This is a genomic window from Pseudomonas sp. GOM6, assembly GCF_029537485.1.
In the GTDB taxonomy this organism is placed as follows: Bacteria; Pseudomonadota; Gammaproteobacteria; order Pseudomonadales; family Pseudomonadaceae; genus Aquipseudomonas.
Genome location: NZ_JARPUS010000009.1, coordinates 114,895 through 172,134, shown reverse-complemented (window position 1 = coordinate 172,134; position 57,240 = coordinate 114,895). Strand labels below are relative to the sequence as shown.

The window sequence follows — 57,240 nt, the reverse complement described above, 5'->3', positions numbered from 1 at the left end:
ATTCACCCAGGCTATGCCCGGCAACAAAAGCCGGGCGCGCACCACCTTCCGCCGACCACAAACGCCACAATGCGATAGAAGCCGTGAGGATTGCAGGCTGGGTTTTGTCGGTTTCGTTAAGACGCCCTTCCGGACCCTGCTGAGTCAGCGCCCAAAGGTCATAACCGAGGGACTCGGAGGCCTCACCAAAAGTATCCCGGACCAGCGCCTGCTGAGCACCAAGATCGGCAAGCATACCGAGCGATTGTGAACCCTGGCCGGGAAAAACGAATGCGAGAGAGGCTGACATTAAATGTGCCCTTTTGTGATTCCAGGTAGAAGAAACAGCACGGAGCAACCGGGCCGACAATTGCAGATTGGATGAAGCCCCCGCTGCCGCGGTCACAACCGATTGCGCGAAGATCTGCCGGCAAGGGTCGCGAACAGCCGAGATCTACAGCAACAAGTCTTCCAGACGGCCATGCAGGCGCTGCGGCAAATTCTCGCGCACCTCGATGACAGCTCGGCGAATGGCACTCTGAAACGCCTCGGCATCGGCACCGCCATGACTTTTCACGACAATACCCTGCAGACCCAGCAGACTGGCACCGTTGTGCTGAGCAGGCGCCAACTCGTCCTTCAAACGCTTGAGCAGCGGCATAGCCACTGCCCCGGCCATACGCGAAACCAGACTTTCACTGAACAGGGCTTCGATGCGCGAAGCAATCATCGACACCAACCCCTCGCTGGACTTCAGCAGGATATTGCCCACGAAACCATCACACACCACCACATCCGCCTCGCCGCGGTACAAACCATCACCCTCGACAAAGCCTATGTAGTTCAGACCTTCGGCCTGGCGCAGCAGGCTGGCTGCCAACTTGACTTGCTGGTTGCCCTTGATGCTCTCGGTTCCGACGTTGAGCAGCGCGATGCGCGGACGCACCACCCCCTGAGCTTCAGCAACCACCGAGCCCATCACCGCAAACTGACAGAGTTGTTCGGCACTGCAATCGACATTGGCACCCAGGTCAAGTACATGGCACCTCCCCCTCGCTGTAGGCACGGCCGTCACCATAGCCGGCCGATCGATACCTGCCAGCGGCTTGAGCACATAAAGGGAAAGCGCCATCAACGCCCCGGTATTACCGGCACTGACCGCAGCGCTGGCACGACCATTGCGAACCAGCTCCAGCATGACGCGCATGGAGGAATCAGGCTTGCCCCGCAGGGCATGGGTAGGGCGCTCATCCATGCCAATCACTTCACTGGCGTGTTCGACGCGCAGGCGCGCACGATCAACACCCGAGTGATGGGAGATGAGCTTTTCAATGAGGGGAGCTTGACCAACGAGGGTCAGGTGGAGCGAGGGGAATTCGGCCAGGCTGGCAATGCAGGCCGGAACAATGCAGTGGGGACCGAAGTCCCCACCCATTGCATCAATCGCGATCTGCGGAGCGGACAAGGATTACTCGTCGGCGCCCTTGTCGATCACTTTACGGCCACGGTAGAAACCTTCCGGGGACACGTGGTGACGCAGGTGAACTTCACCGGTGCTCTTCTCGACGGACAGGGCGTTAGCCTCGAGCGCGTCGTGCGAACGGCGCATGTCGCGGGCAGAGCGGGATTTTTTGTTCTGCTGAACAGCCATAACTCAATAACTCCTAAACGTTTGGGTCACGCTTTAACTGCGCCAAAACACTGAACGGGTTGGACCGCGATACCTCGTCCTCGCTCGACTCGGGCTCATCGGCACCGACCGGCTGCTGGCATTCCTCAGGGGCATGGGCCGGAACGATGGGCAGAGCGAGCAAAAGCTCATCTTCGACCAGCGTCATCAGATCCAAAGGATCCTCACCCACTTCCAGCACGTCATAGCCCTTGGGCAGCGACTGGGTATCCGCACCTTCCTTTACCACCGCGTAGTGACACTCGCTGCGGATCGGCAGTGCGACCAGTTCCAGACAACGCTGGCAAACCATCTTGACCTCAACCTCGAGCTCGCTGTGAATACTCACAGCACGACGCTCGCCACGTTCGAAGACAAGCTTCGCGTGAACCAGACCGGCATTATCAGCCAGCGGATCGCATAATCTGGCAAAACTGGCTAGCTGCATCTCCCCCTGGAGGGTGACACCGCGATCGGCAAGTTTGCGCGGATCAACGTGAGGTGGAATCGGCCCATTCGACATAGGCGCGACATTCTAGGGATGCCCCCTCCCTCTGTCAAAGGAATTTCCAACCTGTCCGTCGGGAGGCATGATCACTAAAATCGCCCCTCGAACAGGAGATCCTCATGCCCCCTCTGGTACTCGCCTCAAGCTCGCCTTATCGCCGAGAGTTACTTACCCGCCTGCGCCAACCCTTCGAGTGGGCCAGCCCAGACATTGACGAAACCCCACTACCGGGTGAACAAGTCGAAGCCCTGGTCCGGCGCCTGGCAGAAACCAAGGCCCGCGCCCTCAGCGAAAGATACCCGAACCACCTGATCATCGGCTCGGACCAGGCAGCCGTTCTGGATAAGCAGATTCTCGGCAAACCCCATAACTTCGACCGCGCCCGCGAACAGTTGCTAGCCGCCAGCGGCGCCAGCGTGACATTTCTCACCGGACTCGCTCTTCTCGACAGTGCCAGCGGGTGCTGCCTGGTGGACGCAATCCCCTTCACGGTGCATTTCCGCTCACTCAAGGAAGAGCAAATCTGCCGCTACCTCGAAACCGAGCAACCTTACGACTGCGCCGGCAGCTTCAAGGCCGAAGGGCTCGGCATCAGCCTGTTCCGCGCCACCGAGGGAGAAGACAGCACCAGCCTGATCGGCCTCCCGCTGATCCGCCTGACCAGCATGCTGACTGACGCCGGCATCGCCATTCCCTGAGCAGCTATATAAATGAAAAGCCCGACACTCGGCCGGGCTCCTCCACACACAGCAGGTCAGCGCAAAGCCGGCCCCTGAAAGCCCATCCACATAGCCAAGCGCTCAGCCACGCTGGCGCCCAGCTTTTTGGTGAAACGATCCAACGGACTTTCTTCTCGCGTATAGTCGACGATTGTCTTGGCTCCGATCACCTCACGCGCCACATAGCTACTACTGCCCAGCGCATCCACCAGACCAAGCTCCAAAGCCTGCTCACCCGACCAGATCAGGCCAGAGAACAGCTCGGGATGTTCCTGCACCTTCAGCCGATCACCACGCCCCTTCTTGACGCTATCAATGAATTGCTGATGCGTGGTTTTCAGCACGCCCTGCCAAAACTGGGTTTCTTCTTCTTTCTGTGGCTGGAAGGGATCAAGGAAAGCCTTGTGCTCACCAGAGGTATAGACACGACGATCCACGCCGAGCTTATCCATCGCACCAACAAAGCCAAAAGTGGCCGCAGTAACACCAATGGAACCCACCAGACTGGCCTTATCCGCATATATTTCATCAGCCGCGCTGGCGATGTAGTAAGCGCCAGAGGCACCTAGATCACTGATCACCGCATAAACCTTGATGGCCGGATGCTCAGCGCGCAGACGCTTGATCTCGTCATAGATATAGCCGGACTGCACCGGACTGCCGCCCGGACTGTTGATGCGCAGGATGATGCCCTTGGTCTTCTCATCCTCGAACGCAGCGCGCAGACCACTGACGATATTGTCGGCACTCGCCTCCTCGTCAGCCATGATCATACCACGCACCTCAATCAGCGCAGTGTGGCTCTCCGCCACGCCCGCCGACTTGCCCAACTTCAACGCCGGACTGAACAGCGCCAGCGCACCGAATAGATAGATGAACGCCAGCAACTTGAAAAAGATGCCCCAGCGCCGCGCGCGGCGCTGCTCGACAACACCGGCCTGCAGGGTTTTCTCCAGCAACTTCCAGGCTTTCTCATCGCCAGCAGACGCTTTCAACTCATCCGACATGCTCAGCCACCTCAACAGATCCAACAGAGACACGCCCACTCAGCCAGGCATGAAGTTCGCAAAACTCATTGATCGCCAGACGCGGTGAATGAGCCAGAAGACTCTCCAGTGACTGCGCACCAAAACCCACCGCCACCGAATCCATACCGGCATTACGCGCCATCTGCAGATCGAACACCGAGTCACCCACCATCAGCGCCTGCGAAGCAGGCAACTGACAATGATCAAGAATCTCATGCAGCATGCGCGGATGCGGCTTGCTGGCCGTCTCATCGGCACAACGCGTGATATCGAAATACTCAAGCCAGCCACGCCCCTCAAGAACCCGCTGCAAGCCACGGCGAGTCTTGCCCGTGGCCACAGCCAGGCGATAGCCCTGCTGACGGAAAGACTCCAGAGACTCCTCCACTCCCGCAAACAGCGGCGAAGGCTCATGCTCAAGCTGCAGGTAATGACCGCCATATCCCTCGCAGAGCCGAGCAATCATGGCCGAGTCATGCAGTTCCGGGTACAGCACACGCACCGCCTCAGGCAGTCCAAGACCGATAATGCCCCTAACCTGCGCATCACTCAGCACCGGCAGCCCACAATCATCCGCAGCACGCTGCATGGCCTCGACGATTCGACCAATGGAGTCGACCAACGTGCCATCCCAATCGAAGACCAGCAACTGGTAGTCAGGCACCGAGACGCTCCAGGGTCGCACCCCACATATCGTCGACTGCCGCCTCAAGCTCCAGGCGCTGACCATCCGGCAGCTCGATCCTCAACTGATAGGCATGCAGGAACAGGCGCTTTCCACCCAACTCGCGAATCTCGCGGGTGAATTCTTCATCGCCATACTTGGAATCACCGGCAATCGAGTGCCCAGCATGCTTGGCATGCACGCGAATCTGATGGGTGCGCCCGGTGATCGGACTCGCCTCGACCAGAGTGGCGAACTCACCAAAGCGGCGCAGCACACGAAACTCGGTGAGCGCCTCCTTACCCTCGGGATTGACCTCGACCATGCGCTCTCCCGAACGCAGGTTGTTCTTTAGGAGAGGCGCGGCCACCTTCTTCTTCGAAGTCGGCCAACTGCCACGCACCAGCGCCATGTAGCGCTTGTCCACGCCGTCACCACGCAACGCCTCATGCAGATGGCGCAGCATGCTGCGCTTCTTGGCGATCATCAGCAGCCCCGATGTATCGCGGTCCAGGCGGTGAACCAGCTCGATATCCTTGGCATCCGGGCGCAGCTGGCGAAAAGCCTCGATCACGCCGTAATTCAGACCGCTACCGCCGTGCACGGCGATACCGGCCGGCTTATTCAGCACAATCAGTGCCTTATCCTCATAAACGACTGCCGCCTCCAGACGCTCCAGCAGGCTTTGCGCCAACGGCACCGGCTCATCGCGCTCGGCCAAACGCAGTGGCGGAACTCGCACGATGTCGCCAGCCTGAAGCTTGTACTCGGGCTTGATCCGCCCCTTGTTCACCCGTACCTCACCCTTGCGCAGGATGCGGTAGATCAAGGTTTTCGGCACACCCTTGAGGCGGGCGAGGAGGAAATTATCAATACGCTGACCGGCATGATCCGGCGCAACCTCAAGCAGCTGGACGCTGGAGGTTGGAGAATTGTCTGTAGTCATGGCAGCGATCATAACAATTTTTTATGGAATTGAAGCACTTAATCATTACTGATATAGTCGCGAACGCCGCCAAAAGCGGCCCGGTTAGCGGATGATCGACATCCATACCATCCCTGCCGAGCGCAACCCTTTCTGGACGTAAGGCCGTCCGACGGAATTCTCGCCGCACAGAGCGTGCTGAATGCCGGAAACAAAGCCTTGAGCCAACGAGCCTGCCGCGAGATCGCCAACCAGGCTCGACAGACGCGTAGGCCTAGCCTGCGATAATGCAAACCCGCTGCGGATTCTGCGAGCGGCACCCGATTTCAGCGATACGTGTAGGGTGGAGATGCACAACCGTCGAACTGCGTAGCTACAGGCTTTACCAAGACGCGTCACAATTCGTCCGCAGCGAACGGTTGATTCCTCCCCTGACTGAGTGCTTCTGTCACCACAGCAAACAGGAGCGTAGTCGCGGTACCGGCCCCACTGGCCTGACCGCTAGACACCGGAATGATTTACGACCACTCCGGCGCGCCCCCTGACACCGACCGTAGAAGTCGTGTGTGCCAAACGCCGTTTCCGTTAGCCACGGAAACCATTGGTACAACATGAAAAGAATGCTAATCAACGCAACTCAACCCGAAGAGTTGCGTGTCGCCCTGGTAGATGGCCAGAAGCTCTATGATCTGGACATCGAGTCCGGCGCCCGCGAACAGAAGAAGGCCAATATTTACAAAGGCCGCATCACACGCGTCGAGCCTAGCCTCGAAGCTGCCTTTGTTGATTTCGGCGCCGAACGTCACGGCTTCCTGCCACTGAAAGAAATCTCCCGCGAATACTTCTCCAAGGCTCCGGAAGGCGGCCGCGTCAACATCAAGGAAGTGCTCAAGGAAGGCCAGGAAGTCATCGTCCAGGTCGAGAAGGAAGAGCGTGGCAACAAAGGCGCCGCCCTGACCACCTTCATCAGCCTGGCTGGCCGCTACCTGGTGCTGATGCCGAACAACCCGCGCGCGGGTGGGATCTCCCGCCGCATCGAAGGCGAAGAGCGCAACGAACTGCGCGAAGCGCTGAACGGCCTCAACGCGCCGGGCGACATGGGCCTGATCGTGCGCACCGCCGGCCTGGGTCGCTCCAGCGAAGAACTGCAGCTCGACCTCGATTATCTGGTGCAGCTGTGGACCGCGATCAAGGACGCTTCCAAGGATCGCGCCGCGCCCTTCCTGATCTACCAGGAATCCAACGTCATCATCCGCGCCATCCGCGACTATCTGCGCCAGGACATCGGCGAAGTACTGGTGGACAGCGTCGAAGCCCAGGAAGAAGCCCTGGCCTTCATTCAGCAGGTCATGCCGCAGTACGCCAGCAAGATCAAGCTGTACGAAGACAGCGTGCCGCTGTTCAACCGCTTCCAGATCGAAAGCCAGATCGAGACCGCCTTCCAGCGCGAAGTGAAGCTGCCGTCCGGCGGCTCTATCGTCATCGACCCGACCGAGGCCCTGGTGTCCATCGACATCAACTCGGCGCGTGCGACCAAAGGCGGCGACATCGAAGAAACCGCCCTGCAGACCAACCTGGAAGCGGCCGAGGAAATCGCCCGCCAGCTGCGCCTGCGTGACATCGGCGGCCTGATCGTCATCGACTTCATCGACATGACCCCGGCCAAGAACCAGCGCGCCGTGGAAGAAAAAGTCCGCGAAGCCCTGGAGGCCGACCGTGCTCGCGTCCAGGTCGGCCGCATTTCGCGCTTCGGCCTGCTGGAAATGTCGCGTCAACGCCTGCGTCCGTCGCTCGGCGAGACCAGTGGCATTGTCTGCCCGCGCTGCAACGGCCAGGGCATTATCCGCGACGTCGAATCCCTGTCGCTGGCTATCCTGCGCCTGATCGAAGAGGAAGCCCTGAAGGACCGCACCGCCGAAGTCCGCGCCCAGGTGCCGATCCCGGTTGCCGCCTTCCTGCTCAACGAGAAGCGCAACAGCATCACCAAAATCGAGCTGCGCACCCGTGCGCGCATCGTCATCCTGCCGAACGACCACCTGGAAACCCCGCACTTCGAAGTCCAGCGCCTGCGCGACGACAGCCCGGAAGTGATGAGTGGCCAGACCAGCTACGAGATGGCCAAGGTCGAGGTCGAGGAAGAAGCGACCGCCACCCGCACCCTGGTGCGCCAGGAAGCGGCACTCAAAGCGACTCCGCCGCGCCCGGCAGCACCAACCCCATCCGCTCCACTGGCTCCGACTGCCCCGACGCCGCAACCGAGCCTGTTCAAGGGTCTGGTCAAGTCCCTGGTGAGCCTCTTCGCCGGCAAGGAAGAAGAACAGCAACCGGTGGTCGAGGCCAAGCCCGCCGAGCGCAAGCCACGCAATGACGAGCGCCGTGGCGGTCGCCAGCAGAACCGTCGTGACGGTCGTGGCAACCGTGACCGCAACGACCGTGGTGAGCGTGCCGAACGCGAAGAGCGCAAGCCGCGTGAGGAGCGCCAACCGCGCGAGCCACGCGAAGAACGTCAGCCGCGTGAAGCCCGTGAGCCGCGTGAAGAGCGCCAGGCCCGCGAGCCGCGTGAAGGCCAGGAAAACCGCCGCGAGCGCCAGCCGCGCGAAGCCCGCGAGCCACGTGAAGAGCGTCGCCGCGAACTGCGCGAACCGCTGGACGGCAATACCGCCAGCAGCCAGGAGCAGAGCAACGAGCGCAAGCCACGCGAAGAGCGCCAACCGCGTCCGCCGCGTGAAGAGCGCCAGCCGCGCGCGCCGCAGAACGTGGATGCAGCCGAGGAAGAAGTACTGGACAGCACCGAGCAGCAGGATGATGGTCAGGACAACGGTGAAGGGGGCGATCGCCCACGTCGCCGCTCCCGTGGCCAGCGTCGCCGCAGCAATCGCCGCGAGCGCCTGCGTGATGCCGACGGCAACCCGATTGTCGAAGAAGCCGGCGAAGCCGAAGCCACCGAAGGTGCTACCACCACTGCAGCAGAAAGCGCTGCCGTAGCGGCTGTGGCGGCACTGCACCAGGCCAACGCGCAACCCCCGGCAGAAGCGCAAGCTGAAGTCACCCACGCTGCCGAGATCACCAGCGAGCCGGAAGCTGCTGAAGCTGTAGCTCCAGTCTTGGCCGAAGAGCCTGCCGCCCAGCCGGTGGTTGAAACGGCGCCTGTCGTAGAAGCTGCCGCAGCAGTAGAGCCCGTAGCGGAACCTGAGCCTGTAGCTCCGGTAGTGGAAGTGAAAGAAGAGGCTGCGCCAACCCCTGCAGCTGCACCGGAAGTAGCGCCAAACAGCACTGGCCGCGCACCTAACGATCCTCGTGAAGTACGTCGTCGCAAGCAGGAAGAAGCCGCACGTCTGCAGGCTGAGGCTGCCGCAGCCGCTGCTGCGGCACTCACTGCCAGCAACGAAACGGCTGCCGAAAAGCCCGCCGAGCAGGCCGCTGCAGCGGTTGAGGAAGTCGTTGAGGCTCCTGCCACCGCGGCCGAATTCGAGCCGACCAAGGTAGAAGCAGAGCAACCGGCCGAAAGCGCCGAGAATCAAACTACTGCAGATGAAAGCGCCACCCAGGCGAAAGAGGAAGAAGCCAAGCCGCAGGTCTGATCCTGATGGCGTGGCCCATAAAGGGGATGCTTCGGCATCCCCTTTTTTGTTTGTGCAGCAAAGCTTGAATTAGGCGGGCGCCCTGCCTAGGTTAGTTCTGTCGGCCCCCTGAATGGAGTTCACTGCATGAAGCATTTCTTTCTCGTCACTCTGATCTTGCTCACGCTGAACGGTTGCTCCACCGAGTACATCATCACCACCACCGATGGGCAGATGCTCACCACGGCCGACAAACCAGAACTGGACGAAGACACCGGAATGATCGAGTTCGAAGACAGTGAAGGGCGCAAGCAGCAGATTCCGCAGAATCAGGTAAAACACATGCTGGAACGCTAGATGCGTCCTCAACCACTCAAACAAAACCCCGCATTGGCGGGGTTTTGTTTGAGTGGCATATCGCTTGCTTGGGGTTCAACAGCAGAACCCTCTCCAACGGCGGAGCCGGTTCATAGACAATGGCGTCGTTTCTGGTCACGCAGCATGCTGCAGGCTGGGGCGGCGCTTTTTTGTTCAACGGCGGAACAAGCACATGACCGACAGCAGCACTCCCATAAACGACGCACTGGCCTGGGTCGCGGGCAGCGATGCCCCCGAAAAGAGCGCGCTTAACCTGGGTTTTATGGCCCTGACCGACTCTGCCTCACTCATCGTCGCGGCCACGCAAGGCTTCGCTCAGCCCTATGGCCTGAGCCTCAATCTGCAACGGCAAGCCTCCTGGGCCGGCTTGCGCGACCGCCTGCTGAGCGGCGAACTGGATGCCGCGCAAACCCTCTACGGCCAGGTCTATGGCATTCACTTGGGTATTGGCGGCCCTGCCACCCCGATGGCGATCCTCATGGGCCTCAACCAGAACGGCCAGGCCATCAACCTGTCCGAGCCCCTCAAGCGCGGAGGCGTGACCACTGGCGAAGCACTTAGCGCTCGCGTGCGCCAAGGCGGTGCAAAACTCACCTTCGCCCAGACCTTTCCCACCGGCACCCATGCCATGTGGCTGTATTACTGGCTGGCGGCCCAGGGCATTCATCCACTGGAGGACGTCAGTACCGTCGTCGTACCGCCCTCGCAAATGGTCGCGCACCTGCGCGCCGGGCGTATCGACGGTTTCTGCGCCGGCGGCCCCTGGGGCGCTCTGGCCGTAGAGGAAGACCAGGGCTTCACCCTGGCCACCAGCCAGATGATCTGGGCCGACCATCCGGAAAAAGTGCTGGGCGTGACCCGCGAGTTCGTCGAGCAATACCCCAACACGGCCCGCGCCCTGACCATGGCCGTGCTGGAGGCCAGTCGCTTCATCGACGAGAACGAAGAAAACCGCCGCAGCACTGCTCAGCTGATCAGCAGCAGCGACTATGTAGACGCCCCACTGTCCGCCATCCAACCGCGCTTTCTCGGCCAGTACGAAGACGGCCTCGGTCACGCCTGGCTGGATGCGCACCCGCTGCGCTTCTTTGCCGACGGGCAGGTGAACATGCCCTGGCTGTCCGATGGCATGTGGTTCATGACCCAATTCCGCCGCTGGGGCTTGCTGCGCGCTGATCCGGACTACCTCGCCGTCGCCCGTGAGGTTCACCAGCTTGAGCTCTATCGCCAGGCCGCAGAGGCCGTTGGCGTCAAGGTGCCCGAACAGGCGATGCGCCGCTCGGAACTGCTCGACGGCAGCGTCTGGGATGGCAGCGACCCGCAGGGCTATGCCCGCAGCTTCGCGATCCACGCCCGCAGCAACGATACCGCCATCGCCCTGTAACGCATCGAGATCACCGCACAATGCTACGCATACTTCTGATCAACGATACCCCGAAGAAGGTCGGTCGCCTGAAGAGCGCCCTGGTCGAGGCAGGTTTCGAGGTGATCGACGAATCCGGCCTGACCATCGACCTGCCCGAGCGGGTCGAAGCCGTCCGCCCGGATGTGGTTTTGATCGACACCGAATCTCCCGGCCGTGACGTAATGGAGCAGGTGGTACTGGTCAGCCGCGACCAGCCGCGCCCCATTGTCATGTTCACCGACGAGCACGACCCGCAGGTGATGCGCCAGGCCATTCAGTCCGGGGTCAGCGCCTACATCGTCGAGGGCATCCAGGCCGACCGCCTGCAGCCGATCCTCGACGTGGCCATGGCACGCTTCGAGAGCGACCAGGCCCTGCGCGCCCAACTGCAAGCCCGCGACGCCCAATTGGCCGAACGCAAGCGTATCGAGTTGGCCAAAGGCCTGCTGATGAAGATGAAGAGCTGCAACGAAGAGGACGCCTACACCCTGATGCGCCGTCAGGCCATGAGCCGCCAACAGAAGCTGATCCAGGTGGCCGAACAGATCATCGCCATGCATGACATGCTGGGGAACTAGGCTGAAGCCCTGGATTTATGCGATCCAGAATGGGCGCTCGCTGCACTCGTAAGCCCACCTACAGCGATGCGCTGGCTGCGACAAGCAAAGCGCTAGCGCGGTCCGATCGTCTGGCTGGCGCGTCACGTATGCCGATATAGAGCCTCTCGCCGATCCGCAGCTACGCTTGAAACACCGACTGTGCTGACTGCACCGCTAAATGGCCGGCAAACTGCTCTGGACAGCCATCAGCCAAGCCCCTTATCTTCGCCGCCAGGCCACACGCAGGTGGCCAGCGTCGCTCGGACGGTTCCGGGCGCTTACGTACTTCGAGGAAGCCATGGCTGATAATGCCAAGCGCCGCTTTGCGCGCATCGATCGTCTCCCCCCCTACGTTTTCAATATCACCGCCGAACTGAAGATGGCCGCTCGCCGCCGTGGTGAGGACATCATCGACTTCAGCATGGGCAATCCGGACGGCGCCACCCCGCCGCACATTGTCGAAAAGCTGGTCCAGGTCGCACAACGCGACGACACCCACGGCTACTCCACCTCCCGTGGCATCCCACGCCTGCGCCGCGCCATCTCGCGCTGGTACAAGGAGCGCTACGAGGTGGAGATCGACCCGGAAAGCGAAGCCATCGTCACCATCGGTTCCAAGGAAGGTCTGGCGCACCTGATGCTGGCCACGCTGGACCATGGCGACACCGTGCTGGTGCCCAACCCCAGCTACCCCATTCACATCTACGGCGCGGTGATTGCCGGCGCCCAGGTGCGCTCGGTGCCGCTGGTTCCGGGCGTGGATTTCTTCGCCGAGCTGGAGCGGGCCATCCGCGAGAGCATTCCCAAGCCGAAGATGATGATCCTCGGTTTCCCCTCCAACCCCACCGCGCAGTGCGTGGAGCTGGACTTCTTCGAACGCGTGGTGGCCCTGGCCAAGCAGTACGACGTGCTGGTGGTGCACGACCTCGCTTACGCGGACATCGTCTACGACGGCTGGAAGGCACCGTCGATCATGCAGGTGGAAGGTGCCAAGGACATCGCCGTTGAGTTTTTCACCCTGTCCAAGAGCTACAACATGGCCGGCTGGCGTATCGGCTTCATGGTCGGTAACCCGGAGCTGGTCAGTGCGCTGGGGCGGATCAAGAGCTATCACGACTACGGCACCTTTACCCCACTGCAGGTGGCGGCCATCGCTGCGCTGGAGGGCGACCAGCAGTGCGTCCGCGATATAGCCGAGCAGTACCGTCAGCGCCGCAACATGCTGGTCAAGGGTCTGCACGAGGCAGGCTGGATGGTGGAGAAGCCCAAGGCCTCGATGTACATCTGGGCCAAAATCCCCGAGCCCTACGCCCATCTCGGCTCGCTGGAGTTCGCCAAGAAACTGCTACTGGAAGCCAAGGTCTGCGTCTCGCCGGGCCTCGGCTTCGGCGACTACGGCGACGACCATGTGCGTTTCGCCCTGATCGAGAACCAGGACCGCACCCGCCAGGCCATTCGCGGGATCAAGGCGATGTTCCGAGCCGACGGCCTGCTCAAGGAACCGCCGGCCAAAACGCGCAAAGCACCGGCCCAGTAAAACCAGAGGCCCCGACGGAAAAACCGCCGGGGCCTCTGGCTATCAGCCGGAATAATCCAGTGCGGTCCACAAGCGCCCTTGCCCAACCAGGCAGCCGGGCCGCTGCAAAGCCTCGCCCGGCACAGCCTGGAGCCGCGCCCCGAGCCCCAGGGAGTCGTCCTGGTGCTGACTCAGCCACTGGACACGGCCACAGTTGGGGGTCTCGATCAGATAGCTGGTCACTACACCCGACGGCGCCTCCGGCAGACGAATGACATCCAGTACCCAGCCCGCTTCCTCGCGACGCTCGCCATCCGCCACCAGCACCGTCCAGGCCCGCCCTTCGTCGATAACCAGATAAGCGCCATTGGCACGAGGCTGTTCGCTCTGCGATTGGGCGCAACCGGCGAGCAGGGCCAGCAGCACAATTGTCATCAGCTTCTGTTGCATTGTCGGGAGCTCCTCTGGATGGCCGCAGTGAGTTTGCGCGCACGAATTCAGGCAGTGGAGCGATCCTAACATCGAACACTGTTTATCTGTACAGTATTTTTTATTAGGCTATCGCCCGACTTACCGAGGCCCGCTTTCCGGGCAGCGCATCGCCAAACAGGAGTCTTGCCATGCTGGATGTCATGCAGCTGAAACACGCGGTCAACCGGATGAATCCGGAGCGGGTACGCAGCACGGTCGACGAACTGCTGCTCGAAGGCATCGTCACCGAGCGCCGCACCCCCTTCAACCGCGCTCATTTCAACGGCTGCTTCGCCGAGATCGAAGCCCTGTTGCAGCGGGCCGGCTATCACCGCCAGCTGGATGTGGTCGGCTATCAAGGCCAGGCCTATGCCCTGTTCGACCCGGCGCGCTGGGAAGCGGTGCAGGTGTTGCGTTGGCTACGCGACTTCACCGAGGAAACTCGCGCCAGCGGCTGATGCACTGCCCACTATTGCACGCGCCGGGCGCAGCCCTGCACTGCCTTGGTTCATACGACCTGGCCTGGTGAATACGCGAAAAAAGGCGTTTCGACTGCTGTTAGAACCCCCTATCAAACTGATTTACAAGAAATTATTCAGGTCTCCGAAGCATACGGAAGAAACTGGCAAGGCCTTTGCAGAAGACCTTTCAGCCACACCCGTCTTCGGATCGCCAACGGCGGTGATCGGGACGAATAGACAAAGACGTCGACGCAACCAGCCTTTCGGGCCGGTTCGCTGCGACGTCTTTTTTCGTTTCTGACCACGAGGAATCTTTCGATGCGCAAGACCCGCCGTACTCCGCTGAAATCCCTGCTCGGCGCCGCCCTGCTGGCGCTCTCCCCGCTCTCCATACAGATGGCCCTGGCCGCCGGACCGGAGACCGAACCAGAGAAGGAAGAGCTCAAGCTCGGCTTCATCAAGCTCACCGACATGGCACCGCTGGCCATCGCCTACGAGAAGGGTTATTTCGAGGATGAAGGGCTATTCGTCACCCTGGAGGCCCAGGCCAACTGGAAAGTGCTGCTGGACCGGGTAATCGATGGCGAGCTGGACGGCGCGCACATGCTGGCCGGCCAGCCGCTGGGCGCGACCATCGGCTTCGGCACCAAGGCCGATGTGGTCACCGCGTTCTCCATGGACCTCAATGGCAACGCCATCACCGTCTCCAACGAAGTCTGGGCGGAAATGAAGAAACATGTGCCGATGGAAAACGGCAAGCCGGTGCACCCGATCAAGGCCGACGCGCTCAAGCCGGTCATCGAGCAGTACAAGGCCAAGGGCAAGCCGTTCAACCTGGGCATGGTGTTCCCGGTTTCCACCCACAACTACGAGCTGCGCTACTGGCTGGCCGCCGGCGGCATCAACCCGGGCCTGTACGCGCCGGAAAAAGGCGACATCAGCGGCCAGATCAACGCCGACGCGCTGCTCTCGGTGACTCCGCCGCCGCAGATGCCGGCCACCATGGAGGCCGGCACCATCAGCGGCTACTGCGTGGGCGAGCCGTGGAACCAGCAGGCCGTGCTCAAGGGCATCGGCGTGCCGGTGATCACCGACTACGAGATCTGGAAGAACAACCCGGAGAAGGTCTTCGGCGTGTCCAAGGCCTGGGCCGAAGCCAACCCGGAAACCCACAAGCGCCTGGTCAAGGCCCTGATCCGCGCCGCCATGTGGCTGGACGAGAACAACAACGCCAACCGCGCCGAGGCGGTGGAGATCCTCTCCCGTCCGGAGTACGTCGGCGCCGACGCCAAGGTGATCGCCAACTCCATGACCGGCACCTTCGAGTACGAGAAGGGCGACAAGCGTGAAGTGCCGGACTTCAACGTGTTCTTCCGCCATGACGCCACCTACCCCTTCTACTCGGACGCCATCTGGTACCTGACCCAGATGCGCCGTTGGGGCCAGATCAGCGAGGCCAAACCGGACAGCTGGTACCTCGACGTGGCCAAGCAGGTGTATCGACCGGATCTGTACCGCGAAGCGGCCAACGAGCTGGTCAGCGAAGGCAAGGCCAAGGCCGATGACTTCCCCGCGGCCGACGAAGACGGCTACCGCGCCCCGAGCAGCGACTTCATCGACGGCGTGACCTACGACGGCCGCACGCCCAACGCCTACCTGAACTCCTTCCAGATCGGCCTGAAAGGCACCGAGTAAACCCGCGCAGGCGGAGCCAGCCGGCTCCGCCCTCGCCCACGAGAGGACAGGACGATGAGCAACCCGAACGTCGCCACCCCGATCAAACAGACCGTCGATACCGCGCGCAGCCAGGCCCTGGTCAAGCGCTGGGCACCGGCAATCATCCTGCCGCTGGCCGGCATCGTATTCTTCCTGCTGTTCTGGCAGCTGGTGGCCAACAACATCCAGACCAGCCTCGGCCAGTTTCCCGGGCCGGTGCAGGTTTACAGTCAGTTCGGCTCACTGGTTGACGCCCACGTCGCCGAACGCGCCAAGGCCGAGGCCTTCTACGAGCGCCAGGAACAGCGCAACGCGGCGAAACTGGCGAAAGACCCGAGCGCGGAGGTGAAGATCCGTCCCTACACCGGCAAGCCGACCTTCTTCGACCAGATCGTCACCAGCCTCTACACCGTGCTGGCCGGTTTCGCCCTGGCCAGCCTGGTCGCCGTGCCACTGGGCATTCTCTGCGGCCTGTCGAAAAGCATCTACGCCGCAGTCAACCCGCTGATTCAGGTGTTCAAGCCGGTCTCGCCGCTGGCCTGGCTGCCGCTAGTGACCATGCTGGTCAGCGCCCTCTACACCAGCAGCGACCCGCTGTTCGCCAAGTCCTTCATTACCTCGGCGATCACCGTGGCGCTGTGCTGCCTGTGGCCCACCGTACTCAACACCACCGTCGGCGTGGCCGGCCTGGACAAGGACCTAACCAACGTCAGCCGCGTGCTGCGCCTGTCGCCGCTCGACCATGTCTGGCGCATCGTGCTGCCGGCCGCCGTGCCGGCCATCTTCACCGGCCTGCGCCTGTCGCTGGGCACCGGCTGGATGGTGCTGATCGCCGCCGAGATGCTGGCGCAGAACCCGGGCCTGGGTAAGTTCATCTGGGACGAATTCCAGAACGGCAGCTCCAATTCCCTCGGCCGCATCATGGTGGCGGTGATCGTCATCGGCCTGATCGGCTTCCTCCTCGACCGCCTCATGCTCCTGCTGCAGAAGTCCGTGAGCTGGGACAAGAACGCCGTGCTGCGCTAAGGAGAACGACCATGAATCAAGCACACCTCGAACTGAGCGGCGTCGGCATCGACTTCCCCACCGACAAGGGCCTGTTCTGCGCCCTGCAGAACGTCAACCTGAAGATCAACAAGGGCGAGTTCGTCTCGCTGATCGGCCACTCCGGCTGCGGTAAATCCACCGTGCTCAACATCGTCGCCGGGCTGTACCAGGCCACCACCGGCGGGGTTATCCTCGACGGCCGCGAGGTCAACGAGCCCGGCCCGGAGCGCGCCGTGGTGTTCCAGAACCATAGCCTGCTGCCCTGGCTGACCTGCTACCAGAACGTCGAACTGGCCGTGCGCCAGGTGTTCAAGGGCAAGTCGCGCAAGGAAGTGCGCGAATGGACCCTGCACAACCTGGAGCTGGTGCACATGCTGCACGCCAAGGACAAGCGCCCCGGCGAGATCTCCGGCGGCATGAAGCAGCGCATCGGCATCGCCCGCGCCCTGGCCATGCAGCCCAAGGTGCTGCTGATGGATGAACCCTTCGGCGCCCTCGACGCGCTGACCCGCGCGCACCTGCAGGACTCGCTGATGGAGATCCACCGCGACCTCGGCAACACGGTGATCATGATCACCCACGACGTCGACGAAGCGGTGCTGCTGTCCGATCGCATCGTGATGATGAGCAACGGCCCCGCCGCCACCGTCGGCGACATCCTCAAGGTCGACCTGCCGCGTCCACGCGACCGCCTGGCCCTGGCCAACGACGCGCAGTACCACCACTGCCGCGCCGCGGTGCTGGAGTTCCTTTACCAGCGCCAGCAGCGCCCGGCGGCCTGATCACCGGCCTGCCCGGCTCCCTTGGCCCGGCCTTGTGCCGGGCTTTTTCATGGCTGCTGCAAAGTGGCCGAAGCGCCCCTTGTGCCGACATGCTGCGGCCTCCTACGCTCAGCACGGATATAACAAGAACACGGAGTTCCTATGCCTTACAGCGTCTACGTTGCCGCCATTCTGACCCTCGTCCTGATCGGACTTTCACTCAATATTTCGCGCCTGCGCATGCGCTACCAAATACCCTTTGGCGACGGCGGCAAGATGGATCTGACCAAGGCCATACGCGCCCACGGCAACAGCCTGGAACAGTCGGTACTGTTCATCGTGCTGCTCTATCTGGGCGAGGTCAGCGGGCAGATCGGCGGACCGCTGGTGGCCGCTCTTGGCTTCGCCTTCATCATGCTGCGCCTGCTGTATTGCACCGGGCTGTTCGCCCGCATCCTGCTGCTGCGCCAGGCCAGCCACGGGCTGACCATGCTGCTGATGCTGGTGCTGGTGCTCAGCGTGCTCCTACTGATTCCCCACTAAATTGCAGGCAAAAAAACGCCGCGAAGATCGCGGCGGGAGAGTGAGTAGCACACACCTATTGCACTAGGTGTGATGCTGCAGCTCTTGTGTGACCGTTTGATGACCAGCCTGCGACAGCTCGTCGGGCAGCCCATGTGGCGCCTCCAGCCGCTGCTTGAGACGCTCGACGAACTGGTCGGCGGCCTGCTGGGTGCGAAAGGGCACGGCACAAAGCCCCAGTTTGACGATCCAGCTGCGCTCGGCGACTTCGCTCATGCTGATATCCATAAGCTCCCCCTGATGAGTGGATAGGTCCGGCAGGGCGAGCTTAGGCCAGGAAAGTGACAACTCAAAAGTCAAAAAAACACTAAGCGAATGCTGCTGCGGTTATGAACCAATAACAGGCAACAACCTCTCTAGGACGCACCTTTTACGCTCACGCAAACGCACAGGCATGTCCGACAGAGGCCTGGCTGCTCTTGCTCAAGCTGCTTGCATGGGGCATGGCCACGTCTTTCTCGGTGCAGGTGGCGCTATTCGGACAATCCCTCAGAGCCGTCTGGGTCCCGGTCGGCTCCAACAGCGGCCGTGGCCCCCCCTGTATCGACACGGGACTGACAGCGGCGGTGCAGAGGTTTATGGTGATCTATCACGAACTGAGGAGAATCCCATGCCCTGGTATGCCTGGCTGATCATCATCCTGGCGCTCGGCTCCATATTGGGCAGCTTGCTGCTGCTGCGCGACAGTGCCCGCAAACTGCCGCTGAGCGATGAACAACTCGCCCGCATTCACCGGCGCAATGCCGAGCAGGATGCCAAGGACGCCGAAGACCGCTGAGCCCCACCGACAAGGACGTACATGCTTTCGCTTCATCTGCGCGCCCTGCTGCCTCTGCTGGTGCTGGCCAGCGGCTTTACCCTGGGTTACCTGCAGCCCCCTGCCCTGCTCTTCGGCCTGCTGTTCGCCGCCTGGATCATGCTGGGCTCAGGCCGGCTGCCGAGCTGGCTGTGGTGGAGTGGCGGACTGCTGGCCGGCATTGCGCTGGCGGCCCATCTGCTGCCCGGTTTCCACCCGCTGCCCTTGTGGCCGTCTCGCCAGCTCAGCGCCGACGCCCCACCCTATGCCCTGCGCCTGTCCTGGGACAAGCTGCTACTGGGTATGACCCTACTGGCCTGGTGGCTCGGTCAGCCACGCAATACAGCGCCGCGGCCCAAAACGGCCTGGCTGAGTGCTTGCGCCACCTTACTTGGCGTTCCTCTGCTGGCACTGCTGCTGGGGCTGGTCGGCTGGCAGCCGAAGTGGCCAGAAGGATTGTGGCTGTGGCTGGCGGTCAATCTCGGCGTGACCGTGCTGGCCGAGGAGCTGCTGTTCCGCGCCTGGCTGCAACCGGCACTCTGTAGACGCCTGGGGGTGGTCTGCGGCATTGGACTGACCGCCGCGCTGTTCGGCGCCGCGCACATGCCCTTCAGCCCATTGTTTGCCCTGGTGGCCGCCTTGGCCGGGCTCGGCTATGGACTGGTGTTCCATGGCAGCGGACGTCTATGGCCAGCCGTGCTTCTGCACGGCGCGGTCAATCTTCTGCACTTACTGCTGCTGAGCTATCCCGTGCGTACGGTCTGACGACGATGCCGTATGGGGTAAATATACGCTGCAGCGCTCCGCTCTCGCGCAGCAGATCGAGGGCATGGCGGAAATCCTCGGCACTGATGGGCGCATGTGGGCTGAGCAGGGCGTAGTGCCGGTAACGCTGATCCTCCCAGTCCGAAACCAGCAATTGGTCCCTGAGCTGAGGCTGCTCGCGCAAGCGCGCGCCCAACCAGGAACGGGTAATGGGAGCGATGTCGACCCGACCTTTGAGCACCAGTTTGAGGTTGCTCTCGTGGGAATAGGTCAGAACGGCGTTGAAGTTTTTCTCCAGCCATTTGGAATCGTTATTGAAGCCGGCGAAACCATAGTGGTAACCATTGAACAGGGCCATTCGCTTGCCCTGCAGATTGTCGAAAAAGTGCTGGTCACGACCGGCTTCGGCACGAGCAACCAGGATTTCCGCATCCTCCAGGCCCATATCGATGCGCGGGCCGGCAATGCCCTGCCAGCTCCAGTCGGGGTTCTCAAAGATGGCGATATGAATACGGCCACTGCGAAAGTCGTCGAAGCGCCGGTTCAACGAAGTTGCACGCAGGCCAAAGCGATGCTGGTTCTGCACCTGGTTAAGCGCGACCACCAACTCCCCAAGCAAGCCGCCCTGCAGATTCTCCTCGGGCTTGATCACATAGGGCGGGAAATGGACGGCCGCAATCAGCACCTCGTCCGCGGCCATCGCCCACTGGCAACACAGTACCAGTAACAGCAACAGCCCCCGCGCCCATCCCTGTGGACACCGCAACATATTGACCCCTTGGACAACAACGCTCGCCAGAGACTAGCTCAGGCATCCAGCCAGGTAAATGTCGATCAATGTCGAATGGGGTTGGCTTGCTCCACGTCGCTTCCTCTGGCATCCCGCAGGTGATACCTGGCAAGCAGTTCGGGCAATCGGCCGTTATCGCGCAACAACCGCATGAGCTCACCCAGCTTGGCAGCACTCAGCGGCGAACCTGGACGTAACAACGCATGATGGTGGTAGACCTGGTCGGCACGTTGCGAGATCAGCAACTGCTGACTCTCCTGCGGGTACTCGCGCTGGAAGATCGGCAAGTAGGAACGCGTCACCACACTGATATCCGCACGATCGTGCAGCAGCATCAGCAGGTTGCTGTCATGGGAGTAGGTCAGCGATGCCTGGAAGTGGCTCGCCAGAAACGCCTGCTCCGCATTGAAGTCGGCAAAGCCATAGTGATAACCGGTATAGAGGGCCATGCGCTTGCCCTTCAGGCTGTCGAAGAAGGACTGATCGCGACCCGGCTGCTTCTGTGCGACATAGACCTCAGCGTCGATGATCTGCAGGTCAAGCTTGTGCAACTCGGTGTACTGCCAGCCCCACTCAGGGGATTCGAACAGGATGAGGTCATAGCGAGCCTGCTGGAAGTCGCGGTAGCGACGGGTGACCGAGGTCGGCACCAGACTGAAGCGATAGTCATCCTGAGCGCTGTTAAGGGCTGTCAGCAACTCGGGCAGCACGCCAGCAGGCGACTCGCTCTCGGGTTTAATCACATAAGGCGGGAAGTGGTAGGCGCCCACCCTGACCTGCTGTGTGGCAGCCAGAGCCGGCGCCCAGCAGGCAAGCACGATAAGCAGCAGATGCATAAAAAAGTGCAACGCGGCACCTCGGGACAGGAAGGCCAAAGTCCGACATATCCCTGTCTCCAAGCCAGGCAGCGCCGGCTCAAAGGAAGCTTAGCAGGCTACGGCGAATGAAAATCACAGTTGGCCAGATTGGCCACCCGCATGATCAGCAAGCGTCCTTGATCACCAGAGTCAGAGCCTGCTCGGCCAGTTGATCCAGGCTGACCTTGCCGCCTGGGCGGAACCAGGTGGTGGTCCAGCTCAGTGCGCCGGTCAGGAAGCGCCGCAGGATGAAGGGGTCTGCATTGAAGAAGCCTGCGGCGCGTGCCTCACCCAGCACGTCCAGCCAGATTTGCTCGTAGGTATCACGCAGGCTGAGGATATAGGCCTGTGCCTCTTCGGACAGTGAACGCCATTCGTAAACCAGCACGCCCATGGCCTCGCCAGTGCCGCCCATGATCGACTGCAGCTCGCAACGGATCAGCGCCAGTACGCGCTCACGCGGACCTTGCGCTTCCTCCAGTGCCGCGCGCAGCAGCGCGGTGTTGTAGATCACCGTCTCCTCCATCACCGCCCTGAGGATCTCGTCCTTGCTCTTGAAGTGATGAAAGATGCTGCCGGACTGGATACCCACGGCGCTGGCCAGATCGCGCACTGTCGTGCGCTCGTAGCCCTTGCTGCGAAACAGATGGGCTGCAGTTTGCAGCAGCTTGCCACGGGCACTCTCCGGGTCGATCAGCTCGCCGCTGGCCACCATCTTCTGCATCACGTCACGGGCTTTCTGTTCGTCCAGGCTCATCGCTCCCCCATATGGAATGCCGCTTGCGCGTGCATTGTACGCCAGCCAACCAAGCAAGCGCTCGGGATAAATTAGATCAAGCACTTTTCAACCAAGCGCTTGCTTGGTAGTGTTTCACCACCTGAGTGATTGCGCGGAATGACCACAATGAGCAAAACCGTTCGCATCGGCTGCGCCTCCGCCTTCTGGGGCGACACCTCCACCGCCGCCGCCCAGCTGGTACGTGGTACCGAGCTGGACTACCTGGTGTTCGACTACCTGGCCGAAATCACCATGTCGATCATGGCCGGCGCGCGTATGAAGAAGCCCGACGAAGGCTACGCCACCGACTTCGTCGAGGTGCTGGCGCCGCTGCTCGGTGAGATCGCAGAGAAAAACATCCGCGTCATCAGCAACGCTGGCGGGGTCAATCCGGCCTCCTGTGCCAAGGCCCTGGCGGCCGCCTGCGAGAAGGCTGGGTTGAGCCTGAAGATCGCCGTTCTGCATGGCGACAACCTGCAGCCCAAGCTGGGTGAGCTGGCCAAGGCCGGCACCGTGGAAATGTTCACGGGCGCCGCGCTGCCGCCCATGTGCGTGTCGGTCAATGCCTACCTGGGCGCACCGGGCATAGTCGCGGCTCTTGAGGCCGGCGCCGACATCGTGATCACCGGCCGCGTGGTCGACAGCGCGGTGGTCAGCGCCGCGCTGGTGCATGAATACGGCTGGGCCTGGAACGATTACGACAAGCTGGCCCAGGCCGCCTTGGCCGGCCACATCATCGAATGCGGCGCACAGTGCACCGGCGGCAACTTCACCGACTGGCGCGATGTGCCGGACTACGAACATATCGGCTTCCCGGTCATCGAAGTTCAGGACGATGGCAGCTTCGTGGTTGCCAAACCCGAAGGTACAGGCGGCCTGATCTCCACCCTCTCGGTGGGTGAGCAGATGCTCTATGAAATCGGAGACCCGCGTGCTTACTACCTGCCCGATGTGGTCTGCGACTTCACCCAGGTGCAACTGACCCAGGTCGGCGCAAACCGTGTAGAACTGAAGGGTGCGCGCGGCCTGCCGCCGACCGTTCAATACAAGGTCAGCGCCACCTACCCCGACGGCTTTCGCTGCACCGCCAGCTGCCTGATCGCCGGTATCGACGCCGTGGCCAAGGCCGAGCGGGTCAGCCAGGCGATCATCGCCAAGACCGAGGAAATCTTCGCCGAGCGCGGCTGGGGCCCCTACCGCGAAGTGCATATCGAACTGCTCGGCGCCGAGGCTACCTACGGTCCGCACGGCCAGCGCAAGGACACCCGCGAGGTGGTGATCAAGCTCGGTGTGCGCCATGCGAAGAAGGAAGCGCTGATCCTGTTCTCCCGCGAGATCGCCCAGGCCGCTACCGGCATGGCCCCCGGCCTGACCGGCATCGTCGGCGGTCGACCCACCGTGTACCCGGTAATCCGCCTGTTCAGCTTCCTGGTGGACAAGAGCGCCTGCGCACTGGAAGTGGAGATCAACGGCGAGCGCCGGCCGGTCACCCTGCCGGAAGTGGCCACATTCGACGCGGGCCAGATCGCCAGCGCAGCCGCCCTGCCCGCTCCGGCCGGCAAGGCCGATGCGACCGTGCCGCTGATCAAGCTGGCCGTCGCCCGCTCCGGGGACAAAGGCAACCACAGCAATATCGGCGTGATGGCGAGAAAGCCCGAGTATCTGGCCTGGATCGCGGCTGCGCTTTGCGAAGGCGCGGTGGCCGAATGGATGCAGCATGTGCTCGACGGCCAGACCGGCAAGGTCAGCCGTTGGCACCTGCCGGGCAGCCACAGCCTGAACTTCCTGCTGGAGAATGCCCTGGGTGGCGGCGGTGTCGCCAGCCTGCGCATCGACCCGCAGGGCAAGGCCTTTGCCCAGCAGCTGCTGGAATTTCCGGTGCCGGTGCCCAAGGCCTTGGCACAAGCGTTGGGCGAATAACTCTGTGGGAGCGGCTTCAGCCGCGATGCTCTTGCTTTGCACCTATCGCGGCTAAAGCGGATTGCCACCCAGCCGCTCCCGCAAAAACGACGAGGACGATAACAACAATGGCATACGACTCAGTCTTCAAACCCGGTCTGTTCGCCGGTCAGACCATCCTGGTCACCGGTGGCGGCAGTGGCATCGGCCGTTGCGTGGCCCATGAGCTGGCGCACCTGGGCGCCCATGTAGTGCTGGTCGGACGCAAGCTGGAGAAGCTGGAGAAAACCGCCGGCGAAATCCATGAAGACGGTGGCCAGGCCAGCTTGCAGGTGTGCGACATCCGCGACGAGGACGCGGTCAAGGCCATGGTCAAGGCGGTGATCGCCGAGCACGGGCCGATCCATCACCTGGTCAACAACGCTGGCGGCCAGTTCCCCGCGCCACTGATCGGCATCAATCAGAAAGGCTTTGAGACCGTCGTAAGAACCAACCTGGTCGGCGGCTTTCTGGTGGCCAAGGAAGTCTACCTGCAGAGCCTGAGCAAGCACGGCGGCAGCATCGTCAACATGCTCGCCGACATGTGGGGTGGCATGCCCGGCATGGGTCACTCCGGGGCAGCGCGCGCCGGCATGGAGAACTTCACCAAGACCGCCGCCTACGAGTGGGGCCACGCCGGCGTGCGGGTCAACGCCGTGGCACCGGGCTGGATTGCCTCCAGCGGCATGGACACCTACCCCGAGTCGATGAAAACCATGATCCGCAACCTCAAGGACCACGTGCCGCTGCAGCGCATCGGCAGCGAGTCGGAGGTGGCCGCCGCCATCGTCTTCCTGTTGTCCCCCGGTGCCAACTTCATTAGCGGCAACACCATCCGCATCGACGGCGCCGCCAGCCAGGGCACCCGCGCCTGGACCCTGGGCAAGGCGAAAACCAGCGAGTCCTACAACGGCTTCCACCGGGCCTACCTGCCCGACGTGTTCAAGGAGTAAGGCGATGCCGGTCATTCAATCCGAACTCGATGTTCACGGTGAAGCCTTCGCGCAGAACCGCGAGGCCATGCTGGCCGCGATCGCCAGCTTCCGCGAGGTGGAGCAGAAGGTCCTCGACAAGGCCGCCGAGGCCAAGGCCAAGTTCGACAAGCGCGGCCAGCTGCTGCCGCGCGAGCGCCTCAACCTGTTGCTCGATGCGGGCGCACCTTTCCTCGAACTCTGCTCGCTGGCCGGCTACAAGCTGCATGACGACAAGGACGGCACCCAGGCCGGCGGCGGCATCATCGCCGGCATCGGCTACGTAGCCGGTGTGCGCTGCCTGGTAATCGCCAACAACAGTGCGATCAAGGGCGGCACCATCTCGCCCACCGGCCTGCGCAAGTCCCTGCGCCTGCAGCAGGTGGCCAGCGAGAACAAGCTGCCCATCGTCACCCTGGCCGAGAGCGGCGGTGCCAACCTGACCTATGCGGCGGACATCTTCGTCGAGGGTGCCCGCGCCTTCGCCAACCAGGCGCGCCTGTCCGCCGCCGGTATTCCGCAGATCACCGTGGTGCATGGCTCCAGCACCGCCGGTGGCGCCTACCAGCCGGGGCTGTCCGACTACGTGGTGGTGGTACGCGGCAAAGCCAAGATGTTCCTGGCCGGCCCGCCCCTGCTCAAGGCCGCCACCGGCGAGATCGCCACCGACGAGGAACTGGGCGGCGCCGAGATGCACGCCCAGGTCGCCGGGACCGCCGAGTACCTGGCCGAAAACGACGCCGATGGCGTGCGCCTGGCCCGCGAGATCGTCGCCATGTTGCCGTGGAACCAGCAGTTGCCGGCACGCCCGGCAAAGAACTATCGCGAGCCGCTGTACCCAACCCACGAGCTGCTCGGCGTGGTTCCGGCGGACGCCAAGAAGCCCTACGACGTGCGCGAGATCATTGCCCGCATCGCCGACGGCTCGGAGTTCCTCGACTTCAAGAACGAGTTCGACAGCCAGACCGTCTGCGGCCACCTGCAGATCGAGGGCCAGCCCTGCGGCCTGATCGGCAACAACGGGCCGATCACCCCGCGCGGTGCGGCCAAGGCCGCCCAGTTCATCCAGCTGTGCGAGCAGAGCAACACGCCGATCCTGTTCTTCCACAACACCACCGGCTTTATGGTCGGCACCGAGTCCGAGCAGTTGGGCGTGATCAAGCACGGCTCGAAGATGATCCAGGCGGTGGCCAACGCCACGGTGCCCAAGCTGACCATCGTCGTCGGCGGCTCCTACGGGGCCGGCAACTACGCCATGTGCGGTCGCGGCCTCGATCCGCGCTTTATCTTCGCCTGGCCCAACAGCCGCACCGCGGTGATGGGCGGCGCCCAGGCCGGCAAGGTGCTGCGCATCGTCACCGAGGACAAGCACCGCAAGGAAGGCAAGGAGGCCGACCCGAAGATGCTCGACATGCTGGAAATGGCCACCGCACAGAAACTCGACAGCCAGTCCACCGCGCTCTACGGCACCGCCAGCCTGTGGGACGACGGCCTGATCGACCCACGTGACACCCGCGCCCTGCTCGGCTTGCTGCTCGACATCTGCGCCGAGGCGCAGATGAGGCCGCTCAAGCCCAATACCTTCGGCGTTGCCCGCCTGTAACTCTAGGGAGATAACAACAATGATCTTTACCCAAGAACACGAAGAACTCCGTCGCACCGTCCGCAACTTCGTCGAGCACGAGATCAACCCGCACGTGGACGAGTGGGAAAAGGCCGGCCGCGTCCCTATCCACGAGATCTTCAAGAAAGCCGGCGACCTCGGCCTGCTGGGCATCTCCAAGCCGGAGAAATTCGGCGGCATGGGCCTGGACTACAGCTACTCGATCGTCGCCGCCGAAGAGTTCGGCACCATCCGCTGCGGCGGCATCCCCATGTCCATCGGTGTGCAGACCGACATGTGCACCCCGGCACTGGCCCGCTTTGGCTCCGACGAACTGCGCGAGGAGTTCCTGAAGCCGGCGATTGCTGGCGACATGGTCGGCTGCATCGGCGTTTCCGAGGTCGGCGCTGGCTCCGACGTGGCCGGCCTGAAGACCACCGCGCGCAAGGACGGTGACGACTATGTGATCAACGGCAGCAAGATGTGGATCACCAACTCGCCGAGTGCCGATTTCATCTGCCTGCTGGCCAACACCAGCGACGACAAGCCGCACGTCAACAAGTCGCTGATCATGGTGCCGATGAACACACCGGGTATCACCCTCAGTCCGCACCTGGACAAGCTCGGCATGCGCAGCTCGGAAACCGCCCAGGTGTTCTTCGACAACGTGCGCGTGCCGCAGCGCAACCGCATCGGCGCCGAAGGCGCAGGCTTCATGATGCAGATGCTGCAGTTCCAGGAAGAACGCCTGTTCGGCGCGGCCAACATGATCAAGGGCCTGGAGTACTGCGTCGACAGCACCATCGACTACTGCAAGCAGCGCCACACCTTCGGCGCGCCTTTGATCGACAACCAGGTCATCCACTTTCGCATGGCCGAACTGCAGAGCGAGATCGAGGCCCTGCGCGCCCTCGTCTACCACGCCACCGAGCTGTACGTGAAAGGTCGCGACGTAACCAAACTCGCCTCCATGGCCAAGCTCAAGGCCGGTCGTTTGGGCCGTGAAGTCACCGACAGCTGCCTGCAGTACTGGGGCGGTATGGGTTTCATGTGGGACAACCCGGTGTCGCGCGCCTACCGCGACGTGCGCCTGGTGTCGATTGGCGGCGGCGCCGACGAAATCATGCTCGGCATCATCTGCAAGCTGATGGGCATTCTGCCGGGTAAGAAAAAATGATGAGTCTGAACTGTGGGAGCGGCTTCAGCCGCGATAACTGATCGAGGTGCCATATGAGTGATCTACCCCACTGTCAGACCCTGCTGCTGGAACAGGTCGAGGGCGTGCTCCATGTCACCCTCAACCGTCCGGACAGCCGCAACGCCATGAGCCTGGCCATGGTCGAGGAACTGCGCGCCGTGCTGCGCGCGGTACGAGGCAACCACGACGTGCGCGCCCTGGTGCTGCGCGGTGCCGACGGCCACTTCTGCGCCGGCGGCGACATCAAGGACATGGCCGGTGCCCGCGCCAAAGGAGGCGACGCCTACCGCGAGCTGAACCGTGCCTTCGGCAGCCTGCTGGAAGAAGCCCAATGCGCCCCGCAGGTGCTGGTCGCCGTGCTGGAAGGCGCGGTACTCGGCGGTGGCTTCGGCCTGGCCTGCGTCTCCGACATCGCCATCGCCCACCAGGGCGCCAAGTTCGGCCTGCCGGAAACCAGCCTAGGGATCATTCCTGCGCAGATCGCCCCCTTCGTGGTCAAGCGTATCGGCCTAACCCAGGCCCGTCGCCTGGCCCTGACCGCCGCCCGCTTCGATGGTGCCGAGGCCCTGCGCCTCGGCCTGGTGCACTTCAGCGAAGTCGACGACCAGGCCGTGGTCGACCGCCTCGCCGAGTGCCTGCAGCAGATCCGCCAGTGTGCCCCCGGCGCCAATGCTGCGACCAAGGCACTGCTGCTGGCCACCGAGACGGAACACCTCGGCAACCTGCTCGACTACGCCGCCGGCCAGTTCGCCACGGCGGTACTGGGCAGCGAGGGTGTCGAAGGCACGATGGCATTCGTGCAGAAGCGCAAACCGAAGTGGGCTGAGTAGTGACTCCCCTCTCCCGCCTGCGGGAGAGGGAACAAATTGAAGTAGCCCGGATGCAATCCGGGCAAACACCACCCCGGATTGCATCCGGGCTACGCAAGCAGGAGCACGACGATGCCCGCCTTCAACAAGATTCTGATCGCCAACCGCGGCGAAATCGCCTGCCGGGTAATACGCACCGCCCAGGACCTAGGCTACCGCACCGTGGCGGTCTTCTCCGAGGCCGATGCCGGCGCCCGCCACGTGCAACTGGCCGACGAAGCCGTGTGCATCGGCCCGGCACAGGTAAACCAGTCGTACCTGGTGATCGACAGCATCATCGCGGCGGCGCAGAAAACCGGCGCCGACGCCATCCATCCCGGCTACGGCTTCCTCTCCGAAAACGCCGACTTCGCCCGCGCCTGCGATGCGGCCGGCATCGTGTTTATCGGCCCGACCGTAGAAGCCATTCACCTGATGGGCAGCAAGCGCCTGTCGAAGATCGCCATGCTCGAAGCCGGCGTGCCCTGCATTCCCGGCTACGAAGGCGCGGCGCAGGACGACGAGACCCTGGCCCGCGAGGCCGAGCGCATTGGCTATCCACTGATGATCAAGGCCAGCGCCGGCGGCGGTGGCCGTGGCATGCGTCTGGTGCATCAAGCCAGCGAACTGCACGCACAGATCCGTACCGCCCGCTCCGAAGCGCAAAACGCCTTCGGTTCCGGCGAGCTGATCCTCGAGCGCGCGGTAATCCAGCCGCGCCATGTCGAAATACAGGTGTTTGGCGACCAGCACGGCAACATCGTCTACCTGGGTGAACGCGACTGCTCGGTGCAGCGCCGCCACCAGAAAGTGGTCGAGGAAGCGCCCTGCCCGGTGATGACAACCGAACTGCGCCAGGCCATGGGCGAGGCGGCTGTCAAGGCGGCGGCTTCGGTCAGCTACGTCGGTGCCGGCACCGTGGAATTCCTGCTCGATAGCAGCGGCGCCTTCTACTTCCTGGAAATGAACACCCGCCTGCAGGTCGAGCATCCGGTCACCGAGCTGATCACCGGACAGGACCTGGTCGCCTGGCAGATCCGCGTGGCCGAGGGCCAGCCGCTGCCGCTCAGACAGGACGAGATCCGCCTGACCGGCCACGCCATGGAAGTACGCCTGTATGCCGAGGATTCGGCCGCCGGCTTCCTGCCGCAGACCGGCCAGGTACTGCGCTGGGAACCGGCGCTGCGCGACGGTATCCGTATCGACCACGGCTTGCTCGAAGGCCAGCCGGTGACGCCGTTCTACGACCCCATGCTGGCCAAGGTCATCGCCTACGGCGCCACCCGCGACGAGGCCCGGCGCAAGCTGGTACGCGCCGTCGAGGATTGCGTGCTGCTGGGCGTGGGCGGCAACCAGCGTTTCCTCGCCAACCTGCTGGCGCACCCCGAGTTCGCCGCTGGCAACGCCACCACCGCCTTTATCGGCGAGCACTTCGCCAATGATCCGAGCCTGGCCCCGCAAGCGCCGTCTGCCGCCGAGCTGGCTACCGCCGCAGCCCTGCTCTACCAGGTCTCGGCGACCGCCCGTGCGCACCAACCGGGCCTCTCCGGCTGGCGCAACAGCGGCGGCGCGCCCTGGCGCTACGTGCTCAAGCAGGGCGAGCACAAACACGTAGTGGAACTGCAGGTACTGCAGGCCGGCGAGCAGCCGCAGCTACAAGCGCAGGTCGGCGAGCAAACCGTCGAGCTGCGCCTGCTGGCCAGCGATGGTCGCTGGGCCAGCCTGGAGCTAGATGGCATCCGCCAGCGCCGCGCCTATCACTTGGCCAACGAGCAGGTGTGGCTGTATGGCCACAACGGCAACCTGGAGCTGATCGATATCACCCACGCGCCCGCCGACGGACAGAACGCCGCCAGCTCCGGCACGGTCAAGGCACCGATGGACGGCGCCATCGTCGATGTACTGGTCAGCGAGGGACAGAAAGTCGGCAAGGGCCAGCTGTTGCTGGTACTGGAGGCGATGAAGATGGAGCACCCGCTCAAGGCCGGCATGGACGGAGTGATCCGCCGCGTCCAGGTCAGCCAGGGCGACCAGGTGAAGAGCCGCCAACTGCTGGTGGAAGTCGAAGCCGCCGAAGCCTGACGCAGGGTGGATGGCGTCCAGAATCTCGCCACGATCCTTATTCACCTGGCGTTCAGTGTGGGAGCGGCTTTAGCCGCGATGCTTTTAACCTGGCCCTATCGCGGCTAAGGCCGCTCCCACATTGCCCGTCCATGCCCACAAACAAAAACAACGGAGTTAGCGCATGTCCCTGTCCGGCAAGACCCTGTTCATCACCGGCGCCAGCCGTGGCATCGGCCGCGAGATCGCCCTAAAGGCTGCAGGCCAAGGCGCCAATATCGTTATCGCCGCCAAGAGCGCCGAAGCCCACGCCAAACTGCCGGGCACCATCCATTCGGTGGCAGCAGAAGTTGAAGCCGCCGGCGGCAAGGCCCTGGCGCTGCAACTGGACGTGCGCGAAGAAGAGGCAGTGAAGGCCGCCATGGCCCAGGCCGCCGAGCACTTCGGCGGCATCGATGCACTGATCAACAATGCCGGCGCGATCAAACTGGTGGGCGTCGAACACCTGCCGCCCAAGCGCTTCGACCTGATGTTCCAGATCAACACCCGCGCGGTAATGGTCTGCAGCCAGGCGGCGCTGCCTTATCTGAAGGACAGCCGCGGCCATATCCTCAGCCTGTCGCCACCACTCAACCTCGACCCCAAGTGGTTCGCCAGCTACGGCCCGTACACCACCACCAAGTACGGCATGAGCATGCTGACCTTGGGGATGCACGAGGAATTCCGGAAATACGGCATCAGCGTCAACTCACTGTGGCCGAAGACGGTGATTGCCACCGCCGCCATAGAGTTCGAAGCCGGCGGCCCGGCAGTGATGAAGGCCGCGCGCCTGCCAGCGATCATGGCCGACGCCGCCTGCGCCATCCTGTCGAGCAGCGAGCGCACGATCAGCGGCCGCCTGCTGATCGATGAGGAGATCCTCCGCGAGCAGGGCCAGGAAGACTTCGAGCAGTACCGTTATGACCCGGCTGGCAAGCTGATGACCGATTTGTTCGTCGATTGAACCACGTTCGCTCCGCGCCGGCCTATCCACCAGCAAGCGCTGGTTTCGCTAGTTGCGGAACTTGAACTGCAGTTCGGCGCCCTCGACCGTATCCCAGTAGTCCGCGTTCTTGTCGCCACGATCATTGGTGATCAGCCTGCCGTTGAGCTCGAACGGTCCCGGCTCCTTGGGCTTCTCGACGAACATCTCCGGTAGCAGTGACGGTGGCGTGAGTGGTTCCAACGGCGCATCGGGCTGGATCTGCTCGACCAACTCCGGCGGCAAATGCAAATCCAGACGCGCGGGGGGCAACGCCTGTTCCTTGTCGACCTTGACCGCAGGCATGGGCCTGCTGTCTGCGGGCTCAGAAAGGCGGGTGTCCTCGACTACCTTGCTGCCAGGCTCGGGAAGCTTCTCCGGGGTTTGTGCCGGCTTGGGCGTCGGCTCGACAGGCGCAACAGGTGGCGTTTTGGGCGTATCCGCCGGTATGGGCGCAGAAGAGCCCTCTGAATGGGCAGGCGCTGGAGAAGGCTGGTCGTCACAGGCGCTGAGCAGGCTCAAAACCAGCAACAGGGGCAGAACAGGCAAGCGGGACATGGCAAACAAACACGGCAACGAATGCCTATATGCTCGCCCCTGCCCCGCATTCTGGCAAGCCAGCAACCTCTAGTCCCGCTGCAGGCGCCGGAGCTCGGCCGGCACATCCTGCTGCGGGTACTGGCGCGTCAAATGCTGCAGCAACTGCTCGGCCAGTCCCTGCTGCCCCTCCTGGCGTAGGCGCAACACTTCCTGCAGGCGCTCACGCAGCGGAGCGGACTCAGCCAGGGTGCCGGCCAGCCGCTCAGGTGCGCGACGGGCATATTCCTGAGTCCGAGCCCGGGCCTGCTCGGCAGCCTGCACCTTGGCCGCCACTGGCACCTCAGCCTCGTTCGATGACGCATCGGCCAGAGCGTCCATTGCCGGTGCAGCAGGAGCCGCCTGGCGCGGCATCGCCGCTGCGGGTGGCGAGATTGCAAACGCTGCAGACGACTCGGCGGTCGTGGCCTGGCGCGCAACCTCGGCTTTCTTCTGCTCCATGCTGCCGGCCGGCTCAGCCAGCAGCTTCGGTGCCATCTCCCGCAGCACCGGCGCCTGCGCGGCAGCAGGGCTGGGTAGATCGTAGGCGCTGGGCAACTGCTCCTGCGTGCGTAGCGTCAGGCTCAGGCCGATGCCCAGGGTGGCCAGGCCGGCGAAGGCCAGCGACCAGCGGGTATTGCTACCGGCCCCGAACAGCCAGGCATGCAGGCGCTGCGGGAAGCCTGGACGAGAGGGCGTGGCAGCGACGGCCCGATGCGCCGCCGCGAGAATCCGCGCATCCAGCACAGCGGAAGGCTCGCCCTGGCTGTGCTGGCGGAAATGCTGCAGCAGCTGTTGTTCATGCTGCAGATCGTTATGTTCTTGGCTCATGCCGATACCTCCTCGGCCGCAGCCGGGTCGGCCAGCAGCCGACGTAACTTGTTCAGCGCATAGCGCAGGCGGCTCTTCACGGTTTCCGCCGGCGTGCGGGTGAGCTCGGCGATTTCCGCCAGTTCCAGGTCGCCGTGGGCGCGCAGCAGGAACACCTCGCGCTGCTCCTCGGGCAGATCGGCCAGCGCCGTCTGCAGGCGCTCCTGGTCGCGGCTGAGCAGCAACTGCTGCTCGGGGCCGGGGCCCGGGTCGGCGCTGGCGTGCTGCGTCTCGTCGTACTCATCGAGCTTTCCCTGGTGGCGCCCACTCTTGCGCCAGTGGTCGATCAGGCGATTACGCGCGATCTGGTACAGCCAGGTCTTGAACAGCAACGCCTCGCGCTGTTCGCTGGCGCTGCGGATCAGGCTCATCCAGGTGTCCTGGAATACTTCCTCGGCCAGGGCGTGGTCACCGCACAGACCGAGAAGGAAGCGGAACAGGCCGAGGCGGTGGCGCTCGTAGAGCGTGGTGAAGGCCACGGTGTCGCCCTGGCGATAACGCCGCAGCAGCGCGGCGTCATCGTCTTGCAGTGGTAGGTTCAAGCAGGTTTGCTCATTCATATGAATGGAGGTCCAGGCAGAACAGAGCGAAGCGTGCCAGGCTAGGCGCTTCGCCGCAGGCAGTAGACCGACACCGACAAGGCGGAGCAACAACGTCAGGGCAGTTTTGCATGAGCCTCCGGAGTTTGCAGGCTTTGCGCCAGCTCTACCAGCTGCACGAATTCGCCGCGCAGGCCGAACGGGTCCTCGCCCTTGGCACCGCGCGCCAGCCTGGCGCTGTCGGCCAGGGAGAAGTCGCCGGTGTACTTGGCGTCCACGAGTTGCTGGGCGAAGGCGGCTACCGCGGCGGCGAAACGCAGGTCCTCGCTGGCCTGGTTGATCGGCGTCGCCTGGCCCTTGCCGATCGGCCGTTCGACCAGCCGGCTGGCGCCGCCCTCGGGCGCCTTGTAGCGCAGACGCAGCCAGGCGATCTCGCCGGCCTTGCCAGGCTTTTCATTGGTCTGGGCGTAGCGCAGCGGCTCCAGCCAGCCCTTGGCGCCCACCGGCACCACCTCGTACAGGGCGGTGACCGTATGTCCGGCGCCGATCTCGCCGGCATCGACCTTGTCGTTGGAAAAATCCTCGCGTTTCAGCGCGCGGTTCTCGTAGCCCAGCAAGCGGTATTCGCTGACCTCGGCCGGGTTGAACTCGACCTGGATCTTCACGTCCTTGGCCACCGTCGCCAGGGTCGAGCTGAGCTGATCGACCAACACCTTACGCGCCTCGCGCAGATTGTCGATGTAGGCGTAGTTGCCGTCGCCGGCATCGGCCAGTTGCTCCATCAGTTGCTCGTTGTAGTTGCCTACACCGAAGCCCAGGGTGGTCAGCGACACACCGGTTTTGCGCTTGTCGGCGGCGAGCTGCTTGAGCGTTTCGAAGTCGCTGATGCCGACGTTGAAGTCGCCGTCAGTGGCTAGCAGGATGCGGTTGATGCCGTCCTTGAGCATGCCCTTCTGCGCTTCCTGGTAGGCCAGCTGGATACCCGACTCGCCGGCGGTGGATCCGCCCGCGGTGAGCTGGTCGATGGCCGTGCGAATCCTGGCCTTCTCGCTACCGGCAGTGGATTTCAGCACCACGCTGGCATTGCCGGCATAGGTGACCAGGGCTACGCGATCCTGCGGGCGCAACTGGTCGACCAGCAGCTTGAGGGTGCTCTGCACCATCGGCAGGCCCTCGCGGCGATCCATAGAGCCGGACACATCGACCAGGAACACCAGGTTGGCCGGTGGCAGCTCGGCGGCACTCAGATCCGCGGCCTTGATCGCCACGCGCAGCAGGCGGGTTTCGGGGTTCCAGGGCGTGGTCGCCAGCTCGGTGGCGACGCTGAACGGCACGTCGCCCTCGGGCTTGGGATAGGCGTAAGGGAAGTAGTTGACCAGCTCCTCCAGGCGCACCGCTTCCTTGGGCGGCAGGCTGCCATCGTTGAGGAAGCGCCGCACGTTGGCGTAGGCGCCGGTGTCCACGTCGATGCTGAAAGTCGACACCGGCTGCTGGGCCACGGCTTGCACCGGGCTGCTCTCGATCTTCTGGTACTGCTCGCGGTAGACATCCTGGTAGCCGAAACCGGCATTGTCGGCCAGCGACGCCGCCGGCGCGCTCATCGGTATGCCCTGAGGCATGGCCCTGTGCGCCTCTCTGGCATGCACAGAGCGCTTCGCGGCATAGGAAGCGTCGGCAGCGACCTGCTCGTGCAGCGCCTCCTGCTTGACCTCGGGCGCGACCGGCTGGGCAGCCGCACCGGGATCTTCATGGGAGGCACTGCAAGCCGCCAACGTCAGCGCCAGGGTGGCGCCGAAACCGGCAAACAGGGGTTGGGTGGCGATGTGGTTCATGGCGGCGCTCCTCGGGCGAAAAGTCCATTCGCCCAGGTAGACGGAGCCGCCAGCGAATCCGGGTTAAGCGTTTTCCTGACAGAGCTGCCTGGCCAGCATGCCGAGGGTCATGATCGCCCGTTCGGACTCACGGTTCCATGGCACGCCACAGGTCAGGCGCAGGCAGTTGTTGAACTGCTCGGTGTTGCTGAAGATCAGCCCCGGCGCGATGCTGATACCCTGCTGCAGCGCCCGCACATGCAGCTCCTGGGCACTGACCTTGCCCGGCAGGCTGACCCAGAGAATGAAGCCGCCATGCGGGCGCGTCATCTGCGAGCCCTCAGGAAAGTGCTGCTGCACCGCCAGCTGGTAGGCGGTCATGTTCTTGCGGTACTCCTGGCGGATATGCCGCAGATGACGGTCGTAGCCGCCGTTCTCCAGATAGGCGGCCACGCCCATCTGGGTAACGCTGCAGGCCGAGTGGGTGCTGAAAGTCTGCAGCCGCTCCACTTCCTCCTGATAACGGCCGGCGATGATCCAGCCGATACGCACACCCGGCGACAGGGTTTTCGAAAAGCTGGAGCAGTAGATCACCTGATCCTCACGATCATGGGCCTTGAGCGCCTTGCTACGGCCCGGCTCGAACAACAGTTCGCCGTAGATGTCGTCCTCGATCACGCGGATATCGTGGTCGGCGGTCAGGCGCAGCAGTTGTTTCTGGCGCTCCTCGGGAATGCTGCCCCCCAGCGGGTTGCTCAGCCGCGCGGTGAGCACCAGCGCCTTGATCGGCCACTGGTTGGCGGCGAGCTGCAGGGCTTCCAGACTCAGGCCGGTGCTCGGATCGCTGGGGATCTCGATGACCTTGAGGCCGAGCACCTCGGCCAATTGCAGCAGGCCGTAGTAGGTTGGTGACTCTGCAGCAATCAGATCGCCCGGCTTGGTCACCACCCGCAGGGCCATGTGGATGGCATCCACACAGCCATGGGTGATCACCACTTCGGACGGATCGACCACCACGCTGGCGTCGCGCATGCGGATCGCCACCTGGCGGCGCAGCGGCTCGTAGCCGGGGCTGAACATGTAGCTGAACGCACGCGGACTCTGGAAGCGGGTGACCTTGGCCAGTTGCTGGTGCAACGAGCGCACCGGCAGATAGTCCACATGCGGCACCGCCGCCCCCAGTGGGAACACCCCCTCCTGGCGCGACTCAGTCAGGACCTGGCTGATAATGCTGCTGCGGGTAACCAGCGCCGGACGCTCGACCCGTGCGATGTCGGGGGTCGGCGCGGTGAGACCGGCCGTCTGGTGCACATAAAAGCCGGACTGCGGACGCGCGCGAATCAGGCCCATGTCTTCGAGATTGGCGTAGGCCTGTAGCACGGTGGCATGGCTGACGCTGAGCTGCGAGCTCATCTTGCGCACAGACGGCACACGCTCGCCCGGCTGGTAGACACCGCGACGAATATCCTCGGCCAGCTGCTGGGCGATGCGCTGATAAAGCAACAAACTGGTCATTTCGAGGTTTCCTCCGCGACTGAACCGTAACAGTAGCCAAATACAGTCTCAGCTTAGCGGCACAGTCAGATTATTTGCAGGCAGTACAGTTTCGACTGTTCCAGCTTAGCCGCTCAGCTGACCCTGTCGCATTGCACTTTCGGCGAACAAAAAACCCCGGGCAGAAGCACCGGGGTTGTGGTGACGGTCGGAGGTGATCAGCGATCGGCGCTGAGATGACCCTGTTCGTCGGAAATGAGGATCTCCACCCGGCGATTCTGCGCCCGCCCCTTGGCTGAGGCGTTTTCCGCCAGCGGGTGAGCTTCACCGTAGCCCTTGACCTCGATGCGCTTGGCATCGATGCCCAAGTCTCGCAGTACATCGGCCACGGCCTGGGCGCGAGCACGCGACAGTTCGAGGTTCTCCGCTGCGTCGCCGCGGTTGTCGGTGTAACCCTCGATACGCACGGTGCGCCGCGGGTTGACCTGGAGGAACTGCACCAGCTTGAGAATGGTGCGAGTGGCCGAAGCCTTGAGCTCGCTGCGACCGGCATCGAAGAGCACGTCACCCAGGGTCATGACCAGCCCGCGATCGGTTTCGCTGGCAGCCAGGTTGACCATCTGCTCTTCCAGCCACTGGCCCTGCTGCTGGGCGCCGAGCAGCTTGGCTTCGCGCAGCGCCAGCTGCAGTCGCTCGCGTTCCAGATCGAGCCTGGCCAGGCGTTCCTGATTGAGGTTGAGATCGCTGTGTTGGCGGGCAATCTGGCTGTAACGCTGACTCAGGTAGGCATAGTGAATAACGTCGTCGTCGCTGCCCCAGTAGCTCGACAGGCGCTCGGCGCGGGCCAGGGATTCACCGGCGCGAATCACGTCCTTCGGCGCGCTGCGCAGCACATTGGTGTCCTCCTTGACCTGCTGGAAGCTGGCCGCCGCATCGTCGAGCGATTGGCGACTCTGCTGGCTGGTGCACCCGGCAACCAGAGCCGATAGCAGCAACAGGGTGAAGCTGGCGAATCTGCTCGAAGTCATGGCAGCTCTCCCAGCTGGGTCCTCAGACGATTGATCTGCGTAGTGAGCTCGTCGAGCTGACGCTGGCTCTTCTGATTGAGCAGCTTGGCCTCGGCCAGGCGAGCATCCAGCTCGGCCTGCTCGGCGAAGATGCGCGCGCGCTTGTAGTCTTCTTCACCGAAGTTTTTCTGCGCCCGGGTCAGCTTGCGCTCGGCCTGCTGCATTTCTTCGAGCTGGGCATCAGCTCCTACGGCTCGGGCCTGTTCGACGGCTTGTTGGGTCAGACGCATCTGCTCCTGCGGGGCAGGATCATTGGCGCAGCCGGCCAGGGCCAGCAACGCCAGAGCGAAAATGGGATGTAGCTGCTTCACTGCGAATCGTCCTGCGTTGGCGGGGGGGCTACGACCTGCGACTGCTGGACTTTCCAGCGCTCAAGATTGCGCTGCAGAAGGGTTTCCGGCAGGCCCGCGGCGGTCAATTCTGTCATTTTTTTCGCCAGCTGTCCGCGCAGCCAGGCGTCGTTGCAGGCCGAGTTGTGCCCCAGGGTGAGGTATAGCCCTTCGCTGGAAATCGGTGGCTCCAGCGTTTCCAGACTGTCCAGCATGCCCAGGGTATTGGCCAGCGCCACCCCCGGATAACGCTCGTAAAGGACGTAATCGGTGCGCCCGAGAAGCAGTTTCTGAAAGGCCTGGGTCAGGCTGGGGACCTCTTCCAGGTTGAGGTTGGCCTTGGCGTAACTGTCGAATTGCTGGCCGAAGCTGTTGTTAACCAGGGTGCCGCCCGTGCGCTCACGCAGATCTTCCCAGCCGCTGTAGGGAAATACCTTGTCCTTGTTCACCCAGACCACGCTGGGCGTGACGAAAAAGGCCGGGTGCACGTAGTCCATGTACTCCAGTCGCGGCAGGGTCAGAAACGCCCCCGCCAGCAGGTCCACGCGGCCGGTGCGTACCTCATCCTGGGCTCTGGACCAGGGACCGGTATACAGAATCTCGATCTTGACGCCCAGCTCTTCACCGATCAGGGTCAGCAGATCGGCATTGGCACCGATCAAATGCTTCGGGCTTTGCGGATCACGCCACAGATAGGGGGGATATTCGGGATTGCCCGTAGCCACCAAGCGTTCACATTTACCTGCTGCACCGGCGAAGGTGGACAAACAGCAGAAGACCAGTAAGGCCAAGGCCTTCAATGACACGGATGTATGCATTCGAACACCGGTTGCTGATTCATGTGGCGAGCCGCATCCACCGACTCAAGAACGTTCATGCTAGCGTAACAGCCACGCTCAATAATTATTAGCGATAAGGATTCGCCATGAAAAAACTGCTTCTAGGTCTTGTCCTGGTGCTGGCCGTGACGGCGGGCACACTCTATTTTTCGCCTAGCCTGCTGATGGCCAGCATGCGCCTGGTGGAACAGCAGATGGCCGGGCTTTCGTCGAGGCAGATAGAAGTCGATGGGCTGTCTATCCATTATTACCAGGGCGGCCCAAGCACAGGCGAAACCTTGCTGATGATCCACGGTTTCGGCGCCAACCGCGACAACTGGCTGCGCTTCTCTCGCGCATTTACCTCGCACTATCAGGTTATCGCCCTTGATTTGCCCGGCTTCGGTGAAAGCGACAAGCCGGACGCCCGCTACGATGTGGCCACCCAGACCGAGCGCCTGCATGCCTTCATCCAAGCGTTGAAGATCGACAAACCCCACCTCATCGGCAATTCCATGGGTGGCCATATCGCCGCGCTTTACGCCGCCCGCTATCCCCAGCAGCTGCGGAGCGTAGCGCTGCTGGACAACGCCGGAGTGATGTCGCCGCAGAAAAGCGAGATGTTCAGCATGATCGAACGCGGCGAGCCCAACCCGCTGGTGGTGCGCAAGGCCGAGGACTTCGACACGCTGATGAAGTTCGTCTTCGTCAACCCACCGCCCCTACCGGACTCACTCAAGCGACACTTCGCCGAACAGTCCATGGCCAACCAGAATCACTATGACAAGATCTTCTCCCAACTCCGTGACCACTACGTGCCACTGGAGCCCGAGCTGCCAAATATCCAGGTTCCAACTCTGCTGCTATGGGGCGAACAGGACCGCGTGCTCGACGTATCCAGCATCGAAGTCATGAAACCGCTACTGGCCAAACCCAGTGTGGTGATCATGAAAGACTGTGGCCATGCGCCCATGCTCGAGCGACCCGAGGAAACCGCACAGCACTATCAGAACTTTCTCGACGGCAAGCTGTAAAAAGGGACGAGAGAAACAAAAAACCCGCTCGATGAGCGGGTTTTTTGTAGGATCAGAAAACTGGCTTACACCAGGTTTTCCAGCTCCGGTACGGCTTCGAACAGGTCAGCGACCAGGCCGTAGTCAGCCACCTGGAAGATCGGGGCTTCTTCGTCCTTGTTGATCGCGACGATCACCTTGGAGTCCTTCATGCCCGCCAGGTGCTGGATGGCGCCAGAGATGCCGACCGCGATGTACAGCTGCGGAGCAACGATCTTACCGGTCTGACCGACCTGCATGTCGTTCGGTACGAAACCAGCGTCGACAGCGGCCCGGGAAGCACCGACGGCAGCACCCAGCTTGTCGGCCAGGGCGTAGAGGTGCTTGAAGTTGTCGCCATTGCCCATGCCACGGCCGCCGGACACGACGATCTTGGCAGCGGTCAGTTCCGGACGGTCGGACTTGGCCAGCTCTTCGCCGACGAAGGCGGATTTGCCGGCATCGGCCGAACCACTCACCGCTTCAACGGCAGCAGAACCGCCTTCGGCAGCAACGGCGTCGAAACCGGTGGTACGCACAGTGATCACTTTCACGGCAGCCGAGGACTGCACGGTAGCGATGGCGTTACCAGCGTAGATCGGACGCTTGAAGGTATCGGCGCTTTCAACGGCAACGATTTCGGAGATCTGGTCAACGTCCAGCAGCGCGGCGACGCGCGGCAGGATGTTCTTACCGTTGCTGGTAGCAGCAGCCAGGATGTGGCTGTAGCCCTTGCCCAGTTCGGCAACCAGCGGCGCGACGTTTTCCGGCAGCTGATGCTCGTAGGCAGCGTTGTCGGCAACCAGCACCTTGGCCACGCCAGCAACCTTGGCGGCAGCTTCGGCGGCAGCACCGGCGTTTGCGCCGGCAACCAGGACGTGAATGTCACCACCGATCTTGGCAGCGGCAGCCACCGTGTTCAGGGTGGCAGCAGCCAGAGCGGCGTTGGTGTGTTCAGCGATAACCAGGATAGTCATTTAGATTACCTTCGCCTCGTTCTTCAGTTTCTCGACCAGTTCAGCCACGGACTTGACCTTGATGCCGGCGCTGCGAGCAGCAGGCGCTTCGACTTTCAGGGTCTTGACGGTGGAGGCGGTGGAAACGCCCAGAGCGTCAGGGGTGACGGTTTCCAGCGGCTTCTTCTTGGCCTTCATGATGTTCGGCAGCGACGCATAGCGCGGCTCGTTCAGGCGCAGGTCGGTAGTCACGATGGCCGGCAGGTTCAGCGCAACGGTCTGCAGACCGCCGTCGATTTCGCGGGTCACATTAACCTTGTCGCCAGCAACCTCGACCTTGGAAGCGAAGGTACCTTGACCGAAACCGGTCAGAGCGCCCAGCATCTGGCCGGTCTGGTTGTTGTCGCTGTCGATGGCCTGCTTGCCCATGATGACCAGCTGCGGCTGCTCTTTATCAACAACGGCTTTCAGCAGTTTGGCGACGGCCAGGGAGTTCAGCTCGTCAGCCGACTCGACCAGGATGGCACGGTCAGCACCCAGAGCCAGTGCAGTACGCAGCTGTTCCTGAGCGGTGGTCGGGCCGATGGTGACGACGACGATTTCGCTCGCTACACCTTTTTCCTTCAGACGTACGGCCTCTTCCACAGCGATTTCGCAGAAGGGGTTCATCGACATCTTGACGTTGGCGAGGTCGACGCCGGAGTTGTCCGCTTTGACGCGAACCTTGACGTTGTAGTCGACCACTCGTTTGACAGCTACAAGAACCTTCATGGATTCCTCGTTACTCTCCGGTGAATTTGTAATGTCGCCAAGGCGAGCCTGGCCGGTGATGCAGATCGGCCGGAACCGACAATTTGCTCATACGGCGAGCGCAAAACCGACCGTATCTTGACCGTAACGCCCTTTTCGGTCAACACGAATAACCCCCATTTATCGGGCGCCAAGCCTTGCGCTATAGGGCTTTGGCAAAATTCAAACGAACGTTTGTATTGGACGTGCAAAGGCCTGTATATATAATGCCCAGCGCGCAGGCCACAGAAAGCCTAGCCATAGCCAAAATCAATACACCGAAGAAGCCTTGAGTAGGAGATTCTCTGTGGAACGCGAATTTATGGAATTCGACGTCGTCATCGTCGGCGCCGGCCCCTCCGGTCTGTCCGCCGCCTGCCGACTGAAGCAGAAGGCCGCCGAAGCCGGCAAAGAGATCAGCGTCTGCGTGGTCGAGAAAGGTTCCGAAGTCGGCGCCCACATCCTCTCCGGTGCGGTCTTCGAGCCGCGTGCCCTGAACGAACTGTTCCCCGACTGGAAGGAACTGGGCGCTCCGCTGAACACCGAAGTCAAACGCGACGACATCTACCTGCTGAAGAACGCCGAAAAAGCCGCCAAGGTACCGAACTTCTTTGTGCCGAAAACCATGCACAACGAGGGCAACTACATCATCTCCCTCGGCAACCTGTGCCGCTGGCTGGCTCAGCAGGCCGAGAACCTGGGTGTCGAGATCTACCCGGGCTTCGCCGCCCAGGAAGCGCTGATCGACGAGAATGGCGTGGTACGCGGCATCATCACCGGCGACCTTGGTGTAGACCGCGAAGGCCAGCCGAAGGAAGGCTACTACACCCCGGGCATGGAATTGCGTGGCAAGTACACCCTGTTCGCCGAAGGCTGCCGTGGCCACATCGGCAAGCAGCTGATCAAGAAGTTCAACCTCGACTCCGAGGCCGACGCACAGCACTACGGCATCGGCATCAAGGAAATCTGGGACATCGACCCAGCCAAGCACGAACAAGGCCTGGTGGTACATACCGCTGGCTGGCCGCTGTCCGACGAGAACCCGGGCGGCTCCTTCCTCTATCACCTGGAAAACAACCAGGTGGTGGTCGGTCTGATCGTCGACCTGTCCTACAGCAACCCGTACCTGTCGCCATTCGACGAATTCCAGCGCTACAAGCATCACCCGGTGATCGCCCAGTACCTGGAAGGCGGCAAGCGCGTGGCCTACGGTGCGCGCGCCATCTGCAAGGGCGGCCTGAACTCGCTGCCGAAGATGGTCTTCCCGGGCGGCGCCCTGATCGGCTGTGACCTGGGCACCCTGAACTTCGCCAAGATCAAAGGCAGCCACACCGCCATGAAGTCCGGCATGCTGGCCGCCGACGCCGTCGCCGAGGTACTGCTCGCCGATGGCCAGGGCGGCGACCTGCTCAACGGTTATGTCGATGGCTTCAAAGCCAGCTGGCTGTACGACGAGCTGTTCCGCAGCCGTAACTTCGGCGCAGCTATCCACAAGTTCGGCGCCATTGCCGGCGGTGCGTTCAACTTCGTCGACCAGAATATCTTCGGCGGCAAGATCCCGGTCACCCTGCACGACAACAAGCCGGACTACGCCTGCCTCAAGCCAGCGGCCGAATGCCAGCGCATCGAATACCCGAAGCCAGACGGCAAGCTGAGCTTCGACAAGCTTTCCTCGGTGTTCCTCTCCAACACCAACCACGAGGAAGAGCAGCCCTGCCACCTGAAGCTGACCGACGCCAGCATTCCGCTGTCCGTCAACCTGCCGAAGTTTGATGAGCCGGCACAGCGCTACTGCCCGGCCGGCGTATACGAGGTCGTGACTCAGGAAGACGGCGAGAAGCGCTTCCAGATCAACGCGCAGAACTGCGTACACTGCAAGACCTGCGACATCAAGGATCCGTCCCAGAACATCACCTGGGTGGCTCCGGAAGGTACTGGCGGCCCGAACTACCCCAACATGTAATTCGCGCCGCAACAAAGAAGCCGCCGCAAGGCGGCTTTTTTATGCGCACGATTCGCCACAATAGCCCGCGGCAAGGCCGCGACATCCAGCGCCTTCATCTGCTGCTTCGCCTGGATCGCCCCGCTGCACCGCCGACCGATCCTCGGCGCGTAGCCTCTCCAGCAGCACGTCGGACACTACCTGCCAGGCGCCCCCTCGACCAGCCATGCTGCGGCGCCCCACCCTCACCCGCTCCGGTAGTAGTCGCCCCACACAGCACCTGCACGTTGAAGCGGAATACAGGCCCGCCATCGGGCGCCGCAAAGGGCGTGCATACAACGCCAAAACTGCCTAGCGCCCATGATGCGCGTTTCGCTGTAGAAGGCAGCAATCTCCTCGGCCTGCTCATCGACTGGACCTTCTGCTGCAGTCGCATGTATTGCTGGCGACGAAGGCTAACGCCCCTGGCCACCGAGAATCCCGAGAATAAACAGCAGGCCATAAAAAAGGGCTCCCGAAGGAGCCCTTTGCAGTACCGCATCAGCTATCAGTGCGCGAACAGCGAACCGCCCTTCTTGCCGGCCAGTTTCTCCGGCTTGATCAGGAAGCGCGCCAGGGCTGGCAGCAGCCACAGGGCACCGAACATGTTCCACAGCAGCATGAAGGTCAGCATCAGACCCATGTCGGCCTGGAACTTGATCGCCGAGAAGATCCAGGTGACCACGCCGATGGCCAGGCACAGACCGGTGAACAGTACCGCCTTACCGGTGGAGCGCAGGGTCTGGTAATAGGCCTCCTGCAGCGGCATGCCAGCACGCAGGAAAGTCTCCAGACGACTGTAGATATAGATGCCGTAGTCAACACCGATACCCACACCCAACGCGATCACCGGCAGGGTGGCCACCTTGACGCCGATACCTAGCCAGGCCATCAGGGCGTTACCCAGGATGGAGGTCAGAATCAGCGGCAGGATGATGCACAGCATGGCGCCGAAGGAGCGGAAGGTGAGCAGGCACATAACTGCGACGCAGATATACACCAGGATCAGGATCTTCAGCTCGGAGGTGGCAATCACCTCGTTGGTAGCCGCTTCGATACCCGCGTTGCCGGCAGCGAGCATGAACTGCAGGTTGTCGTTGTTGTTCTCCTTGGCGAACTCTTCCACCACACCGACAGCGCGCTTGAGCGTCGCGGCCTTGTGATCGTTGAGGAACACCAGCACCGGGGCCAGCGAGCAGTCGGCGTTGTAAAGACCGTCGGCACGGGCGATGGAGTTGTTGAGGATGTCCGGGTTACGCGACAGAGTTTCCCACTTGAGGCTGCCCTCGTTCATCCCCTTGATCACCTGCTTGGACACGCTGACCATGGAAATGGCCGACTGCACACCTTCGGTGTTTTCCAGGCGCCACATCAACTCATCCATCGGCGCCAGGGCTTCGTAGGTCGAGCAACCCTCATTCGCCGTCTTGACCATCACCACCAACACGTCGGAACTGGTCGAGTAGTTGTTGATGATGAAGTCATTGTCCTTGTTGTAGCGCGAATCCGGACGCAGCTCCGGTGCTCCCTGGTCGAGGTCACCCACCTGCAGGTTGGCTTTCTGGTACCAGAAGCCAGCAACGCCAGCAGACAGGGCGATAACCACGGAGATCGGCGCCACTACCGGGTGAGCAAAATTGGACAGTGCGCGCCAGAACGGCTGATCACGGTTAGCCTCGCGCTTGCTGCGCTCGATCGCCTTCTTGCTGATACCGATGTAGGAAATGGCCACCGGCAGCAGAATCAGGTTGGTAAACACGATCACACCGACACCGATGGAGGCACCGATGGCCAGCTCGCGGATCACACCAATATCGATGATCAACAGCGTGATAAAGCCCACGGCGTCCACCAGGATGGCGATCATGCCGGGCAGGAACAGCTGGCGGAAGGTGCGACGGGCTGCGGTCAGGGCGTTGTCGGCATCGCTGGACTGCAGGGCGATACCGTTGATCTTCTGCACGCCGTGGGAAATACCGATGGCGAAGATCAGGAACGGCACCAGCATGGAGTACGGATCGAGACCAAAACCGGCCAGGTTCATCAGACCGAGCTGCCAGACCACCGCGATCAGCGTGGTGGACACCACCGAGATGGTCGAGCGGATGCACCAGCTGAACCAGTACAACAGCACCAGGGTAATGGCCAGGGCAACGCCAAAGAACATCACCACCATGATCAGGCCATCGATCAGGTCGCCGACCTTCTTGGCGAAACCAACGATGTGCACCTGCACATTGGGGTTCTGCGCCTGGTACTTCTCGCGGATCTTTTCTTCCAGCTCATGAGAGAACTGGCGGTAGTCCAGTTTGAGCAGTCGGCTCTGATCCTGCGGATCCGGGTACTGCTCCAACAGCGGAACATCGACGATGCTGGACTTGAAATTGTTGGCGACCAGACGGCCGACCTGACCGGACTTGAGGACGTTGTTGCGCAGCTCCTGCAGGCTCTCGGCAGAGCCGTCATACGTCTGCGGGATAACCTCGCCACCGTCGAAGCCCTCTTCGGTCACTTCTGTCCAGCGCACGCTCGGACTCCACAGCGACTTCAGACCGGAACGGTCAACGCCGGGAATGTAGAACACTTCGTCATGGATCTGCTTGAGCGTCTCCATGTAGTCCTTATCGAAGATGTCGCCGTTCTTGGCTTCCACCGAAATTCGCACGGTGTTGCCCAGGTTGGCCAGATCGTTGCGGTGCTCGATCATCTTTTGAATGAACGGATGCTCCAGCGGGATCATCTTCTCGAAGCTGGTCGAAGGACGGATGTGCGACGCCTGCCACAGCAGCAGGATGGTGATCAGCGCACACAACGCGATCACGACCGGGCGGTTGTTGAAGATCAGGCGCTCGAGGAAGGTCGCCTTGTCCTGGTGATGGCTACTCATGGAACTCATATGCTCATACGCCCCGGCTTATTGTTTTTGGCCTGGCTCTTCGCCAGTCGGAGATGCGATACGCACGCCACCCTGGCCCACCAGGATCAGGTTGCCAGCGGCATCGGCGGTCACCGAAGCCAACGATGCACGATCCGAACGGTTGATCACGGTAAAGCTGCGCCCGGAGTCTTTGCTGGTCAGCACGCTGCCGCCATGACCAACGACGACCAGATCACCATTCTTCAGCAGGCTAGCGCCGGCCAGACCGAACTCCAGTCGGCCACTGTCGGCAATCAGCGGAATTTCTTGCCAAGTGCCACCAAAATCGCTGGAGCGATAGAGGTTGCCACGCAGCCCGAACACCAACAGGGTGTTGCTGCTGGCCGTGCCCTGAGCACCGAACAGGGTGCCCTCGTAAGGGCCATGGACTTTTTCCCAAGTCTGCCCCCAGTCCGCGGAGCGGAACATGGTGCCCGCCTCGCCAACGACGAACAGGCCGGCGTCCTTCACCGCAGTGATGCCATTGAGGTGATAACCATCCTCGTTGTCCAGGCGGTCACTGACATCGTTCCAGCTCTTGCCGCCATCGCTGGTTTCCAGCAAAGCGCCATAAGCACCGACCGCAAAACCGTTGCTGGCATCACGGAACCAGATATCGAGCAGCGGAGCCTCACGCTCCAGGTCCTCGTACTGCAGCTCCCAGTTGGCACCACCGTCATCGGTGGCAAGGATCTGCGCATCGTGGCCTACGGCCCAGCCGTGCTGTTCATCGACGAAGTACAGCGCCGTCAGCAGCTGACGAGTCGGCACCCGAGCCTGTACCCAGTTCTTGCCGGAATCCTCGGAAAACAGGATGTGGCCGCGATCGCCCACGGCAACCAGACGCTTGCCGGCATGGGCAATGTCCAGCAACAGGCTGGTAACAGCCTTGGGAGATTCGATGGAGAGAACGCTGGCGGCATCCGCGGCCTGCACAGACAGGGGAGCAGTCAGAGCCAGGAAGGAACAGACGCTGATCAGGGACAGCGCTTTCGCCAGCGGCGATAGGTGACGGGCCGGTGCCGCAGTAGTTGGGCAACCGGGGCGGGTGCGCCGCATGACGGGCTCACGCATATATTTCCCCCTTTATTCTTATAGGTGGGTTCATTGGCCTCTTTTCAGGCCGAGCCATGCTATACGGCTTTGGAAAAACCTGACAATCGGCGTGACGTTATGTTTTGTTAAGGACGAGTTACCTAACTTTGCCCTTCCCCAGAAAGCCGCAAGCCGCTGACTGGCAGCGGCTTACGGGGTATCACCAAGCTTTAACGCGTACCACGCCGACGCAGCGCCGAGGGGGTGAACTCACTTTCAGCCGGGATCGGCTTGCTGAAGTTGGCGGTGGACGATTCCTCGCTGTCCAGGTTCTGCACGTGGTAGCGACGGCTCTGCAGGTCGTGGAAAGCCTCCATGGCCGACCAGGTGGTGGGCAGGTCGTAATAGTTCTTGAGGTAGGCAATCGACACACGCCACAGCTCACCGCGACTGTCGTACTGATCCATCACGGCCGCCTGCCAGCTGTCCTCATCGAGAAACAGGGTACGTTTGGCATAGACATGTCGCACGCCCGGCTTGAGCGTACCTTCCACTACCCAGACCCTGTGCAACTCGTTGCGGGTCAATTGCGGATTGATATGGCCGACCTGCAGGACGTCTTTGTACTTCACCCCTTGCGCGGCAAGGCGGTAGTTGTTGTAGGGGATATACATCTCCTTCTTGCCCAACAGCTTCCAGTCGTAGCGATCCGGCGCGCCGTTGAACATGTCGGTGTCATCGGCGGTTCGTAGCCCTTCGGAAGCGCCGATTGGCGTGTCGTAGGCCAGGTTGGGGGCACGGCGCACCCGGCGCTGACCGGCGGCGTAGCCCCAGGCCTGGCGCGCCTCCTTCACCTGATCGAGGGTCTCGTGAACCAGCGCGGCATCACCGGCCAGACGGGCCGGGCTCTTGGTGAAGTTCAGGTAATAGAACAGGATATTGTTCAGGTCGGCGTAGCTGCCCTTGGGATCGTAGTAGCGGAACAGCGCCTCGACTTCCGACACCACGGGGGAATAGGCGCCGTTGCGCTGCACCGCCACCTCTGCCGAACGTCGGGTGATATAGCTGCCGCGGTAACGCACGATATGGTTCCACAGCGCCTCGACACCGCTCTGCGGAATCGGGAAGGGAATGCCGCCATAGGCATCGACGAAACCGTTGCCCCCCTCGACCAGCTTGGCCGTTGTGGCGTTCTTGATAGTGTTGTCATAGACCCATTGCGGTGCAGAACCCGTACGGCGGCTCTGGTAGACCGGAATCTGGTAGGTCTCGGGATAGGACTTGAGCAGGGCGATCTGACCGGCGCTCAGCTTGTCCTGATACTGCTCCAGATTGGCTCTGGTGATGGTGAACAGGGGCTTGTCATCCGGGAACGGGTCGATGTGATGCTGACCACTGCCCTTGTATCCCGCCGGCGGCTGAGTGATACCACCCGTCCACTCTGGGATGGTGCCGTCGGCGTTACCGGCCTTTTCCGCACCATAGGGCGTCAGGGTTTGTCCGAGTTTGGCGGCCTCTTGCGGCGATACCGCCGCCAGGGCACTGCCTGCGGTACAGGCGATGGCGACTGCCGCAGCAATCAGCGAGCGCGAGATAAACATGGTGCATCTCCTAGGTCTCGACGGCCGGAGGCTCAGCGCCCCGGCCGTAGCGATGGATTCAGAATGAGTACTTGACGTTGAGGCCGATATTGTCGCGATCGCGCGTACCGTTATTTTCGCCGCCACCGTAGAACTCGGTGTACTGCAGCTCGGCTTCGAGGCTGTTCAGGTAAGTGGCCGTGATACCCAAGGTATAGGCCTTGCTGCCCTCGATGAAGTTGCCGGTGCGATGAGAGTTCCCCTCGAAGTCGTGAGAGAAAACGGCGAAAGGCGACAGGCTCACACCAGCAAATGCATCGTTCCAGGTACCCGACATGACCAGGGTGTAGCCATAAGCATCGCGGTCAATCTGGTCGTCGTCGTTGTAGCCGGAAACATAGGAGCTGTCCGGAGTACCGACATAAACGCGCTTATTACCATTGAAATCGGTGTATTCCAGACCGGAAGCACGCACATGCTCGGAAGCCAACTCGGCCACACCGAATAGCGAATCAAAGCCGAACGAAGGACCAAAGTTGTAGATGGTGCCCAACGACGTATTGAAGGCCTCGACACGCTCATAGTTATGCAACTGCCCCCCGAGCCCAACCATTTGCCCACCAATATTGACCGGTGCCCCCGCGCCCAGCGTCAGAGCCTGCTGCAGCATGTCGCCAAGCAGATCATTGGTGGAGGCGATACCAATCGGAAGATTCGGTCGATAGGCCACTTCACCAAACACCGAAGCCTCGCCAATAGTGGTATTGAAGCTGAGGCCGTACATGCGAATATCTTCGGCATATTCGCGGCGGGCGGTAACTTGGTTGGCGATGTCAATAGCGGCCACAGCCCCCGCGCCAGCCAAAGCATTAGCGGCGTTCTGACTCCCAAAATTCGCAGCTTGTTGCAGTTGAGCGCAGCTGACTGCTGCCATTGCGATAGTGCCGCAGATCGTATTGGCGTTGAACCCTGAATACGCCGGATTCAGCGCGGCGTAAACCTGCGGTTCCTTGGAGTGATAGTTGACAAAATAGGCACCGAACTCGGTGGAATTGAGCTCCTCCATGATGTAGCGCAGTGCGAAACCAAACTGACCATCATCCTTGGCATTCAAGTCAGTGCCAACATCGGCAACCTTAATGGTTCCCGTATTGCGATCATAGAAACTGTTACCAGTTAGAGTCCCATTCCCCACCAAAAAATTATATGCATTGGCGATGTCAGGAATGGCAAAACCCTCCTCCGTCGTATATGCCGTATTCCCCCCATCAGCAAACAGATCGGTTGGCGAGAAATAGGTACCGACCGGGTCGATGGCAGTTTCTTTCCAGTTCCACTGGTAGTAGGCCTCCATAGACAGGTTGTCAGTCAGACCCACGCTGACGTTGAAGGCCTCTACCGGTATCAGGACTTCCTTGATCTCTGCACCCGGCAGACGGAAACGTGCCGCATCGACCGGATTGCTGGTGTTCACCCCACCCCGCGCGAACAGCGCCTCGCCCCAGTTGAATACCTGACTACCCAGCTTGGCCGACACCGGCATATTGCCGACATCCCAGTTGCCATAGACATAGGCGTCCAGCAGGCTGGCATCGCGACCGGCCTTGTGCCGGGTCTCGTAGGTAAAACTGTTGTCGTCCGGGTAATTCTGGGTTGGACGGAAATCGTCGTTGTCGTTGCGCTTATCCATGATCTGAGTGTCATAGAAAGCACTGCCACGCACGAACAAACCATAGTTCTGGTAATTGGCTTCCAGCTCCGAGGTTACCTTGAACACCTCGGAAACCAGGCCGGTATCGAAGTTGCGGTTACCGTCGTTGGTGTTGACGTCGTCACCCACCTTTTCCGCTTTCTCCACACGCCATAACTGGCCATAGGAAAGGGTGGTATCCAGTGAGCCTGTCACTTCGTTGTCGAGAAAGCTGAACTCAGCTGCTGCCGTCGGCATGGAACACAGCAAGGGAAGGAGCCCAACCAGGGCGAAGCCTGCACGCGCAGGCGCGAGGCGAAGGGGCGACTTGAGCAAGGAAAGGCCTCCGGTATGTATTTGTTCTTGTTGTGGGCAGGCTGCTCGAAGGGAGCAAACAAGCAGTCACGACCTATACAAAAACGATACCAAGAGGGAACTTTTTAAGAATTCCTTGAGCTATCCAGCCAAAGCGAAAGATTACCGCCCCGATGTCCCAATTTGTCTCCCCGATGGCGCGCCTTAACCTTGAGAAACACCCTGTAAAAAGGAACGAAATGCCTCTGCCACGGGGCTTTCCGCTGACAGGACAAATTGACCAAGCGAAAAGGAAACAAGGAGTAACAATCGGCGTTACCGAGCGCTTGCTTGGTAACACAGAAGCCCTGATCAGGCCAGACTCTTGCTGACCACCTCGAACACGTCGCTGGACAGCTCGCCGCTGGCCAGGATGCGTTCCAGCTCGCCGCGCATCAGCGCCTTACGCTGCTCGCCGTACTTGCGCCAGCGGGTCAGCGGCGCCAGCAGGCGCGAGGCGATCTGCGGGTTGAGCGCATTGAGAGTGATCACCTGGTCGGCCAGGAAGCGGTAGCCGCTGCCATCCAGGGCGTGGAAGTTGACCAGGTTCTGCCCGGCGAAGGCACCGATCAGAGCCCGCACCTTGTTCGGGTTCTTCAGGGTGAAGGCCGGGTGCTGCATCAGTGTCTGCACGCGCTCCAGCCCCCCCGGCAGGGTGCTGGCGGCCTGCACGCTGAACCACTGATCCATGACCAGCGCATTGTCCTTGAAGTGCTCGGCGAAGGCCTTGAGCGCCTCGGCCTTCTCCGCCTCGAAGGAGGAATTGACCAGCACGGCCAGCGCGGCCAGGCGCTCAGTCATGTTGTCGCAGACCTCGTACTGCTCCAAGGTCGCCGCCAGCACTTCCGGCTTGCCAGTGAGCATCAGGTAGGACAGCGCAATGTTCTGCAGGCTGCGACGGGCGAAGTGGGCAGACTCGGCCACGTACGGCGTGTTGCGCGAGAGCTCGCGATTGGCCTGGTAGCGCGCCCACAGCGGTTGGAACAGTGCCTCGGCCAGTTGCTGGCGGGCGAACTCGCGGGCGGTGTGGATGGCGTCGACATCGGCCACGTCACTGATCTCGGTGAGGTAACCCTCGCCCGGCAGCGAGAGCATCTCGGCGACCATGGCCTGGTCCAGCGACTCGTCCAGCAGCAGGGTGCGGAAAGCCTCGACCAGGCGCTGATCCAGCACCAGTGGCTCGCCACGCTGCTGCTGGCCGATCAGCTCCTGCAAGACCTGCACGGAAAGCTGTTGGCCCGCCTCCCAGCGGTTGAAGCCATCGCTGTCGTGCTGCATGAGGAACATCAACTGGTCGCGGCTGTAGGGGAAACTCAGCTTGACCGGTGCGCTGAAGCCGCGCAGTAGCGAAGGTAGCGGCTTGGCTTCGAGATTGACGAAGGTGAACGCCTGCTCGGCCTGGGTCACCTGCAGCACACGGCTGGTGCCGACCGGCTTGTCCTCGCCGACCAGCTGCAACGGCAGCTCACGGCCCTGGGCATCCAGCAGCGCCAGCTCGACCGGGATGACGAAGGGCAGCTTCTCGGCCTGGCCCGGCGTGGCCGGGCAGCTCTGGCGCAGCTGCAGGCGATAGGTGTTGGCCGCCGCATCGTAGCTCTCGCTGACGTCCAGGCGCGGGGTGCCGGCCTGGGTGTACCAACGTTTGAACTGGGTCAGGTCCTGGCCGCTGGCGTCTTCCATGGCCTTGACGAAGTCGTCGCAGGTCACCGCCTGGCCGTCATGGCGTTCGAAGTACAGGTCCGAGCCCTTGCGGAAGGTTTCCGCGCCGAGCAGGGTATGGATCATGCGCAGCACTTCCGAGCCCTTCTCGTACACGGTCAGGGTATAGAAGTTGGAGATTTCCATGAAGGCATCCGGGCGCACCGGGTGGGCCATCGGGCCAGCGTCTTCGGCGAACTGGTGGGTACGCAGATAGGCCACATCCTCGATGCGCTTGACCGTGCGCGAGTTCATGTCGGCACTGAACTCGGCATCACGGAACACGGTGAAGCCTTCCTTGAGCGACAGCTGGAACCAGTCGCGGCAGGTCACCCGGTTGCCCGACCAGTTGTGGAAGTACTCGTGCGCCACCACCGCCTCGACGCGCTGGTGCGCGGCGTCGGTGGCCGTCTCGGCCTTGGCCAGCACGCAGCTGGAGTTGAAGATGTTGAGCCCCTTGTTCTCCATGGCGCCCATGTTGAAGTCGTTGACCGCAACGATCATGAAGATGTCCAGGTCGTATTCACGGCCGTACACCTCCTCGTCCCACTTCATCGACTTCTTCAGGCTGGTCATGGCGTGCTGCACCTTGTCGATGTTCTCCGGCTCGACGTAGATGCGCAGGGTGACTTCGCGGGCGCTCATGGTGGTGAAGGTGTCTTCCACGCACCAGAGGTCGCCGGCGACCAGGGCGAACAGGTAGGCCGGCTTCTTGAACGGGTCTTCCCAGGTCGCCCAGTGCCGGCCGTCCTCCTCGCTGCCGCTGGCGATCGGGTTGCCGTTGGACAGCAGCACCGGATAGCTGTGCTGCTCGGCGCTGAGCGTGGTGGTGAACTTGCTCATCACGTCCGGGCGGTCGAGGTAGTAGGTGATCTTGCGAAAACCCTCGGCCTCGCACTGGGTACAGAACATGCCGCTGGACTTGTACAGACCTTCCAGCGCGGTGTTGCTTTCCGGGTGGATGCGCACGCTGCTGTCGATGACGAAGCTGGCCTGAGTCGGCTGCAGGGTCAGGTGGCTGTCGCTCAGCTGGTAGTCGCCGGCAGCGAGCAGGCGGTCGTCCAGCTTCAGCTCCAGCAGCTCCAGTTCCTGGCCATCCAGCACCAGCGGCGGTAGACCGGAGCCAGCCTCGGGGTTACGCCGCATCACCAGCTGGGCATGCACCAGGGTGTGGTCCTCGAACAGCTCGAAGGTCAGGTGGGTCTCGTCGATCAGGTAGTCCGGCACCTGATAGTCCTTGAGGTAGATCATCTTCGGCTGTTCGGTACGCATGGCTTGTGGCCCCTTATTCGGAATGTACGGCGACCTGGTAGGCCGTGTATTTGCGCAGATTGATCACGCCAGTATCGAGGATCAGGTACTGGCCCTTGATGCCTTTGAGAATACCCTCCACCACCGGGGTTTTCTCCAGGTCGTGACTGGCGACCTTGGTCGGATAGGCCTCGACCGGATAGCGAATCTCCAGCACCTCGACATCGCGAACCGGCTGGATCGCCTGCAGACCGAAGCGCTGCTGCAGCGCTTCGATACCCTCGGCACAGCTGGCCAGCAGCTCATCGCGAATGACCGGCAGATCGAGTGGCACCGCATCGCCCTTGAGCAGCGCGCGCCAGTTGGTCTTGTCCGCCACCTGGGTGCGCAGCAGGTCTTCGACGAAGCCGGATTGTTGGCGGGTGGCGACACGGAAGATCGGCAGCGCCTGGCTGGCGCCCTGGTCGAGCCAGCGGGTAGGAATCTGGCTGGCGCGGGTGATGCCGACCTTGATGCCCGAGGAGTTGGCCAGGTACACCACATGATTGGTCATGCAAAACTGCTCACCCCAACTCGGCTCGCGACAGGTGCCGGCGTCGTAGTGACAGCGCTCCGGACTCATGATGCAGCTGTCGCACTGCGCCAGCTTGGTGAAGCAGGGATAACAGTAGCCCTGAGCGAAGCTCTTCTTGGTCTTGCGCCCGCAATGGCTGCAGTGGATGGCACCGAGAAATTCCAGGCGCACCTGCTTGCCCAGCAACGGGTTGACCGGTACTTCGGTCTCATCCAGGCGGATGGCGTACTGCGCCGTCTCGCCCAGGCGCACCGCCATTTTGCTCAGCGCGCCGCGGCCTAGTTCGATCATCAAATTCTCCAGAGACTGCTCAAGGCCGTAGCGAGCGCAGCGCAGGCAAGGCGAAAACAGCTGAGGAAGCGCAGTTTACGAGCGGTAAATGAGCATTCCGAAGCTGTTTTCAACACAGCATGCGCAAGCGCAGTAGGCATTGGACAGTCTCAGTGCAGGGTGTCGTTGGACTTGAACAGGATGTTGGGGATCGGCTCAGCGTGCGACTGGCACTCCTGCCGCCCCATGTAGCCGGTGCGTTCTTCCTCCGGCAGGTTCTGGATTTCCCAGGCGATCATGGCCTGCAGCGACAGCTCTTTCTGCTCCTGGGTGAGCTTGCGGCCGTCCGGCCACTTGCCGATTTCCACCGCCAGCTTGAGGCTCTGGTAGATCTCGGGGGTGATGTTCTCGATCATTTCGGCAAAAGACGACATCGCGGGCTCCGGCAACGGAAAGCTAAACAGACCGGCAAGTTTACCGGCGCAGACGCGCCAGCGCACCGCCAACGAGACCCGCGGCGCAGCCAGCCACCAGCCCGCCGACATGGGCGGCATTGGCAATGGAGCCGAAGCCCAGGGTGTCGATGACGCCGCTCAGGCATACCAGCAGCCAGATCAGCATCATCGCCAGCACGCCGCGCGGTAATTGGTAGGCCGGGGTCGGCGCCAGCAGCTGGAAGATCCAGCAGTAACCGAGCAGACCGTAGAGCACGCCGGACAAGCCGCCGAACAACGAGGGTCCGCCAAACCAGAACTGCGCCAGGTTGGATAACAGGCCGAACAGCAGACTCAGGCTAAGCAGGGTGAAGGCGCCATGCCGCGCCTCGATGCGCCGCCCCAACTCCCAGTACCACAGGCTGTTCATGGCCAGGTGCAGGATGCCGAAGTGAATGAACATCGGCGACACCAGACGCCACCACTGCCCGGCCTCCAGGCTGGCCAGCCAGGGCTGGAAATACAGGTACTCGCCCTGAATGTGGAAATCCTGAAAGGTCAGCCAGCGCAGGGCCGCAAAGCTGTCGCCAAGCAGGGTGAATGCCGCCACCAGCAGCGTTAGCAGCAGCACCGCACTGGTCATCCAGCTGGCGCGCAACTGGGCGATGAAGCCCGGCCGCGAGGGCCGCGCAGGGTTCGGCACAGCCTCCTCCCCGGCGCCTTGCGGATAGCGCAGATACAACTCACGCACCTGCACCGCCAGCGCCTCGACGGGCACCCAGAGTACCTGGGCATCACGCTCCTCACTGACCCGGTGCGGCACCTGCAGGCGGCGCAGCAGGGCGACGAAGCCGCTGAGATCTTCCTGCAAGGGGCGACGCAGCGCCTCGACGGGGTTCATTGCGGGGCCTCCGGGCGCTCCACCACGACCCAGACGAACTTGTCGGGATCGATCTGCGTCTCGTTATCCAGCCGATAAGCCACCAGCTTGCCGTACATCACCGCGCTGTAGTCCAGGCAGGCCAGGTTGGCACGGATCGGCGCAGGCTCTCCGCGCCGCCAGTAGTGGCCGACAAACAGCATCGGCTCATCGGCACCGTACTGCAGCAGGCGATTCTTCTCCCCATCGGGCAGGGGCAGGCGCGCCGCTTCGTCGGGCAGGGCTTCCGGCTGGAACACCACATCTCCGTAGGTCTGCGGGTCTTCTTCCCAGAACTTGGTGCGGAAATGCGCCCGCGGATAACCCTCTTCGCTGGTCAGGGTCAGGCCCAGCGGCAGACGCATGTCGGTGCCGCGCAGCAAGCGCTCGAAGACCCGATTGGCAAAGCTGCCAGGCACCGCCGAGGCCGTGACGAAATCGCGATCAACCCGGCCATCGGCATAGCGCTGGCGCAGCGGCTCGATCAGTTCGCTGTCCCAGCAGGCATGCACCAGGCGGAAACGCCCGGCATCGATGAACAGCGGTAACTGCTGAAACCAGCCAAGAAAGTCATGCCAGTCGCCAGGGTGCTGCTCGAACTGCTGGAAGGTCTGCTGCAACA

The 57,240-nt window shown here is 62.3% G+C and carries 53 protein-coding genes (2 of these 53 cut by a window edge); 22 read left to right on the top strand and 31 right to left on the bottom strand.

Features of this window, described 5'->3' with window-relative positions; genetic code table 11:
• The 4 genes from fabD to P7A97_RS12845 form a co-directional block, all read right to left on the bottom strand.
• Positions 1-289, bottom strand: the 5' portion of a protein-coding gene (fabD, locus tag P7A97_RS12860) for an ACP S-malonyltransferase (RefSeq protein WP_277690359.1). It extends 650 nt beyond the left edge of the window; only the first 289 of its 939 coding nucleotides appear in the window; its start codon is at positions 287-289; its stop codon lies beyond the left edge, outside the window.
• A 144-nt stretch (positions 290-433) separates the two neighbouring features.
• Complete coding sequence (gene plsX / locus P7A97_RS12855; protein WP_277690343.1) at positions 434-1,444, bottom strand: phosphate acyltransferase PlsX; 1,011 nt, start codon at positions 1,442-1,444, stop codon at positions 434-436.
• A gap of 3 nt (positions 1,445-1,447) precedes the next feature.
• Positions 1,448-1,630: a 50S ribosomal protein L32 gene (gene rpmF / locus P7A97_RS12850; protein WP_021700475.1), complete on the bottom strand. Its 183-nt coding sequence runs from the start codon at positions 1,628-1,630 to the stop codon at positions 1,448-1,450.
• A gap of 13 nt (positions 1,631-1,643) precedes the next feature.
• A complete protein-coding gene (locus P7A97_RS12845; protein WP_277690342.1) occupies positions 1,644-2,171 on the bottom strand; it encodes a YceD family protein in 528 nt (175 codons plus the stop codon).
• A 104-nt stretch (positions 2,172-2,275) separates the two neighbouring features.
• Between P7A97_RS12845 and P7A97_RS12840 the strand changes: the two genes are divergently transcribed.
• Positions 2,276-2,854: a nucleoside triphosphate pyrophosphatase gene (locus P7A97_RS12840; protein ID WP_277690341.1), complete on the top strand. Its 579-nt coding sequence runs from the start codon at positions 2,276-2,278 to the stop codon at positions 2,852-2,854.
• A 56-nt stretch (positions 2,855-2,910) separates the two neighbouring features.
• Here the strand turns inward: P7A97_RS12840 and sppA are convergent, their stop codons facing one another.
• Genes sppA through rluC form a run of 3 tightly spaced genes read right to left on the bottom strand, consistent with a single transcriptional unit; the run spans position 2,911 to position 5,513 of the window.
• Positions 2,911-3,882, bottom strand: coding sequence for a signal peptide peptidase SppA (sppA, locus tag P7A97_RS12835; RefSeq protein WP_277690340.1), 972 nt, complete (start codon positions 3,880-3,882; stop codon positions 2,911-2,913).
• Positions 3,872-4,567, bottom strand: coding sequence for an HAD-IA family hydrolase (locus P7A97_RS12830; protein WP_277690339.1), 696 nt, complete (start codon positions 4,565-4,567; stop codon positions 3,872-3,874). The genes sppA and P7A97_RS12830 overlap by 11 nt, the downstream gene beginning before the upstream one ends.
• Positions 4,560-5,513, bottom strand: coding sequence for a 23S rRNA pseudouridine(955/2504/2580) synthase RluC (gene rluC, locus P7A97_RS12825; protein WP_277690338.1), 954 nt, complete (start codon positions 5,511-5,513; stop codon positions 4,560-4,562). Before rluC ends, P7A97_RS12830 begins: the two co-directional genes overlap by 8 nt.
• Positions 5,514-6,103: 590 nt before the next feature.
• Between rluC and rne the strand changes: the two genes are divergently transcribed.
• The 5 genes from rne to alaC all read left to right on the top strand — a co-directional run bounded on the left by rne (position 6,104) and on the right by alaC (position 12,971).
• Positions 6,104-9,073 carry a ribonuclease E gene (gene rne, locus P7A97_RS12820; protein ID WP_277690337.1) on the top strand — a complete coding sequence of 990 codons (2,970 nt, stop codon included), beginning with the start codon at positions 6,104-6,106 and terminating at the stop codon, positions 9,071-9,073.
• Positions 9,074-9,199: 126 nt separating this feature from the next.
• On the top strand, positions 9,200-9,409 hold the full coding sequence (locus P7A97_RS12815) for a YgdI/YgdR family lipoprotein (protein WP_277690336.1): 210 nt from the start codon (positions 9,200-9,202) through the stop codon (positions 9,407-9,409).
• Positions 9,410-9,602: 193 nt separating this feature from the next.
• The gene (locus tag P7A97_RS12810) at positions 9,603-10,814 is read left to right on the top strand and encodes a CmpA/NrtA family ABC transporter substrate-binding protein (RefSeq protein WP_277690335.1); all 1,212 of its coding nucleotides are present in this window, start codon (positions 9,603-9,605) and stop codon (positions 10,812-10,814) included.
• 20 nt (positions 10,815-10,834) lie between these two features.
• Positions 10,835-11,413 (top strand): ANTAR domain-containing response regulator, encoded by a 579-nt coding sequence (locus P7A97_RS12805; RefSeq protein ID WP_021699650.1) that lies wholly within the window; start codon positions 10,835-10,837, stop codon positions 11,411-11,413.
• Between the two features lie 319 nt (positions 11,414-11,732).
• On the top strand, positions 11,733-12,971 hold the full coding sequence (gene alaC / locus P7A97_RS12800) for an alanine transaminase (protein WP_277690334.1): 1,239 nt from the start codon (positions 11,733-11,735) through the stop codon (positions 12,969-12,971).
• A 42-nt stretch (positions 12,972-13,013) separates the two neighbouring features.
• Here alaC and P7A97_RS12795 read toward each other — a convergent pair whose 3' ends face one another.
• On the bottom strand, positions 13,014-13,400 hold the full coding sequence (locus P7A97_RS12795; protein WP_277690333.1) for a hypothetical protein: 387 nt from the start codon (positions 13,398-13,400) through the stop codon (positions 13,014-13,016).
• A gap of 170 nt (positions 13,401-13,570) precedes the next feature.
• Between P7A97_RS12795 and P7A97_RS12790 the strand changes: the two genes are divergently transcribed.
• The 5 genes from P7A97_RS12790 to P7A97_RS12770 all read left to right on the top strand — a co-directional run bounded on the left by P7A97_RS12790 (position 13,571) and on the right by P7A97_RS12770 (position 17,949).
• Positions 13,571-13,879, top strand: a complete 309-nt coding sequence (locus P7A97_RS12790; RefSeq protein ID WP_277690332.1) for a transcriptional regulator — start codon at positions 13,571-13,573, stop codon at positions 13,877-13,879.
• A 321-nt stretch (positions 13,880-14,200) separates the two neighbouring features.
• Positions 14,201-15,577 carry a CmpA/NrtA family ABC transporter substrate-binding protein gene (locus tag P7A97_RS12785; protein ID WP_277690331.1) on the top strand — a complete coding sequence of 459 codons (1,377 nt, stop codon included), beginning with the start codon at positions 14,201-14,203 and terminating at the stop codon, positions 15,575-15,577.
• A gap of 54 nt (positions 15,578-15,631) precedes the next feature.
• Positions 15,632-16,624: an ABC transporter permease gene (locus P7A97_RS12780; protein ID WP_277690330.1), complete on the top strand. Its 993-nt coding sequence runs from the start codon at positions 15,632-15,634 to the stop codon at positions 16,622-16,624.
• An 11-nt stretch (positions 16,625-16,635) separates the two neighbouring features.
• Positions 16,636-17,427 (top strand): ABC transporter ATP-binding protein, encoded by a 792-nt coding sequence (locus P7A97_RS12775; protein WP_277690329.1) that lies wholly within the window; start codon positions 16,636-16,638, stop codon positions 17,425-17,427.
• 141 nt (positions 17,428-17,568) lie between these two features.
• The gene (locus tag P7A97_RS12770) at positions 17,569-17,949 is read left to right on the top strand and encodes an MAPEG family protein (RefSeq protein WP_277690328.1); all 381 of its coding nucleotides are present in this window, start codon (positions 17,569-17,571) and stop codon (positions 17,947-17,949) included.
• 63 nt (positions 17,950-18,012) lie between these two features.
• Here P7A97_RS12770 and P7A97_RS12765 read toward each other — a convergent pair whose 3' ends face one another.
• Positions 18,013-18,204: a hypothetical protein gene (locus P7A97_RS12765; RefSeq protein ID WP_277690327.1), complete on the bottom strand. Its 192-nt coding sequence runs from the start codon at positions 18,202-18,204 to the stop codon at positions 18,013-18,015.
• Positions 18,205-18,598: 394 nt separating this feature from the next.
• Here P7A97_RS12765 and P7A97_RS12760 point away from each other — a divergent pair, with 394 nt between their 5' ends.
• Together P7A97_RS12760 and P7A97_RS12755 are read left to right on the top strand one after the other, a co-directional pair.
• Positions 18,599-18,766 carry a DUF2897 family protein gene (locus tag P7A97_RS12760; protein ID WP_277690326.1) on the top strand — a complete coding sequence of 56 codons (168 nt, stop codon included), beginning with the start codon at positions 18,599-18,601 and terminating at the stop codon, positions 18,764-18,766.
• Positions 18,767-18,787: 21 nt separating this feature from the next.
• Complete coding sequence (locus P7A97_RS12755; RefSeq protein ID WP_277690325.1) at positions 18,788-19,549, top strand: CPBP family intramembrane glutamic endopeptidase; 762 nt, start codon at positions 18,788-18,790, stop codon at positions 19,547-19,549.
• On the opposite strand, the gene P7A97_RS12750 is transcribed toward P7A97_RS12755, so the two are convergent.
• The 3 genes from P7A97_RS12750 to P7A97_RS12740 all read right to left on the bottom strand — a co-directional run bounded on the left by P7A97_RS12750 (position 19,500) and on the right by P7A97_RS12740 (position 21,947).
• Positions 19,500-20,318, bottom strand: a complete 819-nt coding sequence (locus P7A97_RS12750; protein WP_277690324.1) for an amino acid ABC transporter substrate-binding protein — start codon at positions 20,316-20,318, stop codon at positions 19,500-19,502. The genes P7A97_RS12755 and P7A97_RS12750 overlap by 50 nt on opposite strands.
• Before the next feature lie 65 nt (positions 20,319-20,383).
• Positions 20,384-21,175 carry a transporter substrate-binding domain-containing protein gene (locus P7A97_RS12745; RefSeq protein ID WP_277690323.1) on the bottom strand — a complete coding sequence of 264 codons (792 nt, stop codon included), beginning with the start codon at positions 21,173-21,175 and terminating at the stop codon, positions 20,384-20,386.
• Between the two features lie 145 nt (positions 21,176-21,320).
• The gene (locus P7A97_RS12740; RefSeq protein ID WP_277690358.1) at positions 21,321-21,947 is read right to left on the bottom strand and encodes a TetR/AcrR family transcriptional regulator; all 627 of its coding nucleotides are present in this window, start codon (positions 21,945-21,947) and stop codon (positions 21,321-21,323) included.
• A gap of 153 nt (positions 21,948-22,100) precedes the next feature.
• On the opposite strand from P7A97_RS12740, the gene P7A97_RS12735 reads away from it, so the two are divergent.
• The 7 genes from P7A97_RS12735 (at position 22,101) to P7A97_RS12705 (ending at position 31,596) form a co-directional block, all read left to right on the top strand.
• Positions 22,101-23,894 (top strand): acyclic terpene utilization AtuA family protein, encoded by a 1,794-nt coding sequence (locus tag P7A97_RS12735; protein WP_277690322.1) that lies wholly within the window; start codon positions 22,101-22,103, stop codon positions 23,892-23,894.
• A gap of 107 nt (positions 23,895-24,001) precedes the next feature.
• Complete coding sequence (locus P7A97_RS12730) at positions 24,002-24,865, top strand: SDR family oxidoreductase (protein WP_277690321.1); 864 nt, start codon at positions 24,002-24,004, stop codon at positions 24,863-24,865.
• A gap of 4 nt (positions 24,866-24,869) precedes the next feature.
• On the top strand, positions 24,870-26,486 hold the full coding sequence (gene atuC / locus P7A97_RS12725; protein ID WP_277690320.1) for a geranyl-CoA carboxylase subunit beta: 1,617 nt from the start codon (positions 24,870-24,872) through the stop codon (positions 26,484-26,486).
• A gap of 19 nt (positions 26,487-26,505) precedes the next feature.
• Complete coding sequence (atuD, locus tag P7A97_RS12720) at positions 26,506-27,663, top strand: citronellyl-CoA dehydrogenase (protein WP_277690319.1); 1,158 nt, start codon at positions 26,506-26,508, stop codon at positions 27,661-27,663.
• Positions 27,664-27,716: 53 nt separating this feature from the next.
• Positions 27,717-28,514 carry an enoyl-CoA hydratase-related protein gene (locus P7A97_RS12715; protein WP_277690318.1) on the top strand — a complete coding sequence of 266 codons (798 nt, stop codon included), beginning with the start codon at positions 27,717-27,719 and terminating at the stop codon, positions 28,512-28,514.
• Between the two features lie 111 nt (positions 28,515-28,625).
• A complete protein-coding gene (gene atuF, locus P7A97_RS12710; protein ID WP_277690317.1) occupies positions 28,626-30,614 on the top strand; it encodes a geranyl-CoA carboxylase subunit apha in 1,989 nt (662 codons plus the stop codon).
• Between the two features lie 163 nt (positions 30,615-30,777).
• Entirely contained in the window at positions 30,778-31,596 is an 819-nt protein-coding gene (locus P7A97_RS12705; RefSeq protein ID WP_277690316.1) for an NAD(P)-dependent oxidoreductase, read from the top strand.
• Between the two features lie 48 nt (positions 31,597-31,644).
• Here the strand turns inward: P7A97_RS12705 and P7A97_RS12700 are convergent, their stop codons facing one another.
• The 8 genes from P7A97_RS12700 to P7A97_RS12665 all read right to left on the bottom strand — a co-directional run bounded on the left by P7A97_RS12700 (position 31,645) and on the right by P7A97_RS12665 (position 39,118).
• Positions 31,645-31,920, bottom strand: coding sequence for a hypothetical protein (locus P7A97_RS12700; RefSeq protein ID WP_277690315.1), 276 nt, complete (start codon positions 31,918-31,920; stop codon positions 31,645-31,647).
• Positions 31,921-32,241: 321 nt separating this feature from the next.
• A complete protein-coding gene (locus P7A97_RS12695; protein WP_277690314.1) occupies positions 32,242-33,021 on the bottom strand; it encodes a hypothetical protein in 780 nt (259 codons plus the stop codon).
• Positions 33,018-33,602 (bottom strand): RNA polymerase sigma factor, encoded by a 585-nt coding sequence (locus tag P7A97_RS12690; protein WP_277690313.1) that lies wholly within the window; start codon positions 33,600-33,602, stop codon positions 33,018-33,020. The genes P7A97_RS12695 and P7A97_RS12690 overlap by 4 nt, the downstream gene beginning before the upstream one ends.
• Before the next feature lie 113 nt (positions 33,603-33,715).
• Positions 33,716-35,431 carry a VWA domain-containing protein gene (locus tag P7A97_RS12685; RefSeq protein ID WP_277690312.1) on the bottom strand — a complete coding sequence of 572 codons (1,716 nt, stop codon included), beginning with the start codon at positions 35,429-35,431 and terminating at the stop codon, positions 33,716-33,718.
• Between the two features lie 63 nt (positions 35,432-35,494).
• Positions 35,495-36,925, bottom strand: coding sequence for a PLP-dependent aminotransferase family protein (locus P7A97_RS12680; RefSeq protein WP_277690311.1), 1,431 nt, complete (start codon positions 36,923-36,925; stop codon positions 35,495-35,497).
• 197 nt (positions 36,926-37,122) lie between these two features.
• A complete protein-coding gene (locus tag P7A97_RS12675; protein ID WP_277690310.1) occupies positions 37,123-37,932 on the bottom strand; it encodes an OmpA family protein in 810 nt (269 codons plus the stop codon).
• Positions 37,929-38,255, bottom strand: a complete 327-nt coding sequence (locus tag P7A97_RS12670; RefSeq protein WP_277690357.1) for a DUF4398 domain-containing protein — start codon at positions 38,253-38,255, stop codon at positions 37,929-37,931. Before P7A97_RS12670 ends, P7A97_RS12675 begins: the two co-directional genes overlap by 4 nt.
• Before the next feature lie 23 nt (positions 38,256-38,278).
• On the bottom strand, positions 38,279-39,118 hold the full coding sequence (locus P7A97_RS12665; RefSeq protein ID WP_277690309.1) for a transporter substrate-binding domain-containing protein: 840 nt from the start codon (positions 39,116-39,118) through the stop codon (positions 38,279-38,281).
• A gap of 107 nt (positions 39,119-39,225) precedes the next feature.
• On the opposite strand from P7A97_RS12665, the gene P7A97_RS12660 reads away from it, so the two are divergent.
• Positions 39,226-40,152, top strand: a complete 927-nt coding sequence (locus P7A97_RS12660; RefSeq protein ID WP_277690308.1) for an alpha/beta hydrolase — start codon at positions 39,226-39,228, stop codon at positions 40,150-40,152.
• Positions 40,153-40,217: 65 nt separating this feature from the next.
• On the opposite strand, the gene P7A97_RS12655 is transcribed toward P7A97_RS12660, so the two are convergent.
• Complete coding sequence (locus P7A97_RS12655) at positions 40,218-41,147, bottom strand: FAD-binding protein (protein WP_277690307.1); 930 nt, start codon at positions 41,145-41,147, stop codon at positions 40,218-40,220.
• A complete protein-coding gene (locus tag P7A97_RS12650) occupies positions 41,148-41,897 on the bottom strand; it encodes an electron transfer flavoprotein subunit beta/FixA family protein (RefSeq protein WP_068826754.1) in 750 nt (249 codons plus the stop codon).
• Positions 41,898-42,204: 307 nt separating this feature from the next.
• Between P7A97_RS12650 and P7A97_RS12645 the strand changes: the two genes are divergently transcribed.
• Positions 42,205-43,878, top strand: coding sequence for an electron transfer flavoprotein-ubiquinone oxidoreductase (locus P7A97_RS12645; RefSeq protein WP_277690306.1), 1,674 nt, complete (start codon positions 42,205-42,207; stop codon positions 43,876-43,878).
• A 526-nt stretch (positions 43,879-44,404) separates the two neighbouring features.
• Here P7A97_RS12645 and P7A97_RS12640 read toward each other — a convergent pair.
• The 9 genes from P7A97_RS12640 to P7A97_RS12600 form a co-directional block, all read right to left on the bottom strand.
• On the bottom strand, positions 44,405-46,792 hold the full coding sequence (locus P7A97_RS12640) for an RND family transporter (RefSeq protein WP_277690305.1): 2,388 nt from the start codon (positions 46,790-46,792) through the stop codon (positions 44,405-44,407).
• Between the two features lie 18 nt (positions 46,793-46,810).
• Positions 46,811-47,887: a YCF48-related protein gene (locus P7A97_RS12635; protein WP_277690304.1), complete on the bottom strand. Its 1,077-nt coding sequence runs from the start codon at positions 47,885-47,887 to the stop codon at positions 46,811-46,813.
• A gap of 191 nt (positions 47,888-48,078) precedes the next feature.
• The gene (locus P7A97_RS12630) at positions 48,079-49,449 is read right to left on the bottom strand and encodes a DUF1329 domain-containing protein (RefSeq protein ID WP_277690303.1); all 1,371 of its coding nucleotides are present in this window, start codon (positions 49,447-49,449) and stop codon (positions 48,079-48,081) included.
• A 58-nt stretch (positions 49,450-49,507) separates the two neighbouring features.
• Positions 49,508-51,454 carry a DUF1302 domain-containing protein gene (locus P7A97_RS12625; protein WP_277690302.1) on the bottom strand — a complete coding sequence of 649 codons (1,947 nt, stop codon included), beginning with the start codon at positions 51,452-51,454 and terminating at the stop codon, positions 49,508-49,510.
• Positions 51,455-51,784: 330 nt separating this feature from the next.
• Positions 51,785-54,442: an aminopeptidase N gene (pepN, locus tag P7A97_RS12620; protein ID WP_277690301.1), complete on the bottom strand. Its 2,658-nt coding sequence runs from the start codon at positions 54,440-54,442 to the stop codon at positions 51,785-51,787.
• A gap of 13 nt (positions 54,443-54,455) precedes the next feature.
• Positions 54,456-55,286, bottom strand: a complete 831-nt coding sequence (locus P7A97_RS12615) for a DUF2797 domain-containing protein (protein WP_277690300.1) — start codon at positions 55,284-55,286, stop codon at positions 54,456-54,458.
• Positions 55,287-55,435: 149 nt separating this feature from the next.
• Positions 55,436-55,699, bottom strand: a complete 264-nt coding sequence (locus P7A97_RS12610) for a DUF1315 family protein (RefSeq protein WP_277690299.1) — start codon at positions 55,697-55,699, stop codon at positions 55,436-55,438.
• A gap of 40 nt (positions 55,700-55,739) precedes the next feature.
• A complete protein-coding gene (locus P7A97_RS12605) occupies positions 55,740-56,600 on the bottom strand; it encodes a rhomboid family intramembrane serine protease (protein WP_277690298.1) in 861 nt (286 codons plus the stop codon).
• Positions 56,597-57,240, bottom strand: partial view of a metallophosphoesterase gene (locus P7A97_RS12600; RefSeq protein WP_277690356.1) — the 3' portion only. It continues 328 nt past the right edge of the window; only the last 644 of its 972 coding nucleotides appear in the window; its start codon lies off the right edge, out of view — the gene reads right to left on this strand; the stop codon is at positions 56,597-56,599. The genes P7A97_RS12605 and P7A97_RS12600 overlap by 4 nt, the downstream gene beginning before the upstream one ends.

Bases quoted from the DNA above. Each gene is read 5' to 3' on its own strand.
- rpmF (WP_021700475.1), bottom strand. From the start codon at position 1,630: ATGGCTGTTCAGCAGAACAAAAAATCCCGCTCTGCCCGCGACATGCGC.
- P7A97_RS12845 (WP_277690342.1), bottom strand. From the start codon at position 2,171: ATGTCGAATGGGCCGATTCCACCTCACGTTGATCCGCGCAAACTTGCC.
- P7A97_RS12840 (WP_277690341.1), top strand. From the start codon at position 2,276: ATGCCCCCTCTGGTACTCGCCTCAAGCTCGCCTTATCGCCGAGAGTTA.
- sppA (WP_277690340.1), bottom strand. From the start codon at position 3,882: ATGTCGGATGAGTTGAAAGCGTCTGCTGGCGATGAGAAAGCCTGGAAG.
- rluC (WP_277690338.1), bottom strand. From the start codon at position 5,513: ATGACTACAGACAATTCTCCAACCTCCAGCGTCCAGCTGCTTGAGGTT.
- rne (WP_277690337.1), top strand. From the start codon at position 6,104: ATGAAAAGAATGCTAATCAACGCAACTCAACCCGAAGAGTTGCGTGTC.
- P7A97_RS12815 (WP_277690336.1), top strand. From the start codon at position 9,200: ATGAAGCATTTCTTTCTCGTCACTCTGATCTTGCTCACGCTGAACGGT.
- P7A97_RS12810 (WP_277690335.1), top strand. From the start codon at position 9,603: ATGACCGACAGCAGCACTCCCATAAACGACGCACTGGCCTGGGTCGCG.
- P7A97_RS12805 (WP_021699650.1), top strand. From the start codon at position 10,835: ATGCTACGCATACTTCTGATCAACGATACCCCGAAGAAGGTCGGTCGC.
- alaC (WP_277690334.1), top strand. From the start codon at position 11,733: ATGGCTGATAATGCCAAGCGCCGCTTTGCGCGCATCGATCGTCTCCCC.
- P7A97_RS12795 (WP_277690333.1), bottom strand. From the start codon at position 13,400: ATGCAACAGAAGCTGATGACAATTGTGCTGCTGGCCCTGCTCGCCGGT.
- P7A97_RS12790 (WP_277690332.1), top strand. From the start codon at position 13,571: ATGCTGGATGTCATGCAGCTGAAACACGCGGTCAACCGGATGAATCCG.
- P7A97_RS12785 (WP_277690331.1), top strand. From the start codon at position 14,201: ATGCGCAAGACCCGCCGTACTCCGCTGAAATCCCTGCTCGGCGCCGCC.
- P7A97_RS12780 (WP_277690330.1), top strand. From the start codon at position 15,632: ATGAGCAACCCGAACGTCGCCACCCCGATCAAACAGACCGTCGATACC.
- P7A97_RS12775 (WP_277690329.1), top strand. From the start codon at position 16,636: ATGAATCAAGCACACCTCGAACTGAGCGGCGTCGGCATCGACTTCCCC.
- P7A97_RS12770 (WP_277690328.1), top strand. From the start codon at position 17,569: ATGCCTTACAGCGTCTACGTTGCCGCCATTCTGACCCTCGTCCTGATC.
- P7A97_RS12765 (WP_277690327.1), bottom strand. From the start codon at position 18,204: ATGAGCGAAGTCGCCGAGCGCAGCTGGATCGTCAAACTGGGGCTTTGT.
- P7A97_RS12760 (WP_277690326.1), top strand. From the start codon at position 18,599: ATGCCCTGGTATGCCTGGCTGATCATCATCCTGGCGCTCGGCTCCATA.
- P7A97_RS12755 (WP_277690325.1), top strand. From the start codon at position 18,788: ATGCTTTCGCTTCATCTGCGCGCCCTGCTGCCTCTGCTGGTGCTGGCC.
- P7A97_RS12750 (WP_277690324.1), bottom strand. From the start codon at position 20,318: ATGTTGCGGTGTCCACAGGGATGGGCGCGGGGGCTGTTGCTGTTACTG.
- P7A97_RS12745 (WP_277690323.1), bottom strand. From the start codon at position 21,175: ATGCATCTGCTGCTTATCGTGCTTGCCTGCTGGGCGCCGGCTCTGGCT.
- P7A97_RS12735 (WP_277690322.1), top strand. From the start codon at position 22,101: ATGAGCAAAACCGTTCGCATCGGCTGCGCCTCCGCCTTCTGGGGCGAC.
- P7A97_RS12730 (WP_277690321.1), top strand. From the start codon at position 24,002: ATGGCATACGACTCAGTCTTCAAACCCGGTCTGTTCGCCGGTCAGACC.
- atuC (WP_277690320.1), top strand. From the start codon at position 24,870: ATGCCGGTCATTCAATCCGAACTCGATGTTCACGGTGAAGCCTTCGCG.
- atuD (WP_277690319.1), top strand. From the start codon at position 26,506: ATGATCTTTACCCAAGAACACGAAGAACTCCGTCGCACCGTCCGCAAC.
- P7A97_RS12715 (WP_277690318.1), top strand. From the start codon at position 27,717: ATGAGTGATCTACCCCACTGTCAGACCCTGCTGCTGGAACAGGTCGAG.
- atuF (WP_277690317.1), top strand. From the start codon at position 28,626: ATGCCCGCCTTCAACAAGATTCTGATCGCCAACCGCGGCGAAATCGCC.
- P7A97_RS12705 (WP_277690316.1), top strand. From the start codon at position 30,778: ATGTCCCTGTCCGGCAAGACCCTGTTCATCACCGGCGCCAGCCGTGGC.
- P7A97_RS12700 (WP_277690315.1), bottom strand. From the start codon at position 31,920: ATGCCTGCGGTCAAGGTCGACAAGGAACAGGCGTTGCCCCCCGCGCGT.
- P7A97_RS12695 (WP_277690314.1), bottom strand. From the start codon at position 33,021: ATGAGCCAAGAACATAACGATCTGCAGCATGAACAACAGCTGCTGCAG.
- P7A97_RS12685 (WP_277690312.1), bottom strand. From the start codon at position 35,431: ATGAACCACATCGCCACCCAACCCCTGTTTGCCGGTTTCGGCGCCACC.
- P7A97_RS12680 (WP_277690311.1), bottom strand. From the start codon at position 36,925: ATGACCAGTTTGTTGCTTTATCAGCGCATCGCCCAGCAGCTGGCCGAG.
- P7A97_RS12675 (WP_277690310.1), bottom strand. From the start codon at position 37,932: ATGACTTCGAGCAGATTCGCCAGCTTCACCCTGTTGCTGCTATCGGCT.
- P7A97_RS12665 (WP_277690309.1), bottom strand. From the start codon at position 39,118: ATGCATACATCCGTGTCATTGAAGGCCTTGGCCTTACTGGTCTTCTGC.
- P7A97_RS12660 (WP_277690308.1), top strand. From the start codon at position 39,226: ATGAAAAAACTGCTTCTAGGTCTTGTCCTGGTGCTGGCCGTGACGGCG.
- P7A97_RS12655 (WP_277690307.1), bottom strand. From the start codon at position 41,147: ATGACTATCCTGGTTATCGCTGAACACACCAACGCCGCTCTGGCTGCT.
- P7A97_RS12650 (WP_068826754.1), bottom strand. From the start codon at position 41,897: ATGAAGGTTCTTGTAGCTGTCAAACGAGTGGTCGACTACAACGTCAAG.
- P7A97_RS12640 (WP_277690305.1), bottom strand. From the start codon at position 46,792: ATGAGTTCCATGAGTAGCCATCACCAGGACAAGGCGACCTTCCTCGAG.
- P7A97_RS12635 (WP_277690304.1), bottom strand. From the start codon at position 47,887: ATGCGTGAGCCCGTCATGCGGCGCACCCGCCCCGGTTGCCCAACTACT.
- P7A97_RS12630 (WP_277690303.1), bottom strand. From the start codon at position 49,449: ATGTTTATCTCGCGCTCGCTGATTGCTGCGGCAGTCGCCATCGCCTGT.
- pepN (WP_277690301.1), bottom strand. From the start codon at position 54,442: ATGCGTACCGAACAGCCGAAGATGATCTACCTCAAGGACTATCAGGTG.
- P7A97_RS12615 (WP_277690300.1), bottom strand. From the start codon at position 55,286: ATGATCGAACTAGGCCGCGGCGCGCTGAGCAAAATGGCGGTGCGCCTG.
- P7A97_RS12610 (WP_277690299.1), bottom strand. From the start codon at position 55,699: ATGTCGTCTTTTGCCGAAATGATCGAGAACATCACCCCCGAGATCTAC.
- P7A97_RS12605 (WP_277690298.1), bottom strand. From the start codon at position 56,600: ATGAACCCCGTCGAGGCGCTGCGTCGCCCCTTGCAGGAAGATCTCAGC.